The following is a 57671-nucleotide window of genomic DNA, read 5'->3' as shown; positions in this document are numbered from 1 at the left end:
CGGGTCAGCAGCGTCTGGTACAGCGACGAGCCGACCAGGTCATCGACCGGTGTGCGGTCGGCGGCCAGTGCACCGGCCAAGGCGGCCTGCGGGCCACCGCCGAAGCGGCTGGCACTGGTGTATTCGGGATCGGGGCGACCGGCATCGAGCACGGTCGGGGTGACCGTGACCTTGAGCTTGCCATCGCCGACCGCGAACTGCCCTTCCAGCGGCACCTGCAGATCATCGAGTTGGCCCATGCCGGCTTCACCCGCGCGGGTGCGGTATGCCGCGCCGACCGCCAGGCTGCTGCTGTTCTCGGCCTTGAGCGCGCGCAGCTCATCGAGCACGCCGTTGCCAGTGGTAGCCGGCGGCAGCGGGCCAAGCGCGGTGTTGCGCGAGGCGCGCGGTGCGCTCGCCTGGCTGGGCACCTGGCGCGAGCCGGGCACGGGCAACGGCAGCGCGACACCGCCACTGGCCGCAGCCGTGGCCATGACCGGGTCCGGCAGGCCATCGGCATCGATCACCGGAGTGACGCTGGCCGGGCCCAGGCTCATGGCCATCGACGGACCGGCGTCCATCGGCAGCGGTTCGGCAGCCAGGCGTGCAGTGGCGGCCGGCAACGGCAGGCCACCGTCGCGCAGCGCCGCAGTACGGGTGACACCGCCACGGTTGAGCCCGGCGAACGGATTGAAACTGCCACCGCCTGCCAGCATTGCGGTGCTCGCCTGCGGGTAGCCATTGTCGAGCTGGCCACTGCCCTTCGCGGCGGCTGCCAGCGACGCGCGGAAGTAGCTTTCGGCGCGGCGGTTCTTGCCGGCCGCGCGATACACACGCCCTGCCGCCGCCAACACATCCGGCGATTCCGGTGCCTGCTTCAGCGCGCGCTCGAGATACTGTTCGGCCAGGTCCATGTCGCGCATCGCCGCGGCACTGCCAGCCGCGGCGACCATCGCATCCAGATCGCCCGGCGCCAACTGCAGCTGCTGCTGATACAGCGCCAGGGCCTGGCCGTTGTCGCCCGCGGCGGCATACAGCCGTGCCAGGGCGGCGATGTTGCGCGGGTCCTGCGGGCGCTCGGCCAGCGCCGGGGCCAACACCGCGTACGCGCCTTCAAGATTGCCGAGTTCGCGCAGCGCATCGACCTGGCGCAACACGTAGCCGCTGCGCAGATCGTTCAAACGGGTCTGCTGGCTCGCCGAGAGCGGCACGTCGGCGAGCTGGCGCAGGATCGCGGCGACTTCGCCGTCGCGACCGGCGCGCAGCAGCACCGAGGCATATTCCAGACGGTTGTCGACGCTGGGCGAACCGCCTTCAATCAGGCGCTGCGCGAGCACGAGGGCGCGCTGCTGGCTGCCGATGTCGGCGTAGGCACCGGCCAACGCGGCCACGATGGACGGATTCTTGACCCGGTCGCCGAGTGCAGCTTCGGCGCGGGCCAGCAGCAACTGCGCTTCGCCGCTGCGCTGGCGCTGCATGAGTGAGCGCGCCTGGGCGGCCTGCACCTGCACCCACGCGGTGTCGTGCAGCGCGGTCATTTCCGAATCACGCGAGGCGGTGGGAATGCGTTCGAGCAACGCATACGCGCGCGGCCAGTCACTGTTTTCCTGGGCGAACAGCGCCTGGGCATACAACGAGGTCGCCGAGCTGTCATCCAGCGCGCGCAGCCCCTCGATCACGCCGTTGGCCTGGTCGGGGCGGCCGGCACGCTTGTACAGGCGCGCCAGTTCCAGCCGCAGCCACGGATCGCGCGGCTGTACCAGCAGCGCATCTTCCAATTCGATCTGCGCCATCTCGATACTGTCCTCGGCCAGCGCCTGCTGTGCGCGGGCGCGGGCCAGGTTGGCACGCAGGACGGACTGGCCACCGGCGCTTTCCTGCTGGGCCGGGGTCAGCCGGTCGAACAACGCGGCCGCTTCATCGGCGCGGCCCAGGCGACCCAGCAGACCGACCAGGCCCTGCAGCGCACCGGCGTTGCCGGCCTCCAGTTCCAGTGCCTTGCGGTAGCTGCGTTCGGCCGCGACCGGATCACTGCCGCTCTGCAGGTCGGCCAGCGCGACGTAGCCGGCGGGCTCCTTGGGCTGCAGCGCGATGACCTGCTGCACGCGGGTGATGGCATCGCCGCTGGGCTGGCGACGCACCTCCTGCAGGGTCAGCCAGTAGCGCGCGGCATCGGCGGCACTGCGCCACTTGCCGTTGATCGCGGCGGCCGGGCGCAGCAGTTCATTGGCTTCACCAAAGCGCTCCTGGCGCAGGCGCACCGAGCCCAGCCCGCCGAGCGCCTCGGCATCACGCGGCCGCGCGCGCAGCACCTGCGCGAAGCGGGCTTCGGCCTGGGGCAGGTTGTTGCTGTCCAACGCGCGGAAGCCCTCGCCGAGCAGGCGCTGGTTCGGGTCCTGCGGCGCGGGACGGTTGGCGATGGCCTGCTCACGCAGCTGCGCCTGCTTGGCGGCCACCTCGCGATCGTTCGGCACCACCTCCAGGAAGGCCTGGTACAGCGGCGCATCGGCGTTGGTGGCGTTGAGCCACAGCAACGCCTGGCGCCAGGCCGCGCGCGCAGGACCGGCGGTATCGTTGGCCTGGCTCAGTGCGCGCAGCTGGGCGATACCTTCGCGCCGGGTCGGCTCGCGATAGGTCAGCACCTGGGCCAGCGCGAGCTTGGCCGGGTTGTTGTTGCCGGTGGCGATACGGCGCAGGCCGTCGCGGGCACGCGTCCAGCCTTCGGGCGTACCGGCGAGCACCTGGTAGTACTCCAGCGCCAGATCATTGGGCGGGCCGCCGGCACCGAACGCTTCGTCATAGGCGCGCACCGCTTCGACATAGCGACCGGCTGCCGCCGCGCGACGGGCGGTCTGCAGCTGGTTGCCACCTCCACCGCCGCCGAGCGCCATGCGCAGGCGCGTGGTCTGCGCCGAGGAGGGATGACGTGCCTGCAGCTGCTGCAGACGCTTCTGCGCTTCGGCACGGCGGCCCTGGTTGAGGTCGATCAGGCCCAGGCCGAGCAGCGCATCGGCCTGGTTGGGATCGGTCGCCAGCAGCTTGCGCCACGCATCGGCCGCCAGGTCCTCGCGGCCCTGGTCCTGCCAGTAGTTGCCCTGGCTGACCAGTTGCTGCGTCGATGACGCGTTCTGCGCAAAGGCCGGCACGGTCAACACGCACAGGCCGACCAGGCAAAGGGGTGTCAGGGTCTTGCGGAACATGGCGAACTCCACGCGGGCAGCAGTCGCCCATCGGCAGAAAAACGGTAGCGGCGATCCATCCAGCCCTTGCCGAACAGCACCAGGGCACGATCGTAATAGTTGAGGGTGCCGGCCGCGGGAATCCGCGCCAGCTGCACCTTGGCCAGCGCGGGCTGGCCGAGGGCACTGAGATACGGCAGCAGCGCTGCGGCAAAGCCCGGCGACGGTGCGCCGGTGCCAACGCCACGACGCGTCTCGATTTTCTCGGCGAAGCCGGCCTGCGCGCGCAGCAGCGATACCGGGCCGGACAGGCCATCGAGCAAGGTGCGTCGCAGCGGATCGGCCGGGTCGGTCATGCCCGCCCAGAGATAGCAGCGGATGGCATCGTAGCTGCCGGTCGCGCCCTTGGCCGGGTCGACCACGAAGGCCTTGCCGTTCCAGGCGATCCAGTCCGGCGCGAAGCCGACCGGTGCACTGGCGCGCACCATCGCCACGCTGCGCTCGGCCAGCCGCGCCCACGGACCGCGTGCATCGACGGCGGCGAAGCGGCGCAGGACGAACAGCGGCAGGTAACTGGGGTTGAGCGTCCAGCGGTCGGCCTGCACGAAGCCGCGGTTGCCCGGCAGCAGCATCGGTCCGAAGCCGGGCAGCTCGACGACTTCGGCCGTGCGCATCAGCGCCAGCGTCTGCCGGCCGGCCTCGACCAGGCCGGGGCGCTTCCACAAGCGGCCGGCTTCAAGCAACGCGTAGGCGATCCACACCTCACCATCGGAGGCGGTGTTGTTGTCGAGCACGCGGAACTGGCCATCAGCGGCCCGGCCCCACAGCCATGCCGGCAGATTGAGATCCGCGCGGCCTCGGCAGAGGTGGCGGCGGGTCCAGGCCAGGATCCGATCGAACAGGATCGGATCGTTGTCCACCAGTGCGAAGAACAGTCCGTAGGACTGCGATTCGGACGTACTGCGCAGATCGGTATTGAGATGGTCGACCACGCGGCCATCGGCCTCGATATGCCGATCGACGAACGCCCGCCACTCACGCCACGGCGTGCCACAGGCCTGCGCCAGGGCATCGAGCGGCAACGCGGCGGCAACACCGGCGGCCGCCAGCGCCTGCAGGAAGCGACGGCGCGGCGGCGCCGGCGCGGGGTCGGACGTGTCGCGCATGCTCAGCCGGACATCCCGATACGTGCCTTGGCATTGCGCTTGAGCAGCCAGCGCGCGATCAGCGCCAGCAACAGGCAGCCCAGGCCCACGAAGGCGGCCAGCAGCAGCGGGCTCTGCGAGAAGTACCAACGCAGCCAGGTCAGCGGCGGCAGGTGGCCGACGTAGTAACTCTGGTTACCGGCCAGGCTGCGCACCTTGTCTTTCTGCAGCAGCACCACGCTGCCCTGGAAATCACGCAGGCGGTCCGGATCGAACCACGCTTCGAACAGGCGGTTGACCTGGGCGGGGTCGTCGGCCATCACCGCCACCACGCTGCGGCCCTTGCGCAACGGCGATTCGAAGCCCATCAGCACGACGTCGCCCGCATCCGGACGCACCGAGACTTCGGCGGTGGTCGGCAGATCGGTGCGGCGTGCATCCGGCGACAGGAACGAGGGCATGCGTTCGAACACCCAGTCCGAGAGCTGCACGCGGCGCGACTGCCCCGCCTCGCCGATCGGCAGGTGCGCGGCCCATTCGCCGAACAGCGGCTGGCTGCGGCGCGAACCGAGCACCACCAGATCCTGGTCGGCATGCTCGCCGACCTGGCGCGCGGCGATGATGCGGTTGCGCAGCGCCGGGTAACCGGTCGAGGCACCCATGCGGCCAAGCAGGGTCAACACGTTGCCGACGTCATCGGCATTGGGGTTGTCCGGCAGCACCAGCACGGTCTCGGAGAGGTCGGCCAGCCGCGTGAACGGATAGCCGGCATTGCCGAAGGCGGCCAGGTTGGGCATCGCCATGTAGTGGTCGAAGCCGCTCAGATCGATGCTGGTATCCCCATCGATCGCCGCGGAAACATCCGGGAAGGTGTTCTTGCACTCGGCCGCCTGCGGGCGATCGAAGAAGAAGTGGAAGCGCAGCTGGCTGTTGGACGAGAACGGTCCGGTCGGCAGCATCACCTTCTGCTGGATCGGCATCGCGCCCGGCGCCTTGAGCTTGTTCCACAGCATGTCCGACACCGAGCGCGGTGCCGGGCGACCGTTCAACGGCAGCGTGGTGACGAAGGCATCGTTGATGCTGATGTTCAGCGCGGACTTGTCCGCGCCTTCGGGCAGCGTGTAGCGGTAGCGCAGGTCCAACGGAATGCCGTCGCGACGCCACACGAACAGATCCGGCGGCAACTGCAGGCCGATCCGGATCAGGTCCGGATGGTAGCCGACGACGTTCAACTCGCTGGTCTGCTGGACCAGCTCGGAAACGCGTACCGGGCGGTCACTCGGGATCCAGTTCGGTGCATCGTACGGCTTGCGCGGCGCGATCTCCTTGAAGTCGCCAATGCTCGCGGTCGGGCCGGACAGCGGCGCGCCCAGGGTCAATGCGGTGGCGGCGATGCGCAGTTCGCCATCGTCGCGGCCGAGCACCAGCAGCAGCTTGCCGTTGGCATCGTTGGGGTTGGCGATCACAGCCAGGGTCGGCCCACTGATGTCGGGCAGGACCAGGCCGGCGGGCGGGTTGCGCGGGGTCGCCACGACCACCGCGTTGCCCTCCAGCGGGACGGTATCGATCGAAGCGGGGAACAACGCGCCGCGGTAGCCGGCCAGCGCGCCAAACCAGGAGGAGACGATACCGGCCGACTGCAGCAGGCCCTGCCCCGGCTGCCCGGTGAACACGAACGGCAGCTCCAGCCGGTTGGTATCGCGCGCATCGAAGAACGGCACCGGCAGCAGCGACAGGTCATTGGTCAGCTGCAGCGGCGCCCAGCCCAGCTCCAGGTAGCTGGCGCGGTCGATATTGGCCCACAGGCTGGTGTGGTCGGGATCCTCGCACTCGCGCGTGTAGTGGCCGATCAACTGCAGGTTGATCCGGTTGTAGTCGATGATCATGCGCGGATCGATATCGATATCGCGCTCGATCATCCGCCCGGCCTGGTCGACCGGCGTCGGCAGGGTCGCTACGGTGACGTCATTGACGGTCACCTTCAGGTGCGACAGGTCGGGCAGCAGCGCCGGGGAATAGCTGTACTTGAGGTGCAGCGAGGCGCGATCGACGACCTGATCGTTGCGGATCGAGAACGGCACGCCAGCGGTGCCCTGGATGCCGCGCAGAGTGATCTCGTAATCGATGCCGAGCTGCTTGAGCGTGGCGCGGCTCTGCCGCGAACCAGCCGCTGGCGCGGCAGGCGGCACCGGCACTGCCGGGGCGGCATCGGCGGGTGCGGCGACGGGCGTGGCCGTTGCGGGTACCGCAGGATCCTGCGCGTAGACCGCGCCACACAGCAGGGTCAGGGTGAACGCCACCGCTGCGGCGGACGGACGCGGCACGCGCACCGGGCGGAACAGGGAACGGTCACGACGGGTCATGCGGAATCTCCGGTGCGCGGCGGGGTGGGGCCATCCTTGCGGCCTCCCGCAAGAACGAAACTGCCCAGGCGGTGGAAGCCGCGCATGCTGGCCTTGAGGACGTCGGTGGTGGAACGCAGGAAGGTATCGCGGTCATGGCGACCCCACAGCTTTACCCAGATATCGGCGCGGGCGAAGGTGGAGGTGACCAGCCAGCGCTCCTGTTCCAGGGTGAGCTCACCGAACTGGATGCTGATGCCCTGGTCGTCGCGGTCATGCCGCACTTCGGCCGGCAACCGCTGGCTGCGCTGGCGATGGGCCAGCTCGACCTCGACGCGTGTGCCCGGCTGTACCGGCTGCACCTGGTCCAGGCGGATCGCCATGCCACCGGTGGAGAAGTTCAGCGTGCGGCACGGCAGCGCCTGGCCATCAGGCAGATGCAGCACGGCGCGCATGTTCAGCGGCACGCGGTGCGCGCGGCGGATCTGGCGCTGTTCGCTGGAGGTGGCGATGACCGCGCCAAGCATGATCATGTTGTAGACGGTCCAGCCCAGGTTCAACCAGATCGTATTGACCTCGCCGCTGGTCTCGGCCATCACCATCCGCACGATGCCGGCGATCACGCCGGCCAGGTTCAACAGCAGCAGCAACAGGTACGGGCGGGCGATCTGCGCATCGAAGTAGCTGCGCTGGACCAGGCCGCCCTTGGCGGTGACGTTGAACTTGCCCAGCTTGGGGTTGATCACCGCCATCAGGGTCGGGCGCAGGATGTACCAGGCCAGCGTGGTCTCGTACACCTCGTTCCACAGCAGATGGCGATGCTTGCCCTGCACACGCAGGTTGGTCAGGTTGGCCATCACGATGTGCGGCAGCGCGTAGGCCAGGATCATCAGCGCCGAGGCGTGGATGACATGGGCGCCGAAGAACAGGAAGGCCAGCGGCGCGGTCAGGAAGATGATCCGTGGCAGGCCATAGAAGAAGTGCAGCATCGCGTTGGTGTAGCAGAGCCGCTGCACGAAGCTCAGGCCCTTGCCGAACATCGGGTTGTCCACCCGCAGGATCTGCGCCATGCCACGGGCCCAGCGGATGCGCTGGCCGACGTGCGCCGAGAGGCTTTCGGTGGCCAGGCCAGCGGCCTGCGGCACCGGGATGTAGGCGCTGCGGTAACCGGCGCGGTGCAGGCGGATGGCGGTGTGCGCATCCTCGGTGACGGTCTCGATCGCCACCCCGCCGACTTCCTCCAGCGGGCCGCGCTTGATCACCGCGCAGGAGCCGCAGAAGAAGGTCGCGTTCCACTGGTCGTTGCCATCCTGCAGCAGGCCGTAGAACAGCTCGCCTTCGTTGGGCACGCGGCCGAAGTTGCCCAGGTTGCGTTCGAACGGATCGGCAGAGAAGAAATAGTGCGGGGTCTGCACCACCGCCATCTTTTCGTCATGGAGGAACCAGCCCATCGACATCTGCAGGAACGAGCGGGTCGGCATGTGGTCGCAGTCGAAGATGGCCACGTAGTCGCCCGTGGTCTTCTTCAGCGCCGCATTGATGTTGCCGGCCTTGGCGTGGCTGTTGTTGGTCCGGGTGATGTACTGCACCCCGACCTCGTCGCAGAATTCACGGAATTCCTCACGGCGGCCGTCATCGAGCAGGTAGATGTTGAGCTTGTCGGCCGGCCAGTCCAGTACCGTCGCCGCCAGCACCGTGGTGCGCACCACCGAGAGCGGTTCGTTGTAGGTGGGGATGAACACATCCACGCTGGGCCACAACGACTGATCTTCGGGCAGCGGCATCGGCTTGCGGTGCAGCGGCCACGCCACCTGGAAGTAGCCCAGCACCAGCACGATGAACGAGTAGACCTCGGCGGCGACCAGGCCCAGGCCCAGGGTCAGATCGACGAAGCTGCTCATGCCCATGGTGTCGGTCAGACGCCAGTACATGTAGCGCGTGGACATCACCAGCGACAGGCCCATCAGTATCAGCGGGATCAACCGGTTCTCGCGGTTGCGCAGGCACAGGGCGATCAGGAACACCACCGCCGAGAACAGGAACTGCTGGCCGATCTCCATCGGAACGGTGACCACGAAGGCCAGCAGCATGGCGCCGCCGACCGCCAGCGCAAGCAGCGCCAGACGGGCCAGAACGGCATCCCCTCTCGGGGTGGAAGACTTGCTCATGATGTTCCCCAACACGGCCGCAGGCAGCGGCATCCCCTTGCATCAGCCGGCCCGTCGCCCCGCCCCGAAAGGGCGTGACGGACGATCACCGGCTACGTTTCAACCCTGGCGCAACCGGCTCAACGGGCTGTGCCCCGGCGTCGCGCTGCGCGCGCCCGCCAAGCGCTGGAACACCTGTTCCAACGGTGTTTTCTGTGCCGGTGCGGCACTGGTCGGTGTCTCCACCGGTGCAGCCTGGGCCGGCGCGATCACCGCTGCGGCACTGGCCACCGGCGGCAGGACCACGGCCGGAATCGGCGGCGGCGCCTCGTCGCGCGGCTTGGCCACCGCGCTGACGCGGGACTGGCTATGAGAGAAATCCCGGTAAGCACGCGTGTCATCGCGGTCCCCCAGACGGTTGAAGAGACCGGCCACGTCGTCGTGGCTCTCTGAATCGGCAGGTTGCTGAAGCTTGCTCATGGCACCATCGAAAGGGGGAGGGATTCAGAACACACGCGACAGCGTGTACGTGGCTACATCAGGATGATCGCTCTGCAGATAGCGCACATCCAGCACCGACATCATCCCGGCGGCGCGGAACCACTGCCGGTACACACCTTCGAGAAACCCGGTGTCCCACCCGGCGCGGGCGCCGAGCACCGCCGACAACGGCGAGGCGGCATGATGGATGCGCACCTGTTCGGGCGCTTCCTCGAATACGACCAGCCCCCACTCCGTCGACGACCACACGGCGTTGGCCGCATGCTGCAGTTCCTCCAGCGTCGCCACCGCCGGCAGCGCATGGTCACGGCCGAAGCGCTCACCGATACGCGCCATCAGCCGGGACAGCTCGGCATCGGGCAACGCACTGTCGAACTCTTCGCAGAGCGCAAGCAGGAAGCCGCGCCACTGAGGAGAGCACGAATGGGCACGGTAGTAATCAAGCAATGCTGATGAATTCATCTGGAAAGCCTAGACGAACCACGATGCAGAGGCGGTATACGGGCAATTACCGGCATCGATGTCGGTCAAAAGTGTGAACTACGCCTCACAATATTGTGGCACATCTGGCTTTCCTGCATAGCGAGCGCGCTGCGTCGCTTCCTGACGCGCCGCGTCACCCGCGGCCAGTGGGCTGAACGGAAACGTGGAATGCCCGAGGTCCCGGGCGGCCGTGACGGCACCCCGTGGCGTCGCCCCTCCCCGGCAGGGCGGGCGAAAAAGTGTGACGCCGCGGCGTATCCACCGCCCGGCCGCAACGCTCAACCCTCGGCCGGCAACTCGAACACCTGGCGCAGATACGCCAGATACCCCGGGTCATCACACATGCTCTTGCCGGGTGAATCGCTCAGCTTGGCGACCGGCTGGCCGTTGCAGCGGACCATCTTGATGACGATGTTGAGCGGGGTCGGGCCCAGGTCATTGGTCAGGTGTGTGCCGACCCCGAAGGCCACCTGGCAGCGGCCGCGGAAGTAATCGAACAGCTGCATCACCTTTTCGATGTTCAACCCGTCGCTGAAAACCAGCACCTTGCTGCGTGGGTCCACCCGGCGGCTCTCAAAGTGGGCCAGCATGCGGTCGCCCCAGGTGAAGGGGTCGCCGGAATCATGGCGGACGCCGTCGAACAGCTTGCAGAAGTACATGTCGAAGTCGCGCAGGAAGGCGTCCAGCCCGACGACGTCCGACAGCGCGATGCCCAGGTCGCCGCGGTACTCGCGCGCCCAGGATTCCAGCGCCGCCACCTGCGAATCGCGCAGGCGCGGGCCGAGCGCTTGGAACGCCTGCAGGTACTCATGGGCCATCGTGCCGTGCGGGGTCATGCCGTACAGCCGGGCGAAATGCACGTTGCTGGTGCCCACGAACTGCGCACCGAGCGCGTCGCGCAGCATGGGCAGCATCCGCCCGTGCCACTCGCGCGAGTAACGGCGGCGGCTGCCGTAGTCGGCGATCCGGCACAGCTCGAAGCCGGGGGTATCGCGCAGCAGCGCGGTCTTGGCCTGCAGGCGGCGCTCGCCCTCGCTGAAATCCGAGTCGGTGGTGTTGCGGAACCAGACCTCGTTGATGATCGCCAGCAGCGGAACTTCGAACAGGATGGTGTGCAGCCACGGCCCGGTGATGTCCAGATCGATCTCACCGGGTACGGTGGTCGAGGGGCGCAGCGCGATGTACTTGCGGTCCAGGTGGAACAGGCCGAGGAAATCGGCGAAATCCGGTTTGACGAAGCGCAGGCCGCGCACGTAGTCCAGCTCTTCGGCACTGAATCGCAAGCTGCACAGGTGGTCGATCTCGGCGTTGATCTGGTCGATGAACTGCGCCAGGTCGATGCCCGGGGTCCGGCACTTGAACCGGTACTGCACCTGCGCGCCGGGGTACTGATGCAGCACCGCCTGCATCATGGTGAATTTGTACAGGTCGGTGTCGAGCAGGGACTGGATGATCATGCTGGGGATTATGCGCCCGCCACCGGGTACGGCCAACGGCCGGTGCCCGCAGCGTGGAATGCGTTCACGGCAGGTATCGCCCCGGTGCCGAAGCGAGTGCGCGGGCCTCTACCGGCGGCGGAGCAGACGCGGCACCTGCGCCAGCGCATGCGCCCAGATCGCGCCCCACACGGCACAGCGCACCGGCCAGGCGCGTTGCGGCGCCTCGAATTTCCGGAAGTAGCGCCACAGCCCCCGGTGCTTGTGCCATTCCACGAAGAACGGCCGTGAGCGGCTGGAGACACCGCGTACATGGGTGACCTGCAGGTCGTTGGCGATCGCGATCACCGCGCCGGCCTCGCGTGCGCGCCGGCACAGGTCCAGATCCTCGGCGTGCAGGCGATAGCCCGCATCCCAGCCGCCGATCCGGTCGAACAGCGCGCGCGGCATCAACAGCAGGGCGCCGGACAGGGCCGGCACGACCTGCAGCGGCTGGCTGCGGTCAACCGGGATCGCCAGCTTGCCGCCCTGCCCGGGGTTGCGCAGCATCGCGGCGAAATCCGGGTCTCGGCGGCGCACCGCATCGTCCGGGCGGCCGTCTTCGTCGACCTGTTCCACGCCCAGCAGGCAGTCACCCAGCGGCAGCGCGCGTTCGCGCAGCAGGGCCAGGGTATCGGGACCGACCATCAGGTCCGGGTTGATGAAGGCCAGCCAGGGTGCCTGGCTGTCGGCCACGCCCTGGTTGTTGGCCGCCGCAAATCCGGGGTTGTCCGGATTGGCGATGAAGCGCACCCGCGGATCGGCGCTGGCATGGCGCTGCACGATCTCCAGGGTGCCGTCGGTGGAATCGTTGTCGACCACGCGGATTTCAGCGATGTCGCGCGCCTCGCGCAGCCGCAGAAGGCAGGCGTCCAGCGTGCTGGCGCTCTGGTAGCTGACGATGATGGCGGCGATGGCAGGGCTCAAACGGGCGGCTCCGGGGCGGCAATGACAGGCGGCGCGAACAGATCGCCCTGCGCCTTGGGCATTATCGCCTGCCGGTGGTGTTGCTGCAGGTCGTGGCGTGCCTGCTGCAACGGATCAGCCATCAGAAAGCCGGCCAGCCGCGGCGGCCAGGCCGGCCAGCGCGTCGCCAACGCCTCCATGTCGCCCTCGCCGGTCACGCCTTCGGCCACGCGGGCGACGAAGGCGGTCTCGCACAGCGCGTTGCGCCAGCCGAGCCCGGCCATGCGCAGGCTGAGGTCGATCAGCGCCGCGTTCCACGACGCGTAGCTGTGCATGTCCAGCCCGCCGGCCTTGCGCCGGGCATTGCCGCGCAACAACACAGCGTGGGTCACCGCCGAAGGCAACTCGGGATGCAGCGGCGGCATCGCCGCGCAGGCCTGGGCCAACGGCACCAGGTCCAGATCGTCCGGCAGCGGATTGATCTCGCCCAGGCGCGGCCAGGCGGCCGTCTCACCGGCATTGCACCACGGCGTGGCCGAGCCGATCGAGGCATCGCGGGCCAGGCAGGCCTCCAGCTGCTGCAGCCAGCCCGGTGCCGGGATCGCATCCGGGGCGAGCACCACCACGTCGGCGCCGGTACACGCGGCGAGCATTTCATCCAGATGAGCGACTTCGCCGATCGCCCGGGCACGGCGGGTGTACTCGGCCTGCAGCGGCGTCTGTGCCAACCAGTGTTCGATCACGGCCTGGGCGCGCGGGCCGGCCTGGCCATCGTCGGCCAACCAGATCGCCGTACCGGGCGCGGTGCCGGCATCGAGCGCGGCCAGGCAGCGGTCCAGCGCGGCATCGTCGACCCCGATCGGCAACAGGATGACCGTACTCATGCCGACCTCTGCGTGCTGCCGTCTTCGCCGTGTCGCTGTGTCATCGCAGGCTCCCTTGGGCGCGGCCAGCGTAACAAGATCGGCCCCTGCGGTGACAGCAGGGGCCTGGCATCGCTCAGCGCTTGCCCTTGCGCTCGGGGAACGGCTCCATCGCACGGAAGCGGCTGCTGTACTCGTCGGTCAGGTTCCGCGACTCCTGTGCGTTGCGCACGATGGTCGGGGTCAGCAGCACGATCACTTCGGAGCGTTCGGACTTCAACGTCTTCCGGCCAAACAGCGCACCGATCACCGGCAGCTTGCTCAGGCCCGGAACGCCACTGGAGCCGTCTTCGCCGGAATCGGTGATCAGGCCGGCGAGCATGATGGTGTCACCGCTCTGCACCGCCGCTTCGGTGGAAATCTTGCGGGTATTGATCGGCGGGTTGCAGGTGGTGCGGGTCGGGTCGCAGCCGCTCGGGATCGCGCCGGCCGAACTGACCTCCTGCACGATGTCCAGGAACACCACGCCATCGCGGGTGATGCGCGGGCGCACTTTGAGGATCACGCCGGTATCCAGGTACTGGACCTGGCTGTAGGTGTTGTCGCCGCCCACGCCGGTATTGACCGACACCGAGTTGATCGGAATCTGGGTGCCCACATTGAGGGTGGCTTCGGCGTTGTTGCGCACGAACAGCGACGGGGTCTGCAGCAGACGCAGGTTGCTGACCTTGTCCAGCGCGCTGACCACCGCGGCGGCGTTCTTGCCGAGGAAGGTCCAGCCGACCCCGTCACTGCCGACCGAGCCGGAAATGCTGCCCCAGATCGAACGGCCAAGCGCGCTGGGCAGGTCGATGCCGCTCTCGGTCTTGCCGGTGGCCACGGCCTGCTCGAAGAACCAGTTCACGCCGTAGCTGAGATCGCCGGTCAGCGCGACCTCGGCCACCTGCGCTTCGATGTGGACCTGCATCGGCATCACGTCGAGCTTTTCGATCACCTCGCGGATCGAGCGCCACGCCTGCGGGGTGGAGCGCACCAGCAACGTGTTGGTTTCCTCCACTGCCGAGACACCGACCGTATCGCCCTGCACCTCCAGGCTGAAGCTGGCGTTGCCGGACTGGCGCTGCGGCAGGCTCATCGTGCCCTCGCCCAGCCCACCGCGGCTGCTGCCGTTGCTGCTGCCGGTGTTGGAGAAATTGCTGTTGCTGTTGCCATCGCGGCTGCCGATGTCCATCGGCGACGCGCCCGGCGCCAGCGAACTGCTGCCGCGGCCGCCGCGGCCGTTCTCATTGGCGAAGGCCTCGGCCAGACGCTCGGCCAGGTCCTTGGCCTTGACGTAGCGCAGCTCATAGGAGAACAGCCGCGCGCTGCCACCGGCGGTATCGATGCGGTCCAGCCACTGCTGGATCTGGTCGAGATAGCGCGCCTGCGGGGTGATCACCAGCACCGCGTTGGCATTCTCCAGCGGCAGGAAGCGGAACATGCCGGCGCTGGGAGTTTTACTTTCCTCGCCGAACACCTTCTCCAGATCGGCGGCGACCTGCTCGGCCTTGCCGGACTGGATCGGGAACACGCCCACGGACATGCCCGAGAGCCAGTCCACGTCAAAAATCTCGACCGTGCGCAGGTAGTTCTCCAGTTCGCTGCGGGTACCGCCGAGGGTGATCACGTTGCGGCCGTTGTCGACGTTGACGATCGCGTTCGGGCGCGCGTACGGCTCCAGCACTTTCTTCATCTCGGTGGCGGAGATGTACTGCAGTGGCACCACGCGCACTTCGAAGCCACGCGCATTGGCCGGCGAGGCGGTGCTGGGGGATACGGTGCCCGCCAGCGCCTGGTCGGCGGCCACGATGTTGTAGCGGCCTGCGCTGTAGACCATGCGTGCGTTGTTCCAGCCCAGCACCATTTCCAGCAGGTTCAAGGCCTGCGCCGAGGAGACCGGCTTGGGCGTGGCCAGGGTCACGGTGCCCTGCACGCCCGGCGCGATCACATAGTTCTGGCCGAGGAAGTCGCCGAGGATCGCCTTGACCACGGCGTGCACCGATTCGCCTTCGAAGTTGAAGGTCGCATTGCCGGTAGAGGCATTGCCCAGCGACGGCTGCGGCGCCGCGGCGGCGCTGCGGTTGATCATCGTGCCGGTGCCGCGGCGGATCACCGCCTGCGGTGCACTGCTGGTTCCCAGTGGCTCGGCATCGACGCCTGCGTGGGATCCATCACCGGCGACCACCTGGTAGCTGTCGAGGACCGCATCGCGGCGCACCTCCGGCGCGGGCACGGTGGTGCAGCCCACCAGCAGGGCGACAAGGAAAGACACGGGGAAAAGGCGCAGGGTCATGCTGTCACTCTAAGGGTTGTGGCCGGAGCCGCCCGCGGGCGGTTGCTGCGACTGCTGTTGCTGTTGTTGCTGCAATTGCTGGCGGCGCGCCTGGATGCGTTCGCGGATCGCCTTCATCTGGTCTTCGCTGGGGCCCTGCGCGTTCTGCGCGGGGGCCGCCGCATTCGAGGGCGTCCCTGCCTGCGCCGCAGGGGCTGCGGCCGGTGGGGGCGCGGGCATCGGCGCCGCCGCGCCGTTGATCGGTCGGGCGCCGGTACCGGCCGGAGGAACGCTCGTGAGCGGCGTGGCGCCCAGCACGGTGGGGGGCTCGCCGCCCTGCCCGTTGAACACCGGCAGTTCCAGCGTCTGGGTGCCACCCGGCCCGCTGACCGTGGCCCGGCGTGGTTCCAGCGCCAGCAGCTGCCAACCGTTCACCGCCTCACCGTTCAAGCGCAACCGCAGCGACTGGCGCTGATCGGTGGTCAGGATGGCCATGGCGAAGTCAGGCGTGAGCAGTACGCCGGTCAGCGAAACGCTGCTGGCGGTGCCCTGCTCGGTGCCGCCGAGCAGATACGGGCGCGGCTGCCGGTCTTCGGCGAACAGCGGCCGCGCACCGATCTGTGCGTACGTGCTGGCCGAGGCCATGCGCTCCGGTGCGGCCGGTGCCAGCTGCGGCAACGGCCCGGGGCCGATATCGCCATCCGTGGCCGGCGCGATACGGCTGCCCAGCCCGAACAGCGTGGCGATCCAGATCGCCAGTGCCCACAGCGCGATGCCCCCCAGCCACCAGGTGCGCAGGCCGGCTGCTTCAAGCTTCATGCTCGACCTCCTCGGCAGCGTCCGGTGCCGGCGCGGGTTCGGCCGCATCGCTGGGCAGGGCCGCACCTGGGTCAGCGTTCTGCCCAGCGTCCTGTCCCGCCGGCAGCGGAAGGGGGGGCGGCACCGGCGCACCAGGCTCCAGCGCGGCGCCCGGGCGCAGATAGCCGACCAGTTCGAACGACACGTCCAGGCCGGTGCCGGTTTCACTTGGCGATTGCTGGAAGCGCTGCGCCAGCAGATTGAGGTTGTCCACGAACAGGCGCGGCGTGCCGGTCTCCAGCGTGTGCAGCACCGCGGCCATCTCCGGCACGCCGCACCGCAGGCGCACCTGCAGGGCCACGCGCGGGAAGGCCGGTTCGCGACTGGCATCCGGCAGTGGCGTGCGATTGCTGATCGTGCAGCTGCGATTGCCCGGGCTGGCGGAGGCCACCGCATCCTGCAGGCGGCTGGAGAGCGCGGCAGCCGCCGATTCGGCCGTGGCTTCGCGCAGGAAGCCGGGGCGGCCCTCGAGCGCCGTCTGCACCTCGCTCAGTTGGGTAGCGATCTGGCCGCGCTGCGCCAGCTGCGCCTGCACACGCTGCTGACGCTCCTGCACCGTTGCGATGTCGGCATGGATCGCCAGCAGCGGGCGGGTCAACCACGGATGCACCAGCAGCAGGTAGGCCACCGCGATCACCGCCAGCAGCAGGCCCAGCGCCAGCCAGCGATCACGGCGCGTCGGTTGTGCTGCCATCGGCAACCTCCTTGGCAGGCGGCATCGCGCCGGGCAACGGCTGCAGCTCGGCAGTCAGCGTGAAACGGTCGCGGCCGCTGGTCGCCCCATCGGCCTGCAGCACGCCGGTCAGGTTGACCTTGCGCCACAGCGGCGAGTCCTGCAGCAGCGGCACCAGTTGCGAGGCTTCGCGGCTGAGCCCGATCAACTGCAGCGTGGTGCCCTCGATCGACATTTTTTCCAGATAGGTGCCATCGGGCAGCAGGCGGGTAAGTTCATTCCATATCTCCACGGTGCTCGCATGCTCGGAACGCTTGCCCTCCAGGAACGCGGCGCCTTCCACCAGACTCTGCAGTTGCTGCCGTTCGGCGGCAACCCGCCGCGCATCACGCGCGGCGGCATCGACCTGCTCACGCAACTGGTCTGCCGCGGCCTGGCGATTGTCGATCAACTGATGGCCGGCCAGCGCAAGCAGCACGACCGCGCCCACGGCCAGCAGCCAGTTCCAGCGCGCCATCGGGTCGCGATACGGCTGCCGCTGCGCGACCGGCAGCAGATTGACGTCCAGCGGCTGGCCAGTGGCATCCACCGCATCGACGCCGGCCACGGCCTGCGCCCACGGCCCGGCCTGCTGCGCCCACTGCTCCAGCTGCACGCGCGGGATCACCACCAGCTCGACCTGCAACTGGCCATCCGGCAGCGCGCCCAGCTCGCGCACGTCGTAGCTGACCTGGCTGGCATCGAAGGGGGTTTGCCGATCAATTTCAAAACCGACCACATCGCGCAGCCGCTCCGCGGCCGCCGCAGGCAGCCGCAGCGGGCGCCGCAACACGCTGCCGGCGGGCAGCAACCAATGCCGCGGCAAGCTGCGCAGGCGCGCGTCCAGCACGGTATCCAGGGTGTCCGGCGATACCGGCCAGGGCAGTTCGGCGATCGCCTCGATCTGCTCGCCCGTCTGGCGCTGCAGGCGCAACACCTCACCATCGCGCTGCAACAGCAGCCGCGAGCGCGACCAGCCCATCGCCCATTGCCACCGCACCGGCAGCCAGGCCAGCAACGATTGCCGCCACCAGCGCAGGCTGCTGCCCACGCCAGGCGACAAGCGCCCGCGGGCCCGCACCAGACTGTCACGCCATGCCGTCATCTTGCTGCCATTCCCTGTTCCCAGCGAAGTACTGTGTATGCCGTTCCCGGCGTGCCTGCCGACCCCATCCTCACCACGGCGCGCAGTACCGATATCCGGCCGCGTTCGTCCGTGGCGCGACTCTCGATACTATAGGTGCCGCTGCCACCTGCAAGCGGTGCGGTCGGTAATCCCGCGTCATCTGCCGCCGCCGCACGCTCGCGCTCGGCCAGCAGGCGTTCGGCGTCCAGCCCCAGCGCGGTCAACACCGGGCCAGCCGCGAAGCGCGGATCGGGCCGCGCCTGGCGGCTGTACAGGGTCAGCATCGGCTCGATCCGCGCATACAGGTCCGCCTCCATGCCCAGCACGCGCTGCAGCTCGCCCACGGTCTCGAAGCGCGCGTTGCGTGCGCCATACGGCAGGCCGGCCGCGACGTAATCCGGCGTCTCCGCGCCACCACCAGGCTGTTTGAGGCTGTCGGCGTCGCGCCAATCGACGATGGCACCGGCCAGCTGCTGGGCGCGGCCAGGTTCCTCTCCCATTGCACGAAGGAAGGCGGTGAGGAAGCTGGCATCGGCCAGATTCAGATTCACTTTGCCGTTCTCATCCAGGATCGCCAGATCGATCCGGCGGTCATCGAAGCTCCACCGGTAGCGGCGGCCATCGGCCACCCATGCCGGCTGACTGGCGCGCGGCTGCAGACGATGCAGGGCATATTCGAGCCCCGCGCGCGCGTATTCCTGGCCGATGGCATCATCGCCAATCACGCGCTGCTGCATGTGCTCCACGCGTGCGCTCAGCGCGAATGCGCCGATCACCGCCGTGAGCAGCGCGATCAACCACAGCACCAGCACCAGCGCGGCACCGCGCGCCGGCCTCATCGGCCATCTCCGCGCGGTGGCGGGAGCGCCGCGATCATCGGTGGCCACGCCGGCCCCTGCAGCGGGACGATCTCGATCGAGACCAGCAGCGGCAGGCGGCGGGTGTCCTCCCAGCGGTCCAGCCATTCGGTCAGCTGGCCGGTGCGCGGATCGGTACCGCGATAGCGGAAGCGCACGTCGCGCAGCTGATCGGCCAGCATTTCCGGCGGCCGCGGTGGATCTTCTTCGATCGCCTCGCCGTTCTGCAGCAGGGTCAGCCCGACCTCCAGCTGCTCCTGCCCACCCGCACGACGGACCTGCAGCTCATGCGCATACGGCCCGCCCCGGCCGAGGTAGCCAGGCAGATCGGAGACAAACAGCATCCGCTGCGGCTCGCCAACGAAGTACACCGGGTCGCGGGTGGGATCCGGCGGCGAGGTCGCGATGACCAGCGCGGTCGACAGGCGACGCCGCAGAAAGCCTTCGACCGCGCGCATGCGCTCGTTCTGGGCGGCCATGCGCTCGCCGCGCTGGCTGATCGCCATGGCCGAGCGCACGGTGGCGAAGGCCAGCGCCAGGCCGCCGACCAGCAGCGCGGTCGCCAGCAGGATTTCGATCAGGGTGAAGCCGCGGGCACGGCGCGCGCGCAGCGTCATCGCGGGGTGCCCGGTACCGGCGGCAACACGCGCAGGCTGCGCCATTGCAACTGCTCGCCGTTGCCTTCGCCCCAGCGCACCTGCAGGGTGATCTGCGCCAGGGTCGGGCCGCCAACATCGGTGGCCACCGGCGCGGTGGTCGTGCGCGGCTCCGCGTACGGTTCCACCTGCAATCGCCAACGATACTTGCCCTGCTCCCACTCGCCCTGTGTGCTGCCCTCCTGCAGCGGAGCCTCCACGCCGGTACTGGCCAGCAGCGACTGCGCATACAGCGTGGCCCGGCTGCGCACGTCGGCCTGACCGACCTGACGCGCCGCACCGGACAGGCTGCCCAGCAGCAGGGTCAACGCCAACGCCAGCAGCGCGAAGGCGATGATCACCTCCAGCAATGAATAGCCGCGCTGACGCTTCATCCGCCCTCCCGGCGCGGACCGGCACGGACTTCGCCGGTGATCCAGCCGACGTGGATCTCCCACACCGCGCCGCGCGTGCTCAGGTCGATGCTGCCGCCACTGGCCGCGCCGTCGGCGAAGAAGGCGATGCTGCCCTGCCCCGGCGCGGTGCTGAGCTGGCTCGCCCCGCGGAACTGGACGTCCAGCGCGGCGGGAATCTGCCCGTGGCGCCCATTGGCGGCCTGCCACGTCCTGGCACGCGGGTCGATCACGAAGCGCTGGGTCTGGCCGGTGGCGATGGCCTGCGTGCGCGTGTAGCGCAGCTGGGTGGCGATTTCCTTGCCGGCGTTGCGCAGGCGCATGCCGTCGATGCCACCGTTCATCGCGGTGGCGGTCACCACACCGATGATGGCGATCAGCGCCACGACCAGCAGCATCTCCAGCAACGACAGACCGCGCACACGGGTGCCCGTGGGCACGCGATGCGGCGGTCTGCTCGGCATGGGCCACAGCGCTCCCACTGCCGATTACTCGTACCGGATGTCCGCGTCGTAACTGCTGCCACCGACCTTGCCGTCCTTGCCCAGGCTGATCAGGTCGTACGGCTGGCTTTCGCCCGGCACGCGGTACTCCAACGCATGACCCCACGGGTCATTGAGGTCGGCCGGCTTGGCGTACGGCCCGAGCCAACCCGCGCTGCCGCTGGGCTGGGTGACCAGATCATCCAGTTTGGCCGGCAGCTTGCCGGTATCGAGCTGATAGTTGTCGATCTTGCCGGCCATGGTCTGCACCTGTGCCTTGGCGATGTTGGCCTTGCCACGATCGGCGCCGCCGAGCACGCGGCTGCCGACCAGGGTCAGCACCGCACCGATCAGCACGATCACGATGATGATCTCCAGCAGGCTCATGCCGGACTGGTGGCGCGCGGAAGAAAAGCGGGTCAGGCGACGGCGTTGCATATGGCAGGCTCCTTGCATCGAATCGTTGGGGTATTCACCAGCGGCCGGTCAGCCGATGGCATTGGTCAGGTCGTACAACGGCACCAGCACGGCCACGATCACCAGGCCGACCACCGAAGCCAGCACCAGGGTGATCACCGGCACCAGCGCCGACAGCAACCGGTCGATCGCGCGCGCGCTTTCCTGTTCGAACGTATCGGCGGTCTTGAGCAGCATCGTATCCAGCGCGCCGGATTCCTCGCCGACCTGGATCATCTGCAGCGCCAACCGCGGAAAGCGTTTGCCGCGCGCCAACGATGCCGACAGGCCGTTGCCGTTCTTGACCTCGTCACTGGCTGCATCGACATCGGCGGCCAGCGCGCGGTTGCTCAGCACGTTGCGCGCGATGCCCAGGCCGGACAGCAGCGGCACGCCGTTGCGCAGCAACGTGCCCAGGGTGCGGGCCAGGCGCGCGGTTCCCAGCTTGGCAAGCAGCGGGCCGATGCCGTTGCGTTGCAGCAGCCAGCCATCCATGGCCAGGCGCGTGGCCGGTTGCCGCAGCCGCCGCTCCACCACCAGCGCGATCACGGCCGGTACCACGATCATGATGATCCAGCCTTCGCGCACGACCAGGCCGGCGGTGAGCACCCACTGGGTGAACCACGGCAGCGCGACATCCAGGCTTTCGTACATCAGCGCGAACTGCGGCACCACGTAGCCCAGCAGGAACAGCAGCGCACCGCCGACCACCGCCAGCAGGATCGCCGGGTAGATCAGCGCGTTGATGACGCGGCCTTTCAGCTCAGCGCTGCGCTCCAGATAATCCGACAGCCGCTGCAGGGTGTCGTGCAGGCTGCCACCGGCTTCACCGGCGCGCACCATGTTGATGTACAGCCGCGAGAACAGCCCGTGCTGGCGCTCCAGCGCGGTGGAGAGCGGCGCACCGCCGCGCACGATGTCGCGGATGTCGGTGACCACCCGGCGCGTGCGCTCGTCTTCAGGCAGTTCCAGCAGGATGCTGAGCGCACGGTCCAGTGGCTGCCCGGCACCGAGCAGCGTCGCCAGTTGCTGGGTGAACTGCACCAGCCCACCGCCGTCGAACGGTTTGCGACGCAGCAGCGCCGCCCAGGATGACGCCCCCGCGACACCTTCGCTGGCCAGGCGCGCCTCCATCGGCATGTGACCCTGGTCCTGCAGGCGCGCGGCCACCTCGGCTTCGCTGGCCGCGTCCATCTGGCCCTCGAACAGTTCGCCATGCGCGTTGAGCGCCTTGTAGCGGTACTGGGCCATGCTCAGCCGCCCACCGGGTGCCGACCGCATGCACGCATCAGGATTCCTCCGTCACGCGCAGTACTTCTTCCAGCGTGGTGTGGCCCTGCAGGGCCTTGGACAGGCCATCCTCATACATGGTGCGCATGCCGGCCGCGCGCGCGATCTGTTCGATCTCGCCCATGCCGGCGCGACGCATCACCGCGCTGCGCAGCGCATCGTTCATCACCAGGAACTCGACGATGGTGGTGCGGCCGAGATACCCGGTGGGCGCGATCGCCGAGGGCTGTGCACGGTAGAGGAAAATCTCCCCCTCCGGCTGCAGGCGGCGCAGGCCGAATTTGTCGATCTCTTCCGGTGAGGCACGGTAGCGCTGCGCATGCTGCGGCTCCAGCCGGCGCACCAGGCGCTGGGCGAGGATGCCGTTGATCGTGGAGGTCAGCAGATAATCTTCCACGCCCATGTCCAGCAGGCGGGTGATGCCGCCGGCGGCATTGTTGGTGTGCAGGGTGGAGAGCACCAGGTGGCCGGTGAGCGCGGACTGGATCGCGATGCGGGCGGTTTCCAGATCGCGCATTTCGCCAATCATGATGATGTCCGGATCCTGGCGCACGATGCTGCGCAGCGCATTGGCGAAATCCAACCCGATCTGCGGTTTGGCCTGGATCTGGTTGATGCCTTCGATCTGGTATTCGACCGGATCTTCGACAGTGATGATCTTGACGTCGGCGGTATTGAGCTGGCTCAGCGCGGTGTACAGCGTGGTGGTCTTGCCCGAGCCGGTGGGGCCGGTCACCAGCAGGATGCCATGCGGCTGCTCGAGCACCTTGCGGAACTGCGGCAGGAATGCCTCGGTGAAACCCAGCCGATGGAAATCGAACACCACCGTATCGCGGTCGAGCAGGCGCATCACCACGCTTTCGCCATGCGCGGTGGGCACGCTGCTGACACGCAGATCGAGCTCCTTGCCCTGCACGCGCAACATGATGCGGCCGTCCTGCGGCAGGCGACGTTCGGCGATGTTGAGCCGCGCCATGATCTTGATACGGCTGATCACCGCGGCCGTGAGATTGACCGGCGGGCTTTCCCCTTCGATCAGCACGCCATCCACGCGGTAACGCACTTTCAGGCGATTCTCGAACGGTTCGATATGGATATCCGAGGCGCGCAGTTCCACCGCCCGCTGGATGACCAGGTTGACCAGCCGGATCACCGGCGCTTCGGAAGCCAGATCGCGCAGGTGTTCGATGTCGTCGACCGCAGCGCCCTCCCCGTCGGCGGTCTCGATGATCGCGCCCATCGCGCTGCGGCCCTGGCCAAACCAGCGCTCGATCAGATCGTCGATCTCCGAGCGCAGGCCCACGTGCAGGCGCACCGGCAGGCCCATCGCCAACTGCACCGCATCGGCCGCATACGGGTCCTGCGGATCGGACAGCCACAGGTCGAGCACGCCGTCCTGGAGGACCAGCGGACAGACATGGAATTGTTTGAGGAAACGCAGCGTCAACGGCAAGCCATCGAGCAGCGCTTCGGGTGGCGCTTCCGGCACGGCCTTGGCATCGAGCAACGGCAGGCCGAGCACCTCGGCACAGGTCTGTGCATGGTCCCGCTCGGAGACCAGCCCCAGCCGCACCAGCAGACCGAGCAGGCTGCCGCCGGACTCACGGTGCAGCGGACGCGCGCGGGCCAGGTCGCTGTCCTTGAGCCGACCTTTCTCCAGCAATACCCCGACGATGCGGGATTCGGCGGTGGCTTCTGCAGTGGGATCCTGGGCAACCGCGTTCAAGCACTTTCTCCTGGCAACCGCTGCGACTTTAGCAGTTCACCGCGATCGTACGCGGGATTGCACACGGTCCAGATGTAAAAACGGGAGCCCGTCACATGACGGACTCCCGTTGGGGTTTTACCGGTCTTACTGGTTGGCGAGGATGCTCACACCGCTGAACGCGGACTCACCGACCACCTTGATGTAATACGTGCCGGCCACCGGCGCGGTGAAGCGCACGGTTTCACTGTTGCCCGGGCGCGTGGACTTGGCATCGAACGCGGTCGCGGTCGGCTCCTTGCCCTGGCTCACGTACACCGACACATTGCCGCTGCCACCGTAGGTGAGCAGGCTCAGCACCTTGCCGGCCTGCGCCTCGAAGCTGTACAGCACTTCGCTGCCACCGGCGCCGCTCAGGCCACCGACGGCGACCTTGTTGGTCAGCGGCGTGGCCACCGGGCCGCAGTTCTCGGTGCACTCTTCTTCCAGCGCCTTGTCCAGGGCGGCCTTGGCATCGACGATGCCGGTGCCGATCGGGGTGGCGGTCGGGATGGTGACCGGGAAGGCCCGTGCGGTCTGCTTGAGCAGGGCTTCCAGCGCAGCCGGAGTGAGTGGATCCTTGCCGGCCGCCGCGACCGCGCCCTGCACCAGCGCTGCCACCGCCGCGACATGCGGGGAGGCCATCGAGGTGCCGGCCATGCCCACGTAGCTGTAGGCACCGGAGGTCGGCGTGGTCAGGCCGTTGTAGCCGGACTGCCACACGTAGCCGCCCGGATTGCCGTCCACGCTGCCACCGCCGCCCGGGCCGGACAGGTCCACCACGGTGCCGAAGTTGGAGTAGTAGGCGATCCCACCGGTGATGCGGGTGGCGCCGACCGCCACCACGTTGGCGCAGCTGGCCGGACGGAAATTGGACGCGTTGGAGGCCGAGTTGCCGGCGGCGACCACCACGGTGGTGCCGCGCGACACGGCGCCATTGATCGCATCCTGGTACAGCGCATCACACGCGCCGCCGCCGCCCAGGCTCATGTTGATGACCTCGGCCGGATTGGCGTTGGCCGGGATCCCGGCCACCGTGCCACCGGAGGCCCAGGTGATCGCATCGGCGATGTCGGACAGGTAGCCACCGCACTTGCCGAGGACGCGGACCGGCAGGACGCGCGCCTTGTACGCAACGCCCGCCATGCCCACACCGTTGTTGGTGGACTCGGCGATGGTGCCCGCGACGTGGGTACCGTGCCAGGAGCTGTCATCGGCCAGCGAGCCGGCATAGCACTCGTTGTCGTTTTCTACCCAATCACCGTAATCCAGCGCACCCGGCACGCGCTCGTCGGTCGGTCGGCGCGAGGTTTCCGCATCGCTGATGAAGTCGTAACCGGCCAGCAGATTGCCGGAGAAATCCGGGTGCTGCGGCAGGATGCCGGTATCGAGCACCGCCACCACCACGCCTTCGCCCTGGGCGATGTCCCACGCTGCCGGCGCATTGATGCCGCCGGTAGCGCTGTTCAGATGCCACTGGTACTGCGCGTAGTACGGATCGTTCGGCACCAGCTGCGGGGTCGCGTCGCGCGGGCGCACATCGGTGCGCTGCAGCTTCACGTCCACTTCGGCGTACTGCACGGAGGGATCGGCCTTGATCTCGGCCAGCACCTTCTGCAGTTCGGCCGGGCTCAAGCGGCCCTGCAGGCGGATCAGATCGGCACCGACACCGAGCTTGCGCACGATCTGCGGGTTCACGGCACTGGCACGGCCGGCGGCGGAGCCACCGACACTGGCGCGGGCGACCGCCGACTGCACGGCCGTCAGCTTGGCCGAACGATCCGTGGCCGCAGCGGTGCCGGCGCGGTACTTGACGATGATGCGCTCTGCGCCCTGGGCGGCAGCCGGCTGGCGCACCGGCTCCTTGGCCGGCAGGCCCGCTGCATAGGCGCTGGCGCCTGCGGACAACGACAGCACGGCGGCTGCCAGCACATTGATGCGAAGGTTCTGCTTACTGGTCACGTTGACGTCCTCTTCAAGGTCATGGATCAAACGACTGTTCAGGCCAACACTCCATGCGAGCTCCCTGGCCGGCCCTGGCCAGGGTTCCCGTGACCCGCCCCCTCAGGCCTTGCATTGCGTTGCAACGGGGCCGCGCACGGCCCCGCATTGAAACCAACGGCTTACCAGCCAAAGCCGGCACCCACGCCGACCGAGCTGTCATCACTGCTGAAGGCACCGCCCAGGGTCACCGTGGCGCGCTCGCTGAGCGCACGCTGGTAGCCCAGCGACAGCGCCGATTCGCCGCCCTGGAAACCGACGCCGACACCGACGCGGTTCTGGGTGCGCACGCCGGCGGCGCTGGTGGCCATGTTGAGCATCGCCGCGCTCATCGCGCCCTGGCGATCGATGCGGCGGTCCTGGTGACGCAGGCGCTGGTCGATCTCGCCCTTGTAGATGTCGAAGCTGTCGGCCATCGAGGTGAAGCGCTGGTCGGTGTAGCTGTTGGCGGTCGCGATGCCGCCATCCAGCTGGCCCTTGTTGACCGCATCGGTGGCCTGCGTACCGGCCGCGACGTTGGCGACCTGTCGCTCGTTGCCGACGCTGCCGACCGAGACCGTATCGGCACGATCGGCGACCGAGCCCTGGCCCAGTGCCACCGAGTTGACGGCCGAGGCGGTCGCACCCTGGCCGATGGCCGTGGCCGAGGCCCCGCTGGCCACGGCACCGTCGCCCATCACCACCGCATTGACTGCCGCCGGTGCCGCGGCCGGTGCGCTGAGCGGCTGGCTGCCGCCCACGCTGGCGGCGGTGGGCGTGCCCTGCACCGACGCGATGGCGTCGTCGCTGGTGGCGCTCATCACACTGGCCTCCGGTGCGACGCTGGCCGTAGCGAGCGCGGCGGTACGTGCCCGTGCACCGCTGCTGCTGCCACCGGCCACGCGCTGATCGAGATCGCTGACCTTGCGGTCGAGCGCGCCCAGTGCATCGCCCACGTTGCTGTAGGTCGCGCCCTGGATCACATAGTTCGGCGCAACGAACACGCCCTGCATGCCCACGCTGGCACCGCCACCGAGGAAGGTGGCGACATCGGTGAGCGATTGGAACAACTGCCCACCGTTGATCGCCTGGCGGCTGCCGGACGCGATCGAACCGCTGCCGACGTTGTCCAGCGTGGTGCCCTGCAGACCCGACAGGGTCAGCGTGTCGCGGCTGCTGTCATCGTAGGTCAGCGCATTGGCGGTGACGTTCTCGACCGAGCCGATGCGGGTGTCGATATCACCCACCTGGGTTTCCACCGCGCCGACGCGCTGGTTGGTGGTGTTGAGCTGGCCGCCGGTCACGGCATCGGTGCTGCCCGCGGCAATGCGGCCAGCTCCGACGTTGACGATGCGGCGCGTGGCCGGGCCATCCGTGCCGTTGCCGCCACCGACCGACACCACATTGGCTTCGACCGCGCGCGAACCGGACCCCAGCGCCACCGCGTTGGCACCGGAGACACCTGCCGCTGAACCGATCGCGATGCTGTTGGCCCCGTTGCTGGCGAACGCACCGTTGCCGATCGCCACGCCATTGGTCGCATTGGTCGAGGCCTGCCGGCCCAGCACGGTGCTGTTGGCACCGCGTGCCGAGGCATCGGCACCGACCGCGGTGGCCCCGGTCGCCGAGGCGACGGCCGCGGTACCCAGCGCGCTGCTGCGTGTCGCACTGGCGGTGGCACCGGAACCGGCGGCGAGTGCATCACTGCCGCTGGCCGTGGCCACCCCGCTGCCGCTGGCCTGGAAGTGCTTGCCGACCGCATCGGCGGTGGCTGCGACCGAATCGAGCTGCGACTTGGTCACCGCGTCACTCGCATTGATCGCGTCACCGACATTGGTGATGCGGCGCGTGGCCGGGCCGGTGGTGCCATTGCCGCCGCCGACCGAGACCACATTGGCCTCGCTGGTGCGGGCACCGGCGCCGAGCGCGACGCTGCCTGCGCCACTGGCCGACGAACTGGTACCGACCGCCGTGGCGTTCAGGCCGCTGTAGGCGTAGCTGTCCTGGCCGATGGCCGTCGCGCCCTGCGAGGTTGCCCATGCCAACTGCCCCACCGCGGTGGTGCGTGCGGCGGTGGCCCAGGCGTTGGAACCGGCCGCGACGCTGTTGTCGCCACTGGCCTGCGATGCGTAGCCGATCGCATTGGCGTAGCTGCCCGACGCGGCACTGCCCCAGCCCAGTGCGGAGGCGTAATCACCGCTGGCCTCGGCCCCATAGCCCAGCGCCGTGGTGCGTACCCCACTGGCCGCGCTGAAGGTACCGACCGCCGTGCTGTAGTCACTGCCTGCTTCGGCGCTGTAGCCGAAGGCCGCGGACTGCAGCCCGGCCGCCGTGGCACCGGCACCGGTGGCGGTGCTGAAGCTTCCTTCGGCCTGCGCCCCCGCACCGAGTGCGGTGGCACCGACGGCGCTGGCGCTGGTGGCCTTGTCGAGCAGCACGTTGCCGTTCTCATCTTCGTAATACAGCGCACCACCGATGGCGGTCGCCGAGTCGGCCGTGGCCGAGGCGTTGAAGCCCGATGCCGAGGCATTGCGGCCGGAGGCCAGCGAACCGCTGCCATAGGCCGAGGCCCCGGTGCCGAACGCGTTGGCGGCCTCACCCGCGGCGGTGGCATACGCCCCGTCGACATAGCTGCCGACGTCGTCGCCATTGCCGCTGCCCGACGCCTGGAAGAAGCGGCTGGTGGTTTCGGCCACATCGGCCACCGCATTGAGCTGATCGACATTCACTGCGTCAGTGCCTTCGGTACCGGCGGCGACGTTGGTGATCTGGCGTTGTGCGGTGGCCGTGCCGACGGAGACGGCATTGTCGCGGTCAGCGACGGACCCGGCACCCAGCGCGACGCTGTTCACGCCCTCTGCGCTGGCACTGGCGCCCAGCGCGGTGGCATTGCCTGCATCGGCCCACGCGTTCCAGCCGATCGCGGTGGCGTAGTCATCGGTCGCCCAGGCACCTGCACCGAACGCCGAGGCACCGGTTCCCGAGGCACGCGACGGCAGCAGACCGAAGAAGGTCGTGCCACCGATCGCCACGCTCTCATCGCCGGTGGCTTCGGAGTATTCACCGACCGCCACCGCACCCGAGCCGGACGCGGTCGAGGCCGCACCGACCGCCACGGCGTAAGCGTTGGAGGCCACCGCGCCATAGCCCAGTGCGGAAGAGAGCTGGCCGGTCGCTTCGCTGTAGCTGCCGAAGGCCGAGGCGCCGGCTTCGGACGCATTGGCGCGGAAGCCATTGGCGGTCGCCTGCTGGCCGCTCGCCGTGGACTGGCTGCCGGTGGCCGTGGCGTAGGCCCCTGCGGCCTGCGCGCCTGCACCGGTGGCAGTGGCGCCGATCTCGCTGGCGCTGGCGCCATTGCCGATGGCGACGCTGTCTTCGCCGGTGGCCTGCGCGTCACTGCCCACTGCTGCGGCACCTGCGGCGCTTGCCAACGCGTTGAAGCCAATTGCGGTGGCGTTGTCGGCGATGGCGGTGGCGCCACTGCCCAGCGCGCTGGCGCCGTTGCCGATGGCATTGGAAGCCTCACCGGCAGCCAGCGCATTCTCGCCTTCCACGTAGGCACCAGCGTCGCTGTCATCGCTGCCGCTGGCCTGGAAGTACTTGCTGGTCATCGCAGCCGCATCGGCGACTGCATTCAACTGATTCACGTTCACCGCATCGGTGCCATCGGTACCGGCTGCGACGTTGGTGATCTGGCGCTGCGCGTCGGCACTGCCGACCGAGACGCTGTCATCGCGATCGGCGATCGAGTCCGCACCGAGCGCCACGCTGTTCGCACCGCTGGACGTGGCCGCATTGCCGAGCGCGGTGCTGTTCACGCCCGGTGACCATGCACCGCCGCCGACAGCCGTGGAGTAATTGCCCGAGGCTTCCGTAGGCAGCAGCCCGAACAGCGCACCACCGACGGCCACGCTGTTGGTACCGCTGGCCAGGCTGCCCTGGCCGGTCGCGGTGCTGTAGGCACCGGAGGCTTCGGCATCGCCGCCGAGGGCCACGCTGTTGGAGCCGGTCGCCTGGGCGAAGCTGCCCAGCGCGGTCGCGTTGAAGGCCGAGGCCACGGCATAGCCGCCGATCGCGGTGGTGTAGCTGGCGGTCGCTTCGGAGGCGAACCCGTAACCGGCCGAGAGCGTCCCGCTGACCACGCTTTCCGCACCGACGGCGGTCGCACCATCACCGCTGGCGCTGCTGAAGTAACCCAACGCCACCGATTCCTCACCGGCTGCATCGGACAGCGCACCACCGGCCAGGCTGCCGGCGCCGGAGGCGACGCTGGCCGCACCCGTCGCGGTGCTCTGCTCGCCGGAGGCCAGGCTTTCCGCACCGCTTGCCGTCGCGTACTCGGCGGTCGACTGTGCGTTGGCACCGGTTGCGGTTGCATTGGCACCGCTGGCGACGGCATTGAAGCCCACTGCACTGGCGTTGTCCGCCAAGGCGAAGGCGCCGCTGCCGATCGCCGATGAACCGGTGCCGGCCGCGAAGCTGCTCGAGCCGATGGCCGTCGCGTAGTCGCCATCGGTCGCCGCGTTTGCACCGGCGGCCACGCTCTCCTCACCACCGGCAATGGCGACACCGTCACCGCTGGCCTGGAACTGGTCGGTGGCGGCCGTCAGCTGATCCAGATTGACCGCATCGCTGCCCTCCGTACCGGCGGCAACCTGGGTGATCTGGCGTTGCCGGTCATCGTTGCCGACCGAGACCGTGTAGGCGCGGTCGGCGACGGAACCGGCACCGAGCGCGACGGTATTGGACGCGCTGGCATTGCTGCCCGCACCGATACCGATCGCGCTTTCACCGCCGGCCACCACGTTGGTGCCGATGGCGATGCTGTTGATGCTGTTGCCCAAGGCCTGGAAACCGACGGCGACGCTGTTGTCGCCGTAGCCGAAGGCACCGCGGCCAAGCGCGGTGGAACTGCTGCCGCGCGCCCAGCTGTTGTAGCCGATCGAGGTGGACCCGGTACCGCTGGCCCACGCCGACTGACCCACCGCCGTGGCGTTGGCTTCGGTGGCCCACGCACTGGAACCGAAGGCGGTGGCGCCATCCGCAGTGGCCCACGCATATGCGCCGGTTGCCGTGGTTTCTTCACCGCTGGCGAAGGCGTTGTCGCCCTGCGCCACACTGTAATCGCCGGTGGCGCGTGCCTTGTAGCCACTGGCCAGGCTGTTGCTGCCGGTGGCCTGTGCGCCACTGCCGAACGCGTTGCTGGTGGTGCCGGTGGCCTGTGCACCGGCACCGACCGCCACGCTGTCCGGCGCCGCGGTGGCACCGATCAGGATCGCATTGCCCTGGTCATCCACCAGCGGCTGGTTGTACTCGTCATACGCCTGGCCGAGGCCACCAATGGCCACGCTGCCGTTGCCGGTGGCGCTGCTGTTGCGGCCCAGCGCGACGGTGTCATCGCCGACCGCCGTCGCACCACCACCGACCGCCGTTGCCCCGGCGCCCAGCGCATTGCTGGCCTCACCGGCCGCCAGCGCATCCTCGCCATCGGCGAATGCACCGACCGCACCGCTGGCCGCACCGTTCGCCTTGAACTGCGCCGAGGTCGCCGAGGCCGACGTCGCAACCGCATCGAGCTGCGCCTTGTTGACCGCGTCTGTGGCTTCGGTACCGGCCGCGACGCTGGTGATCTGGCGCTCATTGCCGACGTCACCCACCGAGACCGTGTTGTCCCGGGTGGCGGTGGAGTTGGCACCCAGCGCGACGCTGTTCGCGCCTCGCGCAGTGCTGTAGAAACCGACGGCGGTGCTCAGCTCACCGCTGGCCCAGGTCTCCGCGCCGAGTGCGGTGGCGCCCTCGCCCGGCGCGTAGGCAAAGTAGCCCACTGCCGTGGCTTCCGTGCCCGAGGCTTCGCTCAACGTGCCGTTGGCCACGGCGTAATCACCACTGGCGATCGCGCCGGCACCCACCGCCGTAGCGGCTTCGCCACTGGCCTGGGTCTGCACGAAGAAGCCCAACCCCGGCAGCAGATCCGCCGGACCGCCAATGGCGGTACTGCTGTTGCCGGTCGCCACGCTCTGCGTACCGACCGCCGTCGCGTAGTCGCCGGTGGCATTGGAGACCGCGCCGAACGCCGAGGCCTGTGCACCGGATGCGTAAGCACCCACGCCGTACGACGACGACGCGAAGCCTGCGGCTTCCGCACTCGCGCCCACTGCCGTGCCGCCCACGCCGGCGCTGGTTGCACCGGTATCCACCGGCACGCCCCCATTGGTGATCAGCGGGTTGCCATCGGCATCCACCGCGGCCCCGCCCACGGCCACGCTGCCCGGTCCGTTGGCCTGCGCGTTGGTGCCGAAGGCTGCGCTGTTCTGACCGGTAGCACTGGCGTTGTAGCCGACGGCCGTCGCGTTCTGCGCGGTGACGGTGGCGCCGCTGCCGAGCGCGGTCGCGCCGTTGGCCAGCGCGTTGGACGCCTCGCCGATCGCGGTCGCGTTATCGCCTGCTGCAAACGCACCGGCATCGCTGTCGCTGCTGCCGGTGGCCTGGAAATACTTGTCTGTGTTGGCGGCAACCGCGCCAACGGCGTCGAGCTGCGCCTTGTTCACCGCATCGCTGTCTTCGGTGCCATCGGCCAGGTTGGTGATCTGGCGACGCAGGCCGTTGTCCGCATTGCCGACCGACACCGTGTCGACGCGATCGGCATACGAGCCGGCACCGAGTGCCACGCTACCCACTGCAACCGCGGCCGAATTCGCGCCGAGCGTCGCGCTGAAATCCGCGACCGCGACGCTGAACGCACCCACCGCCACCGAGGCTTCGCCCGCGCTGGCCGCACCGCGGCCCAGCGAGGTGCTGCCCGGCCCGATGGCCAGTGCACCACCACCGATCGCGGTCGCACCATCGGCGCTGGCTTCGGCCAGACCACCGATCGCCGTTGCCGCACCGTTTTCACTGGCCGCTACCGCTGATGCGCCCAGGGCGACATCGCCCAGACCAAACGCTGCGGCGCTCTGGCCGAGCGCGATGCTGGCATCACCGAAGGCCATGCTGCCCTGGCCGAACGAACTTGCGCCGAGGCCAACCGCGAGTGCCTGGCTGCCAACGGCAGTGGTGGCATTGCCGATGGCCTGACTGCTGTTGCCCAGGGCCGTTGCGCCGTCGCCATCGGCGTTGGCGCTGGCACCTGCGGCCAGTGCACCCTCGCCATCGATCTTCGCCGCATCGGCGTCGGTGCCGTCACCATCGGCCTTGAAATAGCGGGTCGCGCCTTCGGCGGCGACCGCAACCTTGTCCAGCTGCGCCTTGTTCACCGCATCCGTAGCGGCGGTGCCGGCGGCGACGTTGGTGACCTGGCGCTCCTTGCCGGCATCACCGACCGACACGGTGTTGGCGCGGTTGGTTTTCGAGCCGGCGCCGAGCGCCACGCTGTTGGCGCCGGAGGCGGTGCTGTTGCTGCCGATGGCGACCGCGTTGGTGCCCGAGGCCGTGGCGTTGCCATCGACCACGCAGCTGTCGATGACCTTGCTGTTCAAGACCACGCAGTTCGCATTCCCGCCCACTTCCACCGACTGCGCGTGCGCTGTCTGCGTGGCGCCTGCCACGCCCAATCCAAGCGTCAGCGCGATGGCGGCCGAGAGCAGTGCGGTGTTGCGTCCGCCAGCGGTTCGGCGTTGATCGATGACGACACCCGAGGACTGGCTGCTGGCCAATTCCGAGGCGACGACCATCTGCCCCAGTGCTTTGTTCCAGACCTTGCGATAAATCCGATTCATCGATGCGGCTCCTGATTAGGCTGGTTTTAGGCAAAGCGACGCCAACGCCGGACCGCGTGGTCCAACGTCCCCTGGGGGCGTTTTTTCGCTTGATTTACTGCGTTGTGCGCAATGGCTGGCAGATACCTACAGCGTGCTCGCCATCCATGCGGTTACTGTGGAACTGAACGCTGTCGAAATGAGGATGCAGTGTTAACGTACAGTTTCAATGACGTCAAGACTTTGACGTTGATTTTGATATGACCGTGTCGCGCGTCACAAAAACGCCGCGTTATTGCGCATTTTTGTTAGCTGCATGTGAGCAAACGATATAACGGATTTTCACGTTGTAACGCCGTGTAACTCATTGCTCCCGATGAGTTTGTGCACCGCATAAAAGAAAACCGCCGGACAGGCCGGCGGTTTCTTCACGCGATTTTCACTGCATCGATTTTGATGCGTTGCGCAGTATCAGCCGCACCATACTCTTGCGTTGCGGAACATCCGCAGCCACGGTGAATCACCGTTCCAGTCCTCCGGATGCCAGCTGTGGTTGATCGCACGCGGGGTGCGTTCCGGGTGCGGCATCATGATCGTGGTGCGGCCATCGGTGGTGGTCAGGCCGGTGATGCCGTCGGGCGAGCCGTTCGGATTCAGCGGGTACTGGGTGGCCACGTTGCCATCGCCATCGATGTAACGCAGCGACACGCGCGCCGCGGCCTGGTCGATTGCGTTGGCGAACACCGCCTGGCCTTCGCCATGCGCCACCGCGACCGGCAGGCGTGAACCGGCCATGCCACGCAGCAGGATCGACGGCGATTCCACCACTTCCAGCAACGCGGTGCGCGCTTCGAACTGCTCGCTGCGGTTGCGACGGAACTGCGGCCAGTGCTCGGCACCGGGGATGATGTCCTTCAGCTGGCTCATCATCTGGCAGCCGTTGCACACGCCCAGCGCGAAGCTGTCCTCGCGGGCGAAGAAAGCCGCGAAGGCATCGCGCAGCGCGCCGCGCTCCAGCACCGAGGTGGCCCAGCCGCGGCCGGCACCGAGCACGTCGCCGTAGCTGAAGCCACCACAGGCCACCAGACCGGTGAAATCGGACAGTGCAACACGGCCTTCGATCAGATCGCTCATATGCACGTCGAACGAACTGAAGCCGGCACGTTCGAAGACGTTCGCCATTTCAATCTGGCCGTTGACGCCCTGCTCGCGCAGCACCGCCACGCGCGGACGTGCGCCGGTGTTGATGAAAGGCGACGCCACATCTTCGTTGATATCGAAGGTCAGCTTGGGCTTCAGGCCCGGCGCGTTGAAGTTGCGCGCGATCGCACGCTCCTGGTCGGCGTTGTCCGGGTTGTCGCGCAGTTTCTGCATGGCGTGGGTGACCGACCACCAGGCATCGAACAGCGCTTCCCAGCGCCACTCGACCAGGCTTTCGCCCTGCAGCGAGACACGCACCACCGGGGCGGTGGTCGGACGCGCGATGCGCTGCGCGCATTCGGTCAGTGCATGGCGTTCGACCAGATCAGCAAACGCGGCGCGGTCTTCCTTGGCGATCTGCACCACCGCACCCAGCTCTTCATTGAACAGGCTGCGGAACGGATCATCGCCCCAGGCATCCAGGGTGATGTCCAGGCCCAGGCGCGAGGCGAAGGCCATCTCGCACAGCGCGGCGAACGCACCGCCATCGCTGCGGTCGTGGTACGCCAACAGCAGGCCGGCCTGGCGCGCATCGCGGATCAGTTCGAAGAACGCGCGCAGGCGCTGTGCATCGTCCAGATCCGGCACGGCGCCGGCGAAGGCCGGCAGCGCGGAATGGTCGGCGTGCACCTGGGCCAGGATCGAGCCGCCCAGGCGCTGCTTGCCAGCGCCCAGGCCGATCAGCCACAGCTCGCTGTCGGCGTCACGGTCCAGCAGCGGGGTCAGCTGGCCGGTCGCATCGGCAACCGGCGCGAACGCCGAGATCACCAGCGACACCGGCGACACCGACTTGTGCGCCTGGCCGTTGTCCTGCCACTGCGCCTGCATGGAGAGTGAGTCCTTGCCGACCGGAATGCTCAGGTCCAGCTGCGGGCACAGCTCCATGCCGACCGCACGCACCGCGTCATACAGCAGCGCGTCTTCACCGTGATGGCCAGCCGCGGCCATCCAGTTGGCCGACAGCTTCACCGTTTCCAGTGCATCCACCGGCGCCGCACACAGGTTGGTGATCGCTTCACCGACCGCCATGCGCGCCGACGCGGCCGCATCCAGCAGCGCCAGCGGGGTGCGCTCGCCGATCGACATCGCTTCGCCGGCCACGGTGTCGAAACCGGCCAAGGTGATGGCGACGTTGGCCAGCGGCAGCTGCCACGGGCCGATCATCTGTTCGCGTGCGGTCAGGCCACCGACGCTGCGGTCACCGATGGTGACCAGGAAGTTCTTCGAGGCCACCGAGGGATGGGCCAGCACGCGCAGACCCGCTTCGTACAGGTCCAGCCCCGCGGTCTTCAGCGCCGGCCAGCGCGGCGCCGACGGGTGCACGGTGTCGCGGTGCATCTTCGGCGCCTTGCCGAACAGCACGTCCATCGGCAGATCGATCGGGGCATCCACCGGGGTATTGCCCACGGTGGCGCCGTACGCCACGACGAGCCGCTCTTCAGCGGTCGCGACGCCAACGGCGGCGAACGGGCAACGTTCGCGCGCGCACAGCGCGGCGAACTCGGCCAGGCGCGCCTGCGGCACACCGAGCACGTAGCGTTCCTGCGATTCGTTGCACCACAACTGCATCGGCGACAGCGACGGGTCGTCGGCGGGCACCTTGCCCAGATCGATCACACCGCCCACGCCGGAGTCATGCAGCAACTCGGGAATCGCGTTGGACAGGCCACCGGCGCCCACGTCATGGAACCAGCGGATCGGGTTGTCCAGGCCGAGCGCGACGCAGCGGTCGATCACTTCCTGGCAACGACGCTCCATTTCCGGGTTGTCGCGCTGCACGCTGGCGAAATCGAGGTCTTCGGCGCTTTCACCGGAGGCCACCGAGCTGGCGGCGCCGCCGCCCAGACCGATCAGCATTGCCGGGCCACCCAGCACGATGACGGCGTCGCCGGGCTGCAGGCGCAGCTTCTCGACCTGGTTCTGGTCGATCGCGCCGAGGCCACCGGCCAGCATGATCGGCTTGTCGTAGGCGCGGGTCAGGCCCTCGCCTTCGGGCAGTTCGAAGCTGCGGAAGTAGCCAAGCAGGTTCGGGCGGCCGAACTCGTTGTTGAACGCGGCGCCGCCGAGCGGGCCGTCCAGCATGATGTCCAGCGCCGGCGCCATGCGCGGGTTCAGCGCGCGCGGGGCCTCCCACGGCTGCGGCAGGGTCGGGATGCGCAGGTGCGAGACCGAGAAACCGGTCAGGCCGGCCTTCGGCTTGCCGCCGCGTCCGGTCGCACCCTCATCGCGGATTTCACCGCCGGCACCGGTGGCCGCACCCGGGAACGGGGCGATCGCGGTCGGGTGGTTATGCGTTTCCACCTTGATGCAGAACGCCGAATCGACCACGGCTTCGCTGCGGTACTGACCGGTGGCCGGGTCCGGGCGGTAGCGCGCGGCCGGGAAACCGGCGACCACCGCGGCGTTGTCGCTGTAGGCGCTCAACGTGTGCTGCGGGGTCTGCTGGTGGGTGTTCTTGATCATGCGGAACAGCGAGTGCGACTGGTCGGCACCGTCGATGGTCCAGCTGGCATTGAAGATCTTGTGGCGGCAGTGCTCGGAGTTGGCCTGCGCGAACATCATCAGTTCCACGTCCGACGGCTTGCGGCCCAGTTCGCCGAAGCGCTGGCGCAGGTAGTCGATCTCGTCCTGGGCCATGGCCAGGCCGAGGCGGCTGTTGGCTGCCTCCAGATCCTCCAGGGCGATCCGTTCCAGCTCACCGCGCGCCGGGGCGCTGAACAGCGCCTGCGCCTGCGCGGTCTCGGCCAGCACGGACTGGGTCATCGGGTCGTGCAGCGCGCGGATCACCGCTTCCTGCGCGGCCGCGTCGGCCGGCCAGCCGGCCAGATCGATGCGCAGGCCACGTTCGACCCGGCGGATCGGTTGCCCGGCACCGCGGACCAGCTCGGTGGCCTTGCTCGACCACGGCGACAGCGTGCCCAATCGCGGCACCACGAAGCGCGATACCGCCCCGTCCTCACGCCCGGCCAGGGTCGGCTGGGCCTCCAGGATCCGGCTCAGGATCACCGGGTCCGGGGCCGCATCGCCCTCGGTCTGGATGAAGTAGACATGCCAGGCACCGGTGATGCGCAGATCGGCGGCCAGGGACTGCAGGCGGGATTCAAGACGTTCGCGGCGGAACGGCGAAAGGGCGGATGCGCCCTCGAGGACCATCATGTCCGGGGAACCGTGGTTGGGAACGGGGCCCACTATTGTACCCAAGTCGGCCGCCGCGGCCCGGCCCTGGGGATCGGCCTGCCTGGGAGGCGGCAAGGTGCGTTCACACCCGAACCATGCGCTGGTTCACGGATTGCGCCGGGATTACATGACAACGTTATCACCACCTGGCCCCAGCGCCCGGTGCTGTCCGTCCCCCATGTCGTTGCCGGCCTTTCTCACCGGCGCCCGGACCTGCTGCACGCATGCCGCCATCCCGGCGGCATGCGCCCACCTGATCGGAGACCGACCATGCCAGACCCGATTGCGCGCCGTGCAGTGACATCGTTTTCCTCCCCCGCCCTGCGTCCGCGCCGACGGCGCTGGTTGCTGGCGCTGGCCTTGGCCGCTGCCGCCGGCACGCCCACGCTGGTGCAGGCCGCGAACTGTACCGGGGCGCCCGAATGGAATGGCGCGGCCATCTATCTGGCCGGCCAGACCCTGCAGAAAGGCGGCGTGCTGTACCGCGCCAACCAGGACATCTGGAACGCCCCACCCGACCACCCGGCCGGTGCGCCCTACTACACCAACCTCGGTGCCTGCGATGGCAGCGGCAGCAACCAGCCGCCCAGCGTCGCGCTGACCTCGCCCGCCGCCGGGGCCAGCTTCACCGCCGGCAGCAGCATCACGGTGAGCGCCAATGCCAGCGATACCGATGGCAGCATCAGCAAGGTCGAGTTCTTCCGCGGCGGCACCTCGCTGGGCATCGACACCAGCGCGCCCTACAGCGTGGTCTGGAGCAATGCCTCGGCCGGCAGCCACACCTTCAAAGCCGTGGCGACCGACAACAACAACGCCGTGACCTCTTCGGCCACGGTCAATGTGACCGTCACCGCGGCCAGCAACGACACCACGCCACCCAGCGTTCCGGGCGGATTGGCGTCCCCGTCCAGGACCGCGACGACGGTGAACCTGGCCTGGAACGCGGCGACCGACAACAGCGGCGGCAGCGGCGTGGCCGGCTACGACGTGTACCGCAACGGCAGCCTGGTCGGCTCGCCCAGTGCCACCCAGTACACCGATGGCGGCCTGGCCGCGAGCACGGCCTATACCTACACGGTGCGGGCACGCGACAACGCCGGCAACGCCTCGGCGCAGAGCGGCTCGATCAGCGTAACCACGGCCGCCGGTGGCGGCGGGGGTGGCGCCAAGCGGGTGATCGGCTACTTCACCCAGTGGGGCATCTACGGCCGCAATTACCAGGTCAAGAACATCGACACCAGCGGCTCGGCGGCGAAGCTGACCCACATCAATTACGCCTTCGGCAACGTGCGCAACAATCGCTGCGAAGTCGGCGTGACCCAGGCCTCCGACCCGAACACCGGCGTGGGCGGCGATGCCTACGCCGATTACGGCAAATCCTTCGCGGCCGGCGACAGCGTGAGCGGCACGGGCGACACCTGGGACCAGCCACTGCGTGGCAACTGGAACCAGCTCAAGCAGCTCAAAGCCAAACACCCGAACGTGAAAGTGCTGATCTCGCTGGGCGGCTGGACCTGGTCGCGCGGCTTCTCCAGCGCGGCGCAGCCGGCCAACCGGCAGGCGTTCGTGGCCTCGTGCATCGACGCCTACATCAAAGGCAACCTGCCGGTGGCCGATGGTGCGGGCGGTGCGGGTGCGGCGCTCGGCGTGTTCGACGGCATCGACATCGACTGGGAGTACCCGGTGGCGTGCGGGCTGAGCTGCGGGACGCCGGCCGACAACGCCAACTTCACCGCGCTGCTGGCCGAATTCCGCCGCCAGCTTGATGCGGTGCGGCCCGGCCTGCTGCTGACGGTGGCCGTGGGCGCAGGCGTGGACAAGATCCGGGTGACCGATCCGGCCAGCTACCACCCGTACCTGGACTTCATCAACGTGATGACCTACGACTTCCACGGCGCATGGGATCCGCAGACCAACCATCACTCGGCCCTGTTCGATTCACCGGCTGATCCCTCCACCGGCGACCAGAAGCTCTACAACAGCAACGATGCGATGGAAGCCTTCCTCAGCCGCGGGGTGCCGGCCAGCAAGTTGAACCTGGGCATCGGCTACTACGGGCGTGGCTGGACCGGCGTGGCCAGCGGCAACAACGGGCTCTACAAGAGCGCCAGCGGCGCGGCACCGGGCACGTACGAAGCCGGTATCGAAGATTGGAAGGTGCTGAAGACCCTCAACTGGCCGGTGTACACCGACAACGTCGCCAAGGCCACGTGGATCTCCAACGGCACCACGTTCTGGAGTCTGGATACGCCCGCGATGGTCACCGAGAAGATGGGCTATGTGAAAGCACAGGGCCTGGGCGGTGCATTCTTCTGGGAGTTCAGCGGCGATGATGCGCAGGGCACCCTGACCAAGGCGATCAGTGACGGCTTGAAGTAAGCCCGCCTGACACGGGGCGCTGCCTCGCGGATCCCGCAGGGACGCGTCGCGTTGATCGCAACAACGAAAACGCCCCGGCCTGGCCGGGGCGTTCTGTCTTCAGCGGCTGCCGCCTGCCGAGACGCGCTCCAGCGCGGCCTTGAGCTGCGCCGGCGGCAGGTAGCCACCGAGCTGGGTGCCGTCGGCGGCGAAGATCGCCGGGGTGCCGTTGACGCCCATCTGCTGGCCGAGCTTGTACTGCATGGCCACCGGATTGGTGCAGTTCTTCGGGGTGACGGCCTTGCCGGTCTTGGCGGCGGTCAGGGCCTGCTTGCGGTCGGCAGCGCACCAGACCGAGATCATGTCGGTGTAGTCCTGGCTGCCCAGGCCCATGCGCGGGAAGGCCAGGTATTCCACGGTGATGCCGTTGCGGTTGAGCTCGGCGATGTCCTGGTGCAGCTTGCGGCAGTAGCCGCACTCGATGTCGGTGAAGACGCTGACGGTGTACTTGGCATTCGGCGCGGCAAACACGATGCGCTCGTTGTGCGGCACGCCATCGAGCAGCTTGCGGCGGTAGCTGAGCAGGCCCTGGCTGCTGACCGGCGCCTTGTTCTGGATGTCGTACGGCTGGGACTGCATCAGGTAGCGGCCGTCATCAGAGACGTACAGCACCTGGCCTCCGACCAGCACCTCGCGGAAACCGGCAAACGGCGCGGCCCCGATGAAATCAGGCTTGAAGGTGGGGTCCAGCTGCTGCAGCGCGGTGCGCACGCGCTGGTCGGCATCACCGGCAGCGGCCGGGGTGGCGGCAGTGGTCTTGGCCGCCGGAGCGGACGGTTGCTGCGCGCAGGCAGACAGGCTGAGCGCGCCGAAGAGCGCCGCAATGGCAACACGGAGCATCGAGCATTCCGGTGTAAGAGGTCAGGCTGGATTCTCGCACAGCTGCCTGCTCACGCAGCTGGACCGCAGTGGAACGGTGAGGCGCGGCCGCGTTTGGCCCCGCCTCAGCCGCGCGGGTGGTGCTTGGCGTGCAGCTTCTGCAGGTGCTCGCGGGCCACCAGCGTGTAAATCTGGGTGGTGGACAGCGAACTGTGGCCGAGCAGCATCTGCAGGGCGCGCAGATCGGCGCCCCGGTTGAGCAGGTGGGTGGCGAAGCTGTGGCGCAGGCCATGGGGACTGATCCGGGCGGGGTCGATCCCGGCCAGCACCGCGTACTTCTTCACCAGCCCCCAGAACTGCTGGCGGCTCAAGGGATGCAGGGAGGGCTCCAAAAACATCGGCACAGCGCCGTCCTGTGGCGTCGGCACGTTGCGCTTGCCGGTGAGCTGCGGGCGCGATTCGGCCAGATAACGTTCGAGCCAGTGCTGGGATTCTTCCCCCAGCGGAACCAGCCGTTCCTTGCTGCCCTTGCCGGTCACGCGCAGCACACCTTGGCGCAGATTCACGGCATTGGCCGGCAGGTTGACCAGTTCGCTGACGCGCAGGCCCGCGGCATACATCAACTCCAGCATGGCGCGGTCGCGCAGCCCAAGTGGCGTCTCGATGTCGGGACTGGCCAACAGCGCATCGATCTGGCTTTCGGCCAGCGCCTTGGGCAGCAGCCGCGGCAGCTTCGGCGGATCGAGCAACGCACTGGGGTCATCGCTGCGCTCGCCGCGGCGGACCGCATCGGCGAAGAAGGCCCGCAGCGCGGAAAGCAGGCGGGCATTGCTGCGCGGCGACCAGCCATGGCGGGAGCGCCAGGCCAGGTAGTCGAACAGCCCGGCGCGATCGAGACCGGCCAGCCCCCCGGCCGCGCCATCACGCCAGCGTGCGAGACCTTCCAGATCGCGCCGGTAGCTGTCCAGACTGGCACGCGCGAGGCCGTGTTCGGCCCAGGCCGTGTCGAGGAAGCGCTGGATGCGGACGTTGTCGTCGTCGCGCAGCTCGGGCAGGTGCTGGATGAGCTGGCGGCGCAGTGCGGGGGTGGTGGCATCGGACATGCGCACAGCATACGGAGCAGGCCGTGCGTGGGCCATCGAACGCGGGCAGCGGGCCGGGTATGCTCCGGGTCATGACCGATACCGCGCTGTCGTCCCCCGCTGCTGATCGCCCTGCATCGTTGCTGCTGTGGCGGCTGTTGTCACTGTTGTACGACTTCTTCCCCGCCCTGGCGCTGTGGATGCTGCTGGGGGCGGTGTTCGTGGCGGTCTACACGATCAGCGGTCACGCAGCGCGGGAGAACATCGCCCCGTTCAGCGCGTGGCAGTGGGCGTTGTGGGCATGCTGCTGGGTCGTGACAGGCCTGTACGCGACGATGAGTTGGCGCCGCGGCGGGCAGACGCTGGGGATGCGGCCGTGGCGGTTGCGGGTGGTGTCGCTGGACGACACGGGGCCAACGCGCAGGCAGTTGTGGCTGCGGTATGCGGTGGGGTCACTGTCGGTGCTGACGGCCGGCCTGGGGTTCTGGTGGGCGCTGGTGGATCGGCAGCGGTTGACCTGGCATGACCGGGCCAGCGGGACGCGGGTTGTGCGGCTGCCGAAGTACTGACGCGCTGACGCACTGACGCACTGACGCTCTAAAGCCTTCCAGAACAGCGCTGAAAGCAGCGCCTCTGTTTTCTGTGCGTTTGCGGAGAGGCGCAACCCATTTCTGGGCCCGCTGCAAGTCCCGCTCCGCGGCCCGGCCCAGCCGCTGGCGGCTGTGCGTTCGGTCGGATGCGAGGCAGTGCCTCGCAAGCGATCCGCCCTCACCCATGTAAGCTCGTAGTGCGCCATCCATGGCGCACTACGGCCCTGAAATGGGCTGCGCCTCTCCGCATTGACAGATTGCGAAGTGCGGTTGATCAAGGCGGATTTGTTGCGTGACCGACGTTTCGCACTCAGTACCGGCTCTCGCGATCAAGACGCGTAAGGAGCGCAATCTTCATAGCGAAGTCGTACCTTCGCTGAATCGATCAAGCCTTCGTCGATCAATTGCTCAGTCGCTCAGTCGCTCAGTCGCTCAGTCGCTCAGTCGCTCAGTCGCTCAGTCGCCAAGATTCAATACGAACAGCGTCACTTCGCCAACCCGTCAGAACGGTAGAGCCGGGCCATGCCCGGCTGCTCCTGCTCTCCCTACCCCCACCAGAACACTGTCGGAGGCGCGACGGGATTGCCAGGCCGGGACCGTGTGCTGCCAAGGGTGGCCGCACACCCCCCGACAGGGGCGGACATGCGGCGGGGCCCCGAAAGGCGCGCCCGGCGCACCAAGCACGACCCCCCCGGGGGGCCGCTTCGGCTTCGGCTTCGGCCTCGGTTCTGGCGTTTGGCGTTTGGCGTTTGGCGTTTGGCGTGTGAGCAGATGAATCAGCCCGACTTACGTCGGAACAACAACCCGGACACCACCATCATTACAATCGGCGGCAACGCATACGCAATCCGGTAATCGAACTTCAACGCACCGGCCATGCGCCCGAAGAACAACTGCAACAACCAGAAGCCCAGCGCGAACAGAATGCCCAGGAACAACCGCTTGCCCATACCGCCACTGCGCAGCGAACCGAACGCGAACGGCACCGCCGCCAGGCACAACGCCAACACATTGATCGGATAGAACCAACGGCTCCAGTACACATCCTCGTAATCGCGCGCATCCAACCCATTGCGCTTGCGGTACTCGATGCTGGTACGCAGATCCATCGCCGTCAGATTGCGTGGCTTGGAGATACCACTGGCCAGCGCCGCCGCATCCAGGCGTGAATTCCACGGCTCGGATTCGGCCGTCTCCCGCGTTGCCGAACGCTCACCGAACGTGTCGCGGCGGACCTTGTTCAATACCCAGCCATCGGCGCCATGTTCGGCGGTGGTGGCGTAGGTCAGCGAGGCCAGGCGGCCGTCGTCGGCGATCTTGTACAGGCGCACATCGTGCAGGATCAGCCGCGTGCCCCCGCCGGCCTGCAACTGCTCGTCGCCGCTCTGGGCGTTGAGGAAGGTGTCGCCTTCGCGCGCCCACACGCCCGAATAGCGGGCCGCGCTCAGGCTGCTGCCCCACTTGGCGCTGATCTTGATGTCGTCGGCCTTGCTTTGGCCCCACGGGCCCAGCGTTTCGCCGCTGAACACCATCACCGCGGTCATCAGCGACAGCGCGATCGCCACCGAGACGCTCAGCCGCTTGCGCGACAGGCCCAGCGCGCGCAGTGCAGTGAGTTCGGAGGTGGCGGCCAGCTGGCCCAGGCCCATCAGCGCGCCGATCACGGCGGCGGTCGGGAAGAAGGTATAGGCGCGGCGGGGCACGGTGTAGAGCACCCAGGCGGCCGCGTGACCGAGGGTGTAGCTGCCCTTGCCGACGTCCTTGAACTCGCCGGAGAAGGCCATCACCACGTCCAGGCCGACCAGCACCGCCCAGGTCAGCAGGACAGTGCCGAACACGGCACGGCCCAGGTACAGATCAAACCGCATGGGGCGCAACACGTTCATGCGGTCCTCCGGGGACGCGACAGTTTGCCGTCGCGGAAATACATCCACAGGGCGAGGGCCAGCAACGGCAGCGTCAGCCACCACAGGCCCGCCACGGCGGGAATCTTGCCATCGGCGATCCAGCGGGTGCCGATGAACATCAGGTTCATGCCCACCATATAGGCCAGGAAGGCCAGCATCATCCGGCCGTAGCGCTGCTGGCGCGGCGAGCTGCGGGCCAGCGGCAGGGTCATCAGGGCGAAGGCCAGCGCGATCAGCGGCGGGGCGATGCGCGAGTGCAGCTGCGCCTGGGCCTCGGGGCGCTCATCGCCGAACAGCTGGGTGGTGCGCAGCAGTTCGGGGTCGTCGTCCTTGCGGGTCTCGGCGCCGTCGGGCATCGCCACGTCGTTGCGGGCGAAGGTCATCAGCTTGTAGTCCAGCGCACCGTTGGCCGGGCCTTCCACCTGGTGGCCGTCATCCAGCTCCAGATAGCGTTGCTTGGCGCCCTCGAAGTACATCCGGCCGTGATCGGCGGAGATCACTTCGATGCGGTCCTCCTTCTGGCGCTGCAGGAAGACCTTGCCCAGCTGGGTGCCGTCCGGGGAGACCGAAGACAGGTAAACCACGCCGCCATTGGGCAGGGAGGTGAACTTGCCCGCCTCCAGGCCCGCCATGACCACGCTGCGGTTGGCCTCGTCGATCATCGTCTCGCCGGTGCGGTCGGCCCAGGGGCCCAGCCACAGCGAGCACAGCCCGATCAGGCCGACCACCGGCACCACCAGCATCAGCAGGGGGCGCAGTAGGCGCTTGGGGCCGACGCCGATGGCGGTGATGACCGCCATTTCCGAGTCCCGGTAGAGCCGGGCCGTGGCCAGCAGCAGGCCCAGCATCAGCGCCAGCGGCAGGATCAGCGGCATATAGACGATGAACTGCAGGCCCAGCTGTGAGAACAGCAGGCGGGCAGGCAGGCGGCCGTCGGCGATGTTGCCGAGGATGTCCACCAGGACACCACCGACGCTCACCACCAGCAACACGATCAGGGTGGCCAGGAAACTCTGGACGAAATCACGCAGGAGATAGCGATCGAGCTTCGACATGGGGCGGTGGTTTAAACTCTCGGATTCGTTCGCGGTGCTGCCCAGTCTACTGACGGGACGTAAACAGCTCGCGATTGTACGGATTTGCCAACGGAATCTGATCAATGGCCCTGGAATTCACCCTGAACCACGCAGCACCGGCCTCGGCCGAGTGCGATTGCGTCATCGTCGGCGCCTATGCCGACCAGACCCTGAGCCCGGCGGCACAGGCCCTGGACACCGCGTCCGGTGGCCGCCTGTCGGCCCTGATCGCCCGCGGCGACGTGGGCGGCAAGACCGGTAACACGACCCTGCTGCACGATCTGCCCGGCGTCACCGCCGCACGCGTGCTGGTGGTCGGGCTGGGCGAACCGGCCAAATTCGGCGTGCCGCAGTACCTCAAGGCGGTCGGCGATGCCAGCCGCGCCCTGAAGAGCGGGGTCAACCACCACGCGCTGTTCACCCTGACCGAGATCGAGGTCAAGGGCCGCGATGCCGCCTGGAACATCCGCCAGGCCATCATCACCGCCGACCACGCCGCCTACCGCTACAGCGCCACGCTGGGCAAGAAGAAGGCCGACGAGCCGGGCCTGACCACGCTGGCCATCGCCGGCACCGACACCCAGGCGCTGGCCCAGGGCCAGGCCATCGCCGCCGGCGTGCAGTACGCCCGCGAGCTGGGCAACCTGCCGCCGAACGTCTGCACCCCGGCCTACCTGGCCGAGTCCTCGGTCGCGTTCGCGCAGGCGCATGAAGGCGCCGAAGCGGAGGTACTGGACGAACAGCAGATGGAAGCGCTGGGCATGGGCTCGCTGCTGGCCGTGGCCCGTGGCTCGGCCAACCGCCCGCACCTGGTCGTGCTGAAGTGGAACAACGGCGGCGACGCCAAGCCCTACGTGCTGGTCGGCAAGGGCATCACCTTCGATACCGGTGGCGTCAACCTGAAGACCCAGGGCGGCATCGAAGAGATGAAGTACGACATGTGCGGTGGCGCCAACGTCATCGGCACCTTCGTCGCGGCCGTCACGGCCAAGCTGCCGCTGAACCTGGTGGTGGTGGTGCCGGCGGTGGAAAACGCCATCGACGGCAATGCCTACCGCCCCTCGGACGTGATCACCTCGATGTCGGGCAAGACCATCGAAGTGGGCAACACCGACGCCGAAGGCCGCCTGATCCTGTGCGACGCCCTGACCTACGCGCAGCGCTTCGAGCCGGCCGCGCTGATCGACGTGGCCACCCTGACCGGTGCCTGCCTGGTCGCGCTGGGCCACCAGACCGCTGGCCTGATGACCAAGCACGACGACCTGGCCAACGAGCTGCTGGCCGCCGGTGAGCACGTGTTCGACCGCGCCTGGCGCCTGCCGCTGTGGGACGAGTACCAGCCCATGCTGGATTCCAGCTTCGCCGATATCTACAACATTGGCGGCCGCTGGGCCGGTGCGATCACCGCGGGCTGTTTCCTGTCGCGCTTCGCCGAAGGCCAGCGCTGGGCCCATCTGGACATCGCCGGCGTGGCCAGCGACGAAGGCAAGCGCGGCATGGCCACCGGCCGCCCGGTCGGCCTGCTGAGCCAGTGGCTGCTGGACCAGGTCGCCCGCGCCTGATGCCCTGCCCGATCGCGGCCGCCTGCGGGTGGCCGCGGTCCCGCCCGGCCTGGCGCCGGGTTCTCCCTCCGCTCCAGGCCCTGCCATGTCCCGTGCTGATTTCTACCTGATCGCCAAGCCCCGCTTCCTGACCGAGCCATTGCGCCTGGTCTGCGAACTGGCCCGCAAGGCCAATGACGCCGGGCTGTTCACCCTGGTGCTGGCACGCGACCAGGCCCAGGCCGAAGAGCTGGACGAGCTGCTGTGGGCGTTCGACAACGATGCCTACATCCCGCACCAGATCGCCGGCGAAGACATGGACGAGGAAGAGGCGCTGGTGCTGATCGCCGTGCCCGGCACCGAGGCCCCGGCCCGGCCGCTGGTGATCAACCTGCGCGACGATCCCTATCTGGCAGCCTGCGACCGCGTGCTGGAAGTGGTGCCGGCTGACCCCGAGGCGCGCGAACCGCTGCGCGAACGCTGGCGCCAGTACAAGGCACTGGGCTTTGACCTGAACAAGTACGACATGTAACCCGCGCGGCGCCCGTCCGGTCGCCGCCGCCCCCGGAGACCCTTGATGCGCCTGTTGATCGCCCTGATCTTTCCCTGGTTCGCCTTCTTCACCATCGGCCGCCCGATCGCAGGCATCCTCAACGTCTCGAAGGTAGAGCCGACTGTCAGTCGGCTGTCCTTGTCTGGCTGGCTGCCCGCCGCGATCTGGGCCGCCTACGCGGTCTCACAGTTCCATACCGACCAGAAGATCCGCCGCGCCTTCGGGCGCTGAGCTTCCGGCACCCCCACCTTCCGTATTCGATCCTGGTTCCCGCATGACCCAACTCGCCTCCAGCTACGACCCGAAAACCTTTGAAACCGCGCTGTACGACGCGTGGGAGAAGGCCGGCCATTTCAAGCCGTCCGGCAAGGGCGAGCCGTACACCATCCTGCTGCCGCCGCCGAACGTGACCGGCACGCTGCACATGGGCCATGCCTTCCAGCAGACCCTGATGGATGCGCTGGTGCGCTACCACCGGATGCGCGGCTACGACACGTTGTGGCAGGTCGGCACCGACCACGCCGGCATCGCCACCGAAATGGTGGTGTCGCGCAACCTGGCGCTGGCCAACACCGGTGAGACCCGCGATTCGCTGGGCCGCGACGGCTTCATCGAGAAGGTGTGGGAGTGGAAGGCGCAGTCCGGTGACACCATCGAGCGCCAGATGCGCCGCCTGGGCACCTCCAGCGACTGGTCGCGCAGCACCTTCACCATGGACCCGCAGCCGTCCGAAGCGGTGGTCGAGGCGTTTGTGCGCTGGCACGAGCAGGGCCTGATCTACCGTGGCCAGCGCCTGGTCAACTGGGATCCGGTGCTGAAGACCGCCATCTCCGATCTGGAAGTGGAAAGCGTTGAGGAAGACGGCTTCCTGTGGTCGATCAGCTACCCGCTGGCCGATGGCAGCGGCACCCTGACCGTGGCCACCACCCGCCCGGAAACCATGCTCGGCGATACCGCCGTGATGGTGCACCCGGAAGACGAGCGCTATGCGCATCTGATCGGCAAAATGGTCAAGCTGCCGCTGACCGACCGCGAGATCCCGGTGATCGCCGATGATTACGTCGACCGCGAGTTCGGTACCGGTGTGGTCAAGGTCACCCCCGCGCACGATTTCAACGATTACCAGGTCGGCCTGCGCCACAACCTGCCGATGATCAACCTGTTCACCCCGGTGGCGGCGATCAACGACAACGCCCCGGAGAAGTACCGCGGGCTGGACCGTTACGAAGCGCGCAAGGTGATCCTGGCCGAGCTGGAAGATCTGGGCATCCTGGTCGAGACCCGTGCACACAAGCTGCAGGTGCCGCGTGGCGATCGCACCCAGCAGGTGATCGAGCCGTACCTGACCGACCAGTGGTTCGTGAAGATGGACGTGCTGGCCAAGCGCGGCCTGGAGCTGGTCGAGAACGGCAGCATCCAGTTCGTCCCGGCCAACTGGATCAACACCTACCGCCACTGGATGGAGAACATCCAGGATTGGTGCATCAGCCGCCAGCTGTGGTGGGGCCACCGCATTCCGGCGTGGTTCGACGACGCGGGCAGCTGCTATGTCGGCCGTGATGAAGCCGAGGCCCGCGCGAAGAACAACCTCGCTGCCGACCTCGCCCTGCACCAGGACAGCGACGTGCTGGAGACCTGGTTCTCCTCGCAGCTGTGGCCGTTCTCCACGCTGGGCTGGCCGAACGAGCAGGCGATGGACGCGCGCGGTTTCGAGCGCTACCTGCCGTCGTCGGTGCTGATCACCGGGTTCGACATCATCTTCTTCTGGGTGGCCCGCATGATCATGGCCACCGACAGCTTCACCGGGAAGATTCCGTTCAAGGACGTCTACATCACCGGCCTGATCCGCGATGCGCAGGGCCAGAAGATGTCCAAGTCCAAGGGCAACGTGCTCGACCCGCTGGACATCATCGATGGCATCTCCATCGAGGACCTGGTCGCCAAGCGCACCACCGGCCTGATGAAGCCCAAGGACGCGCCGAAGATCGAGAAGGCGACCCGCCGCGAATTCCCCGAGGGCATCATCGCCCACGGTGCCGATGCGCTGCGCTTCACCATCGCCGCGCTGGCCACCCACGGCCGCGATATCAAGTTCGACATGAACCGCGCCGAGGGCTACAAGAACTTCTGCAACAAGCTGTGGAACGCCAGCCGCTTCACCCTGATGAACACCGAGGGCAGCAGCTTCACCGGCGTGCCGCAGCCGCGTACCGATGCCGAGCGCTGGATTCTGGCGCGCCTGGCCGCGGTCTCGGCCGAAGCGCAGACGCATTACGCCAACTACCGCTTCGATCTGCTGGCGCAGTGCCTGTACGAATTCGCCTGGAACGAGTTCTGCGATTGGTTCCTGGAACTGACCAAGCCGGCCCTCAACGGTGCCGACGCCGATGACGCCAACAGCACCCGCCACACCCTGCTGTACGTGCTCGAAGCGCTGCTGCGCCTGCTGCACCCGCTGACCCCGTTCGTCACCGAGCAGCTGTGGCGCCAGGTCGCCCCGCGCCTGGGCATCACCGACGACACCATCTCGCTGCGTCCGTACCCGACCGCCGAGGAGTTCGCGGGTGATTTCGCCCGCGCCGAAGCCGACGTGGAATGGCTGAAGTCGATGGTCAACGCGCTGCGCCGCGTGCGCAGCGAGTTGAACGTGCCGCCGTCCAAGCTGGTGCCGCTGCTGCTGCAGGGTGGCAACGACGACGACCGCGCGCGCATGACCCGTTTCACCTCGTCGCTGTCGTTCCTGCTCAAGCTGGAGCGCATCGAATGGCTGGCCAACGGCAGCGACACGCCGCCGGCCGCCGCTGCGATCGTGGGCGATCTCACCCTGCTGGTGCCGCTGGAGGGCCTGGTCGACCTGGGCGCCGAACGCGCGCGCCTGGACAAGGAAATCGCCCGGGTGGAATCGGAGAAGGAAAAGAGCGAGACCAAGCTGGCCAAGTTCACCGACAAGGTGCCCGCGGCCGTGGTCGAGCAGGAGCGCGTGCGCCTGGTCGAATGGACCGCCCAGCTGGATGGCCTGCGCTCGCAGCGCGCGAAGCTGTAAGCGCACGGGTAGAGCCACGCCATGCGTGGCTGCTTCTGCGGGGCCAGGGTAGAGCCACGCCATGCATGGCTGCTTCTGCGGGGCCAGGGTAGAGCCACGCCATGCGTGGCTGCTTCTGCGGGGCCAGGGTAGAGCCACGCCATGCGTGGCTGCCTTCCGGGGCGGGATGGCGTGCAGCCACCCATGGGGTGGCTCTACCCTGGGCCGATAACGTAGGTAGGGCCCGGCCCGCGCGCTTTCGAGCGCGATGGCTGCCCATCTGCGGCATGATGCGGGTTCGTCCACGGATTGAATGACCGCCGACACGATGTCGCTGTCCCTCTTCTGCATCGTGCTGTTCGCCGCCCTGCTGCATGCCAGCTGGAACGCGATCGTCAAACGCGGCACCGACACGCTGCTGACCACGATCCTGGTCACCGGCTCGGCGGCGGTGATCGCCGCGATCGCGCTGCCGTTCATGCCCACACCCGCCGCGCAGAGCTGGCCATGGCTGGCGACCTCGACCCTGCTCCAGGTCGGGTATTACGTCCTCGTCGCACGTACCTACCAATTGACCGACATGAGCGCGTCCTACCCGCTGATGCGCGGCTGCGCGCCGATCCTGGTAGCGCTGATCAGCACGCTGTTTCTGGGTGAGCGCCTGGCGTGGATCGCGTGGAGCGGAATCGCGCTGATCTGCCTGGGCATCCTGTGCATGACCCGCGGCACCTCGCGCCAGCATCTGTGGCTGCCGTTGCTCAATGCCGGCGTCATCGCCACCTACACCTTGGTCGATGCCTGGGGCGCGCGCCACTCGGGCGCGGCGGTGAGTTACACCCTGTGGCTGTTCCTGCTCTCCGGCCTGCCCCTGCCCCTGTGGGCGCTGTGCACCCGCGCCGGCGCGCTGCGTGACTATGCGCGCCGCAACTGGGCCTACGACATCGTGGGCGGGTTCGGGACACTGATCTCCTACGGCCTGGCGCTGTGGGCCATGACCGTGGCGCCGGTTGCGATGATCGCCGCGCTGCGCGAAACCTCGATCCTGTTCGGCATCCTGATCTCGGCCTGGATCCTGCACGAACGGGTCACCCGCCAGCGCTGGATCGCCGCCGGCCTGATCGTGCTCGGGGCAGTGGTGCTGCGGATCACGTAGAGCCACCCCATGGGTGGCTGCGCCTGTCTCCGACAGCCACACCCCGTACGGGCCGGATCGAACAGCAGCCACCCATGGGGTGGCTCTACATCGGGACGTCAGAGCGGCGGCATCACCTGGATGTCGTCGTCGACCAGCTCGATCGCCATCACCAGCGCATCCTCGCGCCCGTCGCGGGCGGGGTAATAGCGCGGCCGGCGGCCGATCTCATTGAACCCTTCGCTGTGGTACAGGGCCACGGCCGAGGTATTGGACGGGCGCACTTCCAGGAACACGCGGTGCGCGCCATGGTCGCGTGCCAGCTTCACCAGCGCGCGCAGCAGGTAGCGGCCGTGGCCACGGGACTGGCACAGCGGGTCCACACAGATGTTGAGGATATGGGCTTCATCGGCGGCGATGCTGAGCAGGCCGTAGCCCATCAGCAGGCCGTCCTCTTCCATCGCCAGGCCGGGATAACCGGCACGCAGGCAGTCCTGGAAGATGCCGCGGGTCCACGGGTACGGGTAACCGCGCACCTCGATGGCCATCACCGCATTGAGGTCGCTTTCGCGCAGCGCGCGCAGCGACAACGGCCGCGGCGAGCTCACCGCACTCACGACCGGCCCCGTTTGCGCAGGGCGCGCAGCTGCGGCCACAACGCGCGCTTGGCGGCGGCGCTGCTGCGCAGTTCATCCAGGTTCCAGCTGGCCATCAAGACCTGGGTGTCCGGCTCGGCCGGGTTGCAGCCGGAGGCGCGTAGCAGGGCGATCTGCAGGCGATCGGGCATCCGCACCGCGGCGCGGCGGCCTCCGCCTGCGCGTGCCGGCGTGGCCGCCGGAACGGGCGGCGGCGCGCCTTCTTCGACCGTGCGCGGCGCGCTTCGGCGCACCGGTGCGGGCGCATCCACCGCCGGTGCCGGCCGCGACTGGCGCACGGGCACGGACGACTCTGCGAGCGGCGCCGCGCTGAGCTGCACATCAGGTACGGCAGCGGCCTCCGGCTCGACACTGCCGTCGACGAACACCGTATAGCCCATCGCCTGCAGCCAGGACTGCTGCGCCGGCGACCACAATGGCGGCAGCGCCTGCCCGCTCACGCGTTCGGCTCGACCGTCTTGCGGGTGCGCTGCCACGCCCAGTAGCACGGGCCTGACAAGGCATACACCACGCCTACCGCGAACAGCACGCGCGGCAGATCGATGACCATGATCGCGATGGCGATCGGCACCAGGGCCAGCGCCAGGAACGGCACGCGATCGGCGCGCGGTCCTTTCTCGCCACTGCCCTTGAAGCTCCAGAAGCGGATCCGGCTCACCATCAGCAGCGCCGCCACCAGGGTCACGCCCAGCGCGACATAGCGCAGCTGGTTGCCGTCCCAGCCGAGGTTGCCATCGGCGAAGGCCCAGACGAAGGACATCATCAGGCCCGCGGCGGCCGGGCTGGCCAGGCCGATGAACCAGCGTTTATCGACCACGCTGACCTGGGTATTGAAACGGGCCAGGCGCAGCGCGGCGCAGGCGGCATACAGGAAGGCGACCGCCCAGCCGACGCGGCCCATCACCGGGTCGTCGAACTTCAGCCAGGACAGCGACCAGTGGTACATCACCAGGGCCGGGGCCATGCCGAAGCTGACCAGATCGGCCAGCGAGTCGTACTGCACGCCGAATTCGCTGCTGGTGCCGGTCAGGCGGGCCACGCGGCCGTCCAGGCCGTCCATGACCGCCGCGACAAACACCGCGACCGCGGCATTCACGAAGTCGCCGTTGGCCGCGGCGATGATCGCGTAGAAGCCGGCGAACAGGCCTGCGGTGGTGAACAGGTTGGGCAGCAGGTAAATGCTGCGCGAGCGCGGCGGGGGTTTCATCTGATCCATGCGGCCAGTTTAGCTTGCCAGCACCGGCCCGGGGTGCTGCAATCGCGGTTCTGCCCCGTTCCCGGAGTTGCCATGCGTGCCCTGTCCCGTCTGAGCGGCCTGCTGCTGCTCGCCAGCGCCACGGCCAGCGCCGGCACTGTCTACAAGTGGAAAGATGCCAACGGCGTCACCCAGTATTCGGAGAAGCCACCGGCCGGGCAGAAGTACGAGGCCCGCCAGGTCGAGAACCGGGACCCGCTCCCGCGCGAGACCGCCGCCGCCCCGGCCGAGAACAAGGCCTGCACCGACGCCCGCGGCAATCTCACCCTGCTCAACGGGCCGGGCAAGGTCATGCAGGACGCCGATGGCGACGGCACGGCCGATACCGCCCTGACCGACGAGCAGCGCAGCGCCCAGAAGACCCTGGCCGAGGCCGCCATCCAGGCCTACTGCACCCCCAAGGCCTGAGCCACCGGCCCCGTCGAGGCGGCCAAAACCAACCGCAACACCCATCGCGGCGGCCGGACTGGCAGAATATCGGCTTCTGCCGTTCAGCGAAGCCGACGATGCGCCTCTCCCAGTTCCACCTGCACACCACCAAGGAAACCCCCAGCGACGCGGAGCTGACCAGCCACCGCTTGATGCTGCGCGCGGGCATGATCCGCAAGCTGGCCTCGGGGCTGTACACCTGGTCGCCGCTGGGCCTGCGCGTGCTGCGCAAGGTCGAGCGCATCGTGCGTGAGGAAATGGAGCGGGCCGGCGCGGTGGAATTCCAGATTCCGACCATCCAGCCCAAGGAACTGTGGGAAGCCACCGGCCGCTGGGAAAAGTTCGGCCCGCAGCTGCTGAAGCTCAAGGATCGCAAGGAGCAGGTGTTCTGCTACAGCCCGACCGCGGAAGAGGCTGCCGCTGACTTCGCGCGCCAGGAGCTGTCCAGCTACAAGCAGCTGCCGGTCAATTTCTTCCAGATCCAGACCAAGTTCCGCGATGAGATCCGCCCGCGCTTCGGCGTGATGCGCTCGCGCGAATTCCTGATGAAGGATGCCTATTCCTTCCACCTGCACGATGCGTGCCTGGTGCGCGAATACGAAAACATGAAGTCGGCCTACAGCCGCATCTTCACCCGCCTGGGCCTGGATTTCCGCATGGTGCAGGCCGACTCCGGCGCGATCGGTGGCGACGCCTCGCAGGAATTCCACGTGATCGCCGAGTCGGGCGAAGACGCGCTGGTGTTTTCCACCGGCTCGGATTACGCGGCCAACATGGAAGCGGCCATCGCCGCGGCCCCGGGCGAGCGCCCGGCCGCCAGCGAAGCGCTGCGCAGGATCGATACGCCCACGCAGAAGACCTGCGAAGCCGTCGCCGCCCTGCTCGGTCTGGGCCTGGAGCGCACCGTCAAGTCGGTCGCGATCATGAGCGAGGCCGGCTTCGTGCTGGCGCTGGTGCGCGGCGATCACGACGTCAATGAAATCAAGCTGGGCAAGGTCGAGGGTCTGCAGGGCTACCGCATGGCCAGCGAGGCGGAGATCGCCACGCATCTGGGCAGCGAGCCGGGCTTCCTCGGCCCGCTCAATCCGGCCCAGCCGATCCGCATCGTGGCCGACCGCGACGTCGCCGCGCTGGCCGATTTCGTCATCGGTGCCAACGAAGCCGGTGCCCATATCGCCGGCGTCAACTGGGGCCGCGACCTGCCCGAACCGGAAGTGGCGGACATCCGCAACGCCAAGGCCGGTGATCGTGCCGCCGATGGCGGTGAACTCAAGATCGCGCGCGGCATCGAAGTCGGCCATGTGTTCCAGCTCGGCCGCCAGTATGCGCAGGCGTTGAATGCGACCGTGCTTGACGAAAACGGCAAGGCTGCGGTGTTGGCGATGGGCTGCTACGGCATCGGCATTTCGCGCATCGTGGCGGCGGCGATCGAACAGAATCACGACGATGCCGGCATTATCTGGCCGGACGCGATGGCGCCGTGGCAGGTCGTGGTCTGCATGATCAATCCGAAGCAGGACGAGACCGTGTCGTCCACCGCCGCCGAGCTGCTTGCGCAGTTGCAGGCCGCCGGCCTGGATGTGGCGCTGGATGACCGCGGCCTGCGCCCGGGCGCGATGTTCGCCGACATGGAACTGATCGGCGTCCCGCACCGGATCGTGGTGTCCGAACGCGGCGTCGCCGCCGGCACGTTCGAGTACCGCGCGCGCAATGCCGCCGAAGCGGAGGTCCTCGACAAGGACGCGCTGCTGGCAAAATTGACGAAGTAATGACAAAGGCCGGGTGAATAACCCGGCCTTTTCAATGGCGGACCCGGTTTCAATAACTCCGGTTTGTTTGTGTATTTCGCAAAAGAGAATGTATGCTGTTTCCGACGCCAAGGACCGGCTCACCCTGTCCTTCATATATTGCGGAGTAGTAGATGAGTATCGACCTGAGCGGCCTGTCCGCCAAAGAGCTGGGCGCGCTGATCAAGAACGCCAAGAAGCAGCAGACCATCGTGGCCAAGCGTCCGGCGATCACCAAGGTCCGCGCACAGCTGACCAAGCTGGCCAAGGCCCAGGGCTATTCGGTGGAAGAACTGTTCGGCGGTGCCGCCCCGGCCGCACGTGGCCGTGCCGCGAGCAAGGCCACCAAGGCCCCGGCCAAGGCCGTGCGCAAGCTCGGCAAGGTCGCTCCGAAGTATCGCAACCCGGCCAACCCGAAGGAAACCTGGACCGGCCGTGGCAAGCAGCCGCGCTGGCTGGCTGCGCATACTGCCAAGGGCAAGAAGGTTGAAGAGTTCCTGATCAAGAAGTAAGCCGGTCAGTCACTGCTGCACATGAAAACGCCGGCCTCGCGCCGGCGTTTTCGTACCCGTTGATGGCGCGCGCGGTGACCGGAAGGGTCAAAGATTCTTGCGCGCCGGGATCAGCAGATTGCCGAACAGCAGGCCGGCCACCAGCGCCATCACCACGTTGAGCACGGTCATCAGCACGGTCTGGCCGGCGCTCATGTCCTGCTGCTGGACCAGCGTCAGCACGCCGCGCAGGCTGGTACTGCCGGGCACGAGCATGATGATGCCGGGCAGGCGGATGATCGCGCCCGGGCGCTGCGCCAGCCGGCCAAACAGATTGCCGGCGGCGGTCAGCAGCATCGCGGACATGAAAATGCCGGCCGGAATGCCCCACGCCTGGCCCGCGAATTTGGAGATCGCATAACCGGCGACCGCCGCCGCCATCACCCAGGGGAAATCGCGGCGGTTGGCCTTGAACAACATCGCGAACGCGAACGCCGCCAGCAGCAGCGCCCCCCACTCGACCCAATCGGCCTGCGGCCGCGAGGCGCGCACCAGCGGTTCCAGCCCGACGATGCCGGACAGGGTCACCGCGATCACCGCGCCCACCGTCAGTTTCAGGATCGTGGTCACCGCACCGGCAAACCGCGCCGTGCCGGAGACCCAGTGCTGGCTGGCCAGCTCATTGACCGCATTGGTCAGCGACATCCCGGGCAGCAGCACCACCAGCGAGGCGATGATCACCGTATTGAGGTTGAGCGCCCCGATGAAGGAGGCCACCAGCGTCGCCACCGAGCCGGCCAGCAGGGCCGCCAACGCTTCGTTGGCCTCGCGCGTGGCCGGGCGGCGGTCGGTATACATGCCCATGACGCCGATCAGCAGACCGATCACGCCGGCGGTGGCGATATCCAGCCACGGCAGTTTCCACAGGCCGGCCACGCCCGCTGCGCCCAGGCTGTAG

The 57671-nt window shown here is 68.1% G+C and carries 40 protein-coding genes and 1 pseudogene (2 of these 41 only partly in view); 10 read left to right on the top strand and 31 right to left on the bottom strand.

Annotation, left to right across the window (positions count from 1 at the left end; translation table 11 throughout):
- From ABE472_RS10655 to purL, 23 genes are all read right to left on the bottom strand, one after another.
- Positions 1–3179, bottom strand: the 5' portion of a protein-coding gene (locus ABE472_RS10655) for a cellulose synthase subunit BcsC-related outer membrane protein (protein WP_346466157.1). It extends 1303 nt beyond the left edge of the window; only the first 3179 of its 4482 coding nucleotides appear in the window; it begins with the start codon at positions 3177–3179; its stop codon lies off the left edge, out of view.
- Positions 3161–4324 carry a cellulose synthase complex periplasmic endoglucanase BcsZ gene (gene bcsZ / locus ABE472_RS10650; RefSeq protein WP_346462879.1) on the bottom strand — a complete coding sequence of 388 codons (1164 nt, stop codon included), beginning with the start codon at positions 4322–4324 and terminating at the stop codon, positions 3161–3163. The genes ABE472_RS10655 and bcsZ overlap by 19 nt, the downstream gene beginning before the upstream one ends.
- A gap of 2 nt (positions 4325–4326) precedes the next feature.
- Positions 4327–6666, bottom strand: a complete 2340-nt coding sequence (bcsB, locus tag ABE472_RS10645; RefSeq protein ID WP_313220001.1) for a cellulose biosynthesis cyclic di-GMP-binding regulatory protein BcsB — start codon at positions 6664–6666, stop codon at positions 4327–4329.
- Complete coding sequence (bcsA, locus tag ABE472_RS10640) at positions 6663–8813, bottom strand: UDP-forming cellulose synthase catalytic subunit (protein ID WP_346466156.1); 2151 nt, start codon at positions 8811–8813, stop codon at positions 6663–6665. The genes bcsB and bcsA overlap by 4 nt, the downstream gene beginning before the upstream one ends.
- A gap of 99 nt (positions 8814–8912) precedes the next feature.
- Positions 8913–9272, bottom strand: coding sequence for a hypothetical protein (locus ABE472_RS10635; RefSeq protein ID WP_313209269.1), 360 nt, complete (start codon positions 9270–9272; stop codon positions 8913–8915).
- Between the two features lie 24 nt (positions 9273–9296).
- The gene (gene bcsD, locus ABE472_RS10630) at positions 9297–9755 is read right to left on the bottom strand and encodes a cellulose biosynthesis protein BcsD (RefSeq protein ID WP_313209267.1); all 459 of its coding nucleotides are present in this window, start codon (positions 9753–9755) and stop codon (positions 9297–9299) included.
- A gap of 299 nt (positions 9756–10054) precedes the next feature.
- Positions 10055–11233 (bottom strand): nicotinate phosphoribosyltransferase, encoded by a 1179-nt coding sequence (gene pncB, locus ABE472_RS10625; protein ID WP_346462881.1) that lies wholly within the window; start codon positions 11231–11233, stop codon positions 10055–10057.
- Positions 11234–11341: 108 nt separating this feature from the next.
- Positions 11342–12178, bottom strand: coding sequence for a glycosyltransferase family 2 protein (locus ABE472_RS10620; RefSeq protein WP_313209263.1), 837 nt, complete (start codon positions 12176–12178; stop codon positions 11342–11344).
- Positions 12175–13041, bottom strand: a complete 867-nt coding sequence (locus ABE472_RS10615) for a glycosyltransferase (protein WP_346466155.1) — start codon at positions 13039–13041, stop codon at positions 12175–12177. Before ABE472_RS10615 ends, ABE472_RS10620 begins: the two co-directional genes overlap by 4 nt.
- A 115-nt stretch (positions 13042–13156) precedes the next feature.
- Entirely contained in the window at positions 13157–15352 is a 2196-nt protein-coding gene (gene gspD, locus ABE472_RS10610; protein ID WP_346466154.1) for a type II secretion system secretin GspD, read from the bottom strand.
- Between the two features lie 9 nt (positions 15353–15361).
- Positions 15362–16150 carry a hypothetical protein gene (locus ABE472_RS10605; protein ID WP_313209257.1) on the bottom strand — a complete coding sequence of 263 codons (789 nt, stop codon included), beginning with the start codon at positions 16148–16150 and terminating at the stop codon, positions 15362–15364.
- Positions 16140–16889, bottom strand: a complete 750-nt coding sequence (gene gspM / locus ABE472_RS10600) for a type II secretion system protein GspM (protein WP_346462884.1) — start codon at positions 16887–16889, stop codon at positions 16140–16142. Before gspM ends, ABE472_RS10605 begins: the two co-directional genes overlap by 11 nt.
- Positions 16858–18006, bottom strand: a complete 1149-nt coding sequence (locus tag ABE472_RS10595) for a PilN domain-containing protein (protein ID WP_346466153.1) — start codon at positions 18004–18006, stop codon at positions 16858–16860. Before ABE472_RS10595 ends, gspM begins: the two co-directional genes overlap by 32 nt.
- Positions 18003–18866: a type II secretion system protein GspK gene (locus ABE472_RS10590; protein ID WP_313209251.1), complete on the bottom strand. Its 864-nt coding sequence runs from the start codon at positions 18864–18866 to the stop codon at positions 18003–18005. Before ABE472_RS10590 ends, ABE472_RS10595 begins: the two co-directional genes overlap by 4 nt.
- Positions 18863–19501 (bottom strand): type II secretion system protein J, encoded by a 639-nt coding sequence (locus ABE472_RS10585; protein WP_346466165.1) that lies wholly within the window; start codon positions 19499–19501, stop codon positions 18863–18865. The genes ABE472_RS10590 and ABE472_RS10585 overlap by 4 nt, the downstream gene beginning before the upstream one ends.
- Positions 19498–19914: a prepilin-type N-terminal cleavage/methylation domain-containing protein gene (locus ABE472_RS10580; RefSeq protein ID WP_313209247.1), complete on the bottom strand. Its 417-nt coding sequence runs from the start codon at positions 19912–19914 to the stop codon at positions 19498–19500. The genes ABE472_RS10585 and ABE472_RS10580 overlap by 4 nt, the downstream gene beginning before the upstream one ends.
- Positions 19911–20330, bottom strand: a complete 420-nt coding sequence (locus tag ABE472_RS10575) for a GspH/FimT family pseudopilin (RefSeq protein ID WP_313209325.1) — start codon at positions 20328–20330, stop codon at positions 19911–19913. Before ABE472_RS10575 ends, ABE472_RS10580 begins: the two co-directional genes overlap by 4 nt.
- A gap of 90 nt (positions 20331–20420) precedes the next feature.
- Positions 20421–20852: a type II secretion system major pseudopilin GspG gene (gspG, locus tag ABE472_RS10570; RefSeq protein ID WP_313209244.1), complete on the bottom strand. Its 432-nt coding sequence runs from the start codon at positions 20850–20852 to the stop codon at positions 20421–20423.
- A gap of 48 nt (positions 20853–20900) precedes the next feature.
- Positions 20901–22121 (bottom strand): type II secretion system F family protein, encoded by a 1221-nt coding sequence (locus ABE472_RS10565; protein WP_346466164.1) that lies wholly within the window; start codon positions 22119–22121, stop codon positions 20901–20903.
- A gap of 37 nt (positions 22122–22158) precedes the next feature.
- Positions 22159–23886, bottom strand: coding sequence for a type II secretion system ATPase GspE (gene gspE, locus ABE472_RS10560; protein ID WP_313209242.1), 1728 nt, complete (start codon positions 23884–23886; stop codon positions 22159–22161).
- 126 nt (positions 23887–24012) lie between these two features.
- Positions 24013–25866 (bottom strand): S8 family peptidase, encoded by a 1854-nt coding sequence (locus tag ABE472_RS10555; RefSeq protein WP_313209240.1) that lies wholly within the window; start codon positions 25864–25866, stop codon positions 24013–24015.
- A gap of 161 nt (positions 25867–26027) precedes the next feature.
- Positions 26028–33599 carry an ESPR-type extended signal peptide-containing protein gene (locus ABE472_RS10550; RefSeq protein ID WP_346466152.1) on the bottom strand — a complete coding sequence of 2524 codons (7572 nt, stop codon included), beginning with the start codon at positions 33597–33599 and terminating at the stop codon, positions 26028–26030.
- Positions 33600–34049: 450 nt separating this feature from the next.
- Positions 34050–37934, bottom strand: coding sequence for a phosphoribosylformylglycinamidine synthase (purL, locus tag ABE472_RS10545; protein ID WP_346466151.1), 3885 nt, complete (start codon positions 37932–37934; stop codon positions 34050–34052).
- Positions 37935–38225: 291 nt separating this feature from the next.
- Between purL and ABE472_RS10540 the strand changes: the two genes are divergently transcribed.
- Positions 38226–40334, top strand: a complete 2109-nt coding sequence (locus ABE472_RS10540; RefSeq protein ID WP_313209234.1) for a glycosyl hydrolase family 18 protein — start codon at positions 38226–38228, stop codon at positions 40332–40334.
- A gap of 99 nt (positions 40335–40433) precedes the next feature.
- Here the strand turns inward: ABE472_RS10540 and ABE472_RS10535 are convergent, their stop codons facing one another.
- Both ABE472_RS10535 and xerD read right to left on the bottom strand, forming a co-directional pair.
- The gene (locus tag ABE472_RS10535) at positions 40434–41213 is read right to left on the bottom strand and encodes a thioredoxin fold domain-containing protein (protein WP_313209232.1); all 780 of its coding nucleotides are present in this window, start codon (positions 41211–41213) and stop codon (positions 40434–40436) included.
- Between the two features lie 104 nt (positions 41214–41317).
- The gene (gene xerD / locus ABE472_RS10530; RefSeq protein WP_346466150.1) at positions 41318–42295 is read right to left on the bottom strand and encodes a site-specific tyrosine recombinase XerD; all 978 of its coding nucleotides are present in this window, start codon (positions 42293–42295) and stop codon (positions 41318–41320) included.
- Positions 42296–42366: 71 nt separating this feature from the next.
- On the opposite strand from xerD, the gene ABE472_RS10525 reads away from it, so the two are divergent.
- Positions 42367–42843, top strand: a complete 477-nt coding sequence (locus ABE472_RS10525; protein WP_313209228.1) for an RDD family protein — start codon at positions 42367–42369, stop codon at positions 42841–42843.
- Positions 42844–43640: 797 nt separating this feature from the next.
- Here the strand turns inward: ABE472_RS10525 and lptG are convergent.
- Together lptG and lptF are read right to left on the bottom strand one after the other, a co-directional pair.
- The gene (lptG, locus tag ABE472_RS10520; RefSeq protein WP_313209226.1) at positions 43641–44750 is read right to left on the bottom strand and encodes an LPS export ABC transporter permease LptG; all 1110 of its coding nucleotides are present in this window, start codon (positions 44748–44750) and stop codon (positions 43641–43643) included.
- Positions 44747–45826, bottom strand: coding sequence for an LPS export ABC transporter permease LptF (lptF, locus tag ABE472_RS10515; protein ID WP_313209225.1), 1080 nt, complete (start codon positions 45824–45826; stop codon positions 44747–44749). The genes lptG and lptF overlap by 4 nt, the downstream gene beginning before the upstream one ends.
- A gap of 104 nt (positions 45827–45930) precedes the next feature.
- Here lptF and ABE472_RS10510 point away from each other — a divergent pair, with 104 nt between their 5' ends.
- The 5 genes from ABE472_RS10510 (at position 45931) to ABE472_RS10490 (ending at position 52116) form a co-directional block, all read left to right on the top strand.
- Positions 45931–47409, top strand: coding sequence for a leucyl aminopeptidase (locus ABE472_RS10510; protein ID WP_313220012.1), 1479 nt, complete (start codon positions 45931–45933; stop codon positions 47407–47409).
- Positions 47410–47494: 85 nt separating this feature from the next.
- Positions 47495–47920 carry a DNA polymerase III subunit chi gene (locus tag ABE472_RS10505; RefSeq protein WP_019182556.1) on the top strand — a complete coding sequence of 142 codons (426 nt, stop codon included), beginning with the start codon at positions 47495–47497 and terminating at the stop codon, positions 47918–47920.
- 45 nt (positions 47921–47965) lie between these two features.
- The gene (locus ABE472_RS10500) at positions 47966–48172 is read left to right on the top strand and encodes a YqaE/Pmp3 family membrane protein (RefSeq protein ID WP_346466149.1); all 207 of its coding nucleotides are present in this window, start codon (positions 47966–47968) and stop codon (positions 48170–48172) included.
- A gap of 43 nt (positions 48173–48215) precedes the next feature.
- Positions 48216–50984 (top strand): valine--tRNA ligase, encoded by a 2769-nt coding sequence (locus ABE472_RS10495; protein WP_346466148.1) that lies wholly within the window; start codon positions 48216–48218, stop codon positions 50982–50984.
- A gap of 307 nt (positions 50985–51291) precedes the next feature.
- A complete protein-coding gene (locus ABE472_RS10490; protein ID WP_346466147.1) occupies positions 51292–52116 on the top strand; it encodes a DMT family transporter in 825 nt (274 codons plus the stop codon).
- Between the two features lie 98 nt (positions 52117–52214).
- Here ABE472_RS10490 and rimI read toward each other — a convergent pair whose 3' ends face one another.
- From rimI to pssA, 3 genes are read right to left on the bottom strand one after another with little or no spacing between them, the layout of a single operon-like run.
- Positions 52215–52712 carry a ribosomal protein S18-alanine N-acetyltransferase gene (gene rimI / locus ABE472_RS10485; RefSeq protein WP_121042847.1) on the bottom strand — a complete coding sequence of 166 codons (498 nt, stop codon included), beginning with the start codon at positions 52710–52712 and terminating at the stop codon, positions 52215–52217.
- Positions 52709–53191 carry a hypothetical protein gene (locus ABE472_RS10480; protein WP_284128388.1) on the bottom strand — a complete coding sequence of 161 codons (483 nt, stop codon included), beginning with the start codon at positions 53189–53191 and terminating at the stop codon, positions 52709–52711. Before ABE472_RS10480 ends, rimI begins: the two co-directional genes overlap by 4 nt.
- Positions 53188–53967, bottom strand: coding sequence for a CDP-diacylglycerol--serine O-phosphatidyltransferase (pssA, locus tag ABE472_RS10475; RefSeq protein WP_284128389.1), 780 nt, complete (start codon positions 53965–53967; stop codon positions 53188–53190). Before pssA ends, ABE472_RS10480 begins: the two co-directional genes overlap by 4 nt.
- Positions 53968–54039: 72 nt before the next feature.
- Between pssA and ABE472_RS10470 the strand changes: the two genes are divergently transcribed.
- The 3 genes and pseudogenes from ABE472_RS10470 to ABE472_RS10460 all read left to right on the top strand — a co-directional run.
- Positions 54040–54414: a DUF4124 domain-containing protein gene (locus ABE472_RS10470; RefSeq protein WP_284128390.1), complete on the top strand. Its 375-nt coding sequence runs from the start codon at positions 54040–54042 to the stop codon at positions 54412–54414.
- A gap of 98 nt (positions 54415–54512) precedes the next feature.
- A complete protein-coding gene (locus ABE472_RS10465) occupies positions 54513–56204 on the top strand; it encodes a proline--tRNA ligase (RefSeq protein WP_284128391.1) in 1692 nt (563 codons plus the stop codon).
- Positions 56205–56356: 152 nt separating this feature from the next.
- Positions 56357–56731: pseudogene (locus ABE472_RS10460) on the top strand (H-NS histone family protein); the annotation flags it as partial.
- Between the two features lie 90 nt (positions 56732–56821).
- On the opposite strand, the gene ABE472_RS10455 reads toward ABE472_RS10460, so the two are convergent.
- A protein-coding gene (locus tag ABE472_RS10455) for a threonine/serine exporter family protein (RefSeq protein ID WP_088432072.1) crosses the window boundary here: on the bottom strand, positions 56822–57671 show its 3' portion. The gene runs 410 nt beyond the window's last position; 850 of the gene's 1260 nt are visible here — the last part of the coding sequence; its start codon lies beyond the right edge, outside the window — the gene reads right to left on this strand; its stop codon occupies positions 56822–56824.

The sequence above is a fragment of the Stenotrophomonas sp. TWI809 genome (assembly GCF_039673205.1).
GTDB lineage: Bacteria > Pseudomonadota > Gammaproteobacteria > Xanthomonadales > Xanthomonadaceae > Stenotrophomonas.
Note: the sequence above shows the minus strand (reverse complement) of the source record. Positions and strands in the feature narration are given on the sequence as shown.

Bases quoted from the DNA above. Each gene is read 5' to 3' on its own strand.
- pssA (WP_284128389.1), bottom strand. From the start codon at position 53,967: ATGGATCAGATGAAACCCCCGCCGCGCTCGCGCAGCATTTACCTGCTG.
- gspD (WP_346466154.1), bottom strand. From the start codon at position 15,352: ATGACCCTGCGCCTTTTCCCCGTGTCTTTCCTTGTCGCCCTGCTGGTG.
- ABE472_RS10585 (WP_346466165.1), bottom strand. From the start codon at position 19,501: ATGACGCTGCGCGCGCGCCGTGCCCGCGGCTTCACCCTGATCGAAATC.
- ABE472_RS10595 (WP_346466153.1), bottom strand. From the start codon at position 18,006: ATGACGGCATGGCGTGACAGTCTGGTGCGGGCCCGCGGGCGCTTGTCG.
- ABE472_RS10540 (WP_313209234.1), top strand. From the start codon at position 38,226: ATGCCAGACCCGATTGCGCGCCGTGCAGTGACATCGTTTTCCTCCCCC.
- ABE472_RS10510 (WP_313220012.1), top strand. From the start codon at position 45,931: ATGGCCCTGGAATTCACCCTGAACCACGCAGCACCGGCCTCGGCCGAG.
- xerD (WP_346466150.1), bottom strand. From the start codon at position 42,295: ATGTCCGATGCCACCACCCCCGCACTGCGCCGCCAGCTCATCCAGCAC.
- ABE472_RS10500 (WP_346466149.1), top strand. From the start codon at position 47,966: ATGCGCCTGTTGATCGCCCTGATCTTTCCCTGGTTCGCCTTCTTCACC.
- ABE472_RS10495 (WP_346466148.1), top strand. From the start codon at position 48,216: ATGACCCAACTCGCCTCCAGCTACGACCCGAAAACCTTTGAAACCGCG.
- ABE472_RS10565 (WP_346466164.1), bottom strand. From the start codon at position 22,121: ATGGCCCAGTACCGCTACAAGGCGCTCAACGCGCATGGCGAACTGTTC.
- bcsB (WP_313220001.1), bottom strand. From the start codon at position 6,666: ATGACCCGTCGTGACCGTTCCCTGTTCCGCCCGGTGCGCGTGCCGCGT.
- pncB (WP_346462881.1), bottom strand. From the start codon at position 11,233: ATGATCATCCAGTCCCTGCTCGACACCGACCTGTACAAATTCACCATG.
- ABE472_RS10550 (WP_346466152.1), bottom strand. From the start codon at position 33,599: ATGAATCGGATTTATCGCAAGGTCTGGAACAAAGCACTGGGGCAGATG.
- ABE472_RS10470 (WP_284128390.1), top strand. From the start codon at position 54,040: ATGCGTGCCCTGTCCCGTCTGAGCGGCCTGCTGCTGCTCGCCAGCGCC.
- ABE472_RS10605 (WP_313209257.1), bottom strand. From the start codon at position 16,150: ATGAAGCTTGAAGCAGCCGGCCTGCGCACCTGGTGGCTGGGGGGCATC.
- ABE472_RS10575 (WP_313209325.1), bottom strand. From the start codon at position 20,330: ATGCTGCTGGTCGTGGCGCTGATCGCCATCATCGGTGTGGTGACCGCC.
- ABE472_RS10590 (WP_313209251.1), bottom strand. From the start codon at position 18,866: ATGAGGCCGGCGCGCGGTGCCGCGCTGGTGCTGGTGCTGTGGTTGATC.
- ABE472_RS10535 (WP_313209232.1), bottom strand. From the start codon at position 41,213: ATGCTCCGTGTTGCCATTGCGGCGCTCTTCGGCGCGCTCAGCCTGTCT.
- bcsZ (WP_346462879.1), bottom strand. From the start codon at position 4,324: ATGCGCGACACGTCCGACCCCGCGCCGGCGCCGCCGCGCCGTCGCTTC.
- purL (WP_346466151.1), bottom strand. From the start codon at position 37,934: ATGATGGTCCTCGAGGGCGCATCCGCCCTTTCGCCGTTCCGCCGCGAA.
- gspG (WP_313209244.1), bottom strand. From the start codon at position 20,852: ATGCAACGCCGTCGCCTGACCCGCTTTTCTTCCGCGCGCCACCAGTCC.
- ABE472_RS10465 (WP_284128391.1), top strand. From the start codon at position 54,513: ATGCGCCTCTCCCAGTTCCACCTGCACACCACCAAGGAAACCCCCAGC.
- ABE472_RS10635 (WP_313209269.1), bottom strand. From the start codon at position 9,272: ATGAGCAAGCTTCAGCAACCTGCCGATTCAGAGAGCCACGACGACGTG.
- ABE472_RS10505 (WP_019182556.1), top strand. From the start codon at position 47,495: ATGTCCCGTGCTGATTTCTACCTGATCGCCAAGCCCCGCTTCCTGACC.
- bcsA (WP_346466156.1), bottom strand. From the start codon at position 8,813: ATGAGCAAGTCTTCCACCCCGAGAGGGGATGCCGTTCTGGCCCGTCTG.
- bcsD (WP_313209267.1), bottom strand. From the start codon at position 9,755: ATGAATTCATCAGCATTGCTTGATTACTACCGTGCCCATTCGTGCTCT.
- ABE472_RS10525 (WP_313209228.1), top strand. From the start codon at position 42,367: ATGACCGATACCGCGCTGTCGTCCCCCGCTGCTGATCGCCCTGCATCG.
- lptF (WP_313209225.1), bottom strand. From the start codon at position 45,826: ATGTCGAAGCTCGATCGCTATCTCCTGCGTGATTTCGTCCAGAGTTTC.
- lptG (WP_313209226.1), bottom strand. From the start codon at position 44,750: ATGAACGTGTTGCGCCCCATGCGGTTTGATCTGTACCTGGGCCGTGCC.
- ABE472_RS10615 (WP_346466155.1), bottom strand. From the start codon at position 13,041: ATGAGTACGGTCATCCTGTTGCCGATCGGGGTCGACGATGCCGCGCTG.
- ABE472_RS10490 (WP_346466147.1), top strand. From the start codon at position 51,292: ATGTCGCTGTCCCTCTTCTGCATCGTGCTGTTCGCCGCCCTGCTGCAT.
- ABE472_RS10580 (WP_313209247.1), bottom strand. From the start codon at position 19,914: ATGAAGCGTCAGCGCGGCTATTCATTGCTGGAGGTGATCATCGCCTTC.